Genomic DNA, 57,671 nt, shown 5'->3' on the forward strand with positions numbered 1-57,671 from the left:
GGGTTGAAAATCTCGTGATGTCCGTATTTTCTCATTAGTTCATGTCCTAATCTACGTGGCAACGACTATACCTAAAAGGTAAGAAAACCAGAAAACAATGTTATCTATTTGGCGAATCCCTGATAGAGCGTGACTATATAAGCATTATCTTAAGTGACACTAAAAACGTTCATAACGACAAATAATTTGTTACTCCACATCAGCAAGGGTAATCAAATTTGATCGTTTGATTGCTCTTGTCCAGAATCATGAGTTACGATTCCACAGGCTAAGCGTCCACCACCAGCTTCTGCTGCTGTTCCGCCCGCTTTTTGCTGATCCGGTAATAAGTGAATAATGATTGCACTACCATTTTCGTCAAATAAAGTCACCGGACTTTCACTAAGGGTGACTCGACTAGTGAGCACATTGTATGTTGCCTGTCCCTGCTCATCCACCACTAGGTTTGGCAAGTCACCTAAGTGATATGGATGGTTTGCTTCTACTGGAAGTTCCGAACCAAACGGACCAGGATCAAAGTGTCCACCTGTGGTGCTAAAAGCAGGTTGGGCATTTGGTTCGCACACCCCTGCAGCATGAATGTGGAGTCCGTGCAAACCGGGAGTTAGGGTTGCTGGATTGCCTTGAATATAACCCTGAATCCGTACTAATCCATTATTTCGCTGCTTCAAGATTAGGGTGCCACTAATGTCTGTACCTGTAAGCTCAACTCGTCCTCCTATAGGACTCTGCGCTATGCTGGGTTGCCCTAATGTAAGTGTGTAAATCAGCATCAAGCAAACAGAGACTGCGAAAATAAACAGAGATTTTTGTGGTGAAAACTTAATCACTATGACCTCCTACGTTAATAGTAGATAACTTGATTTAGATTCTACACTCGGCGGGTATCCGAGTTGAATAGATAGTATTTTATAAAGAAAAAAGGAACAAAATATACAAGATATATACTGTCAAAAAAGTATTAAGTCAAATTAGCTTCATGTAAAATTTAATGTAGCTTTATTTTTCATTAACTATCCCAAATTATACTAGTTGCAAACAAGCACATTTTGGCAAAAAAATTAGCATAAGCTAATACAACTTTTTGCCAACAAAACCGGAAATATTTAAAAAGAAATGAGCCATGAATAATGGTAAAAATAGTCGTTTGCCTGAGTTAGATAAACTTACAAATACAACTCAAGCACGCACAGAAACGGAAAAGAGTTCTGCTCCTCCCTTGATGCATCTGCTATCAAGGCTCTTTTTCCTAACAAAAACTATTGTCAGCTTTGTCGCAGGGATGCTAAGTGGACTGATCCAACTGGCATCCAAATTTTTTAGGAGCATAAAAATAAAAAAGGGCACGACAATTGCTGCACTGGTGATGGCTGCAATCCTAGCCGGACATACTGTATCGGCACAGGTAACTGCACCGCCTCCGCTGAGTCAGATAAAGGTTCCGGAACCAGATAATCTTGGCGATTTTATCAAGGACAAGGTAACGGCGATCGCCCTAGGAAAATCTCTTTTCTGGGATATGCAGCTTGGCAGCGATGGCATCCAGTCCTGTGCCAGTTGTCACTTTCATGCTGGGGCAGACAGCAGATCCAAAAACCAGATCAACCCAGGTCGGATTAACCCAGATCAAATAGATATAACTTTCAATACGGGAGGCAGTCCAAACTACCAGTTAACGGCAGGAGATTACCCATTCCATAAGCTGTCAGATCCAAATAACATATCATCGACCGTTGTGTCCGACAGTAATGACATCACTGGCTCTCAAGGGGTTTTTCGGTCAGAATTCGTTGACATTGTTCCTGGCAGTGATAAGGACAAGGTGACTCCTAAAAAGGATGATGTCTTCAATGTCAATGGCACGAACGTACGTCGGGTAACGCCGCGCAATACACCGTCGGTGATTAACGCCGTGTTCAACTTTCGTAACTTCTGGGATGGACTGGCTCAAAACACCTTCAACGGGGTGAATCCTTTGGGGTTGAGAGACTCGAATGCTTTTGTTTTGAAAGCAACCAGTCCGAGGCGGCTGGAAGATGTACGAGTCAGTCTCAATAATTCGTCTCTAGCTTCACAGGCGGTGGGACCACCGCTTAATTCCTTCGAGACGGCATTTGAAAACACCACTGTCATCGCGCCGTTTCGGGTTGCGCAGTCCGATACAAACGAGGACACAGTTACGGTGACTGACGCACAAGGTCGGACTGTTGAGAATAACCCTAATTCGCAAGCATCGCAAAACAGCCAAAGCACTACCAACACCGCTGATTCCTCAAGGCAACAACCTTCGACATCAAGTCCAACGCCTTTGAAAAGGTTTGGTAGAAAACTCGGCAAGAAACTACTTGCCCTAGATCCCCTTGCAAAGCAGATTGTGGCTTATGATGACAGCGTTTTAGGTTCTTTAAGCAGATCGTCGCGTTATTCGCCCAAACCAGGTCTGAGAAAGTCCTACGAGGCGTTGATCCGGGACGCCTTCAAACCGGAGTGGTGGCAATCAAATGTGGTCATCCGAGTTGATCCAAAAACTGGCGATCGCACTTTCATCAATAAGCCGAAGAACCGCTTGAGCACTATCGAATATACGCAGATGGAATATAACTTCTCGCTGTTCTTTGGGCTGGCAGTTCAGGCGTACGAATCAACTTTAGTGTCTGCTGATACACCGTTTGACCAGTTCTTAACGGGGAACACTAGCGCCCTGACTTCCCAGCAACAGCAGGGGTGGACTGTTTTCCAGAACAAGGGTCTGTGCATTGGCTGCCACGCTGGATCGGAATTGACCGCCGCTTCAGTAAGTAATGTAGCTCAAAGGAAACGAATCGGACGTGCGCCCATACCTGGTAACCCCGCTGAAGACACTGGCTTCTTTAGGATTGGTGTCAGACCTAACAACGAAGACCCCGGTTTGGGTGCTCTTGATAGGAGTGATAAAGACGACTCAGGAAATCCCCTGGGCAATCCGCTCTCCGAGGTACGGCTAGCTCAGCAGGGTAAATTTAAGCAGCTCCTCGGCGAAGATCCCCCTACGCTTAATCCACCGCTAAGTCCTAGTGAAACGGTGATTGCAGACGGAGCCTTTAAAGCACCCGGACTCCGCAATGTGGAACTCACTGCCCCCTACTTCCACAATGGAGGTCAAGCGACCCTGGAGCAAGTAGTTGATTTTTACAGCCGGGGCGGGGACTTTGGCGGTCTGCCAGTGCTGAACCTGAAACCAGAAGAAAAACAGCAACTGGTTGCCTTTTTGAAAGGGCTGACTGATGAGCGAGTCCGCAAGCAAAAAGCGCCCTTCGACCACCCGCAACTGTTTGTCCCTAACGGACATCCAGGAAACCAATACTCTGTGACCATCGACCCCAAGGTCAAAACCAATGACGGTACCACGCAAGCTACGGATTCTCTTTTGGAAATCCCAGCTGTCGGTCGTAACGGTGGCAATCCTTTGCGGAACTTCTTGGCAACCTTTTGAGAAAGTCACGTAGTTCCTAATTGAAAAAAGCCTGGTGTTCCAGGCTTTTTTTTATCTGGCAATAATTGTTTAGAATATCAACGCTCTAGGACAACGTTTGAGGTTTGTTCATCACAAATCTTCTGGGGTTATGCTCTGTAGGCTGTACACTAAATCCCCCAATACCCCAGTTTGCCACGCTACACTTCGTTCCGCTCGCTGCGGACATATTACTATCACAACACATTGCTGAGGTATCGATGAACAAACTGAACGCAGATTGAACCCTCACCAACACCAGAAGCAACTCGCTTGACTGAACCATGACGCACATCACCCACTGCGAAAACACCAGGTATGTTCGTTTCTAGCAAAAAGGGATCGCGTTCTAGCGTCCATCCTTTGATGCGTTGTCCATCTTTTTGCAAATCTGGACCTGTGATGATGTAGCCGTGTTGGTCTCGTTCAATCACACCATCTAGCCATTCCGTACGGGGAACTGCACCAATAAAAATAAACAGTGATGTTGCAGGAACGGTTTGCGTTTCACCGGTTAAAGAATTGTGAATAGTAATGGATTCTAAACTTGTTTCTCCTTTTGCTTCTCTGACACTAGTATGTGTCTTGACTGTAATATTAAGTGTTTGTGCAATTTGGTCAATCAGATACTGGGACATACTCTTAGTTAAGGAGTCGCCACGTATTAACATCGTCACATGCTTGGCGTAGCGAGAAAAGTACATTGCTGCTTGTCCGGCTGAGTTTGCGCCACCCACAATGTAAACGTCTTCATCTTGGCAACTCATTGCTTCGGCCTGTGCAGCACCGTAATACACCCCTGCACCTGTCAAACGATCAAGCCCAGGGATATCCAGCCGCCGCCACGACACGCCTAGCGCTAACATCAGGGCGTGGCAACTGATTTCACTACCGTCTTCTAGTTGCACAAATCGATACTGATTTTCTACGCGGATACCCTTAACTTCTTGTGGTGTGAGAATTTCGACTCCAAACCGTTTTGCTTGGGTGACACCACGCCGTGCCAAATCACCTCCACTCAAGCCTGTAGGAAAACCAAGGTAATTTTCAATACGTGAGCTTGTTCCGGCTTGTCCTCCTGGGGCTTCACGTTCAATCATCACCGTGCGTAGTCCTTCTGATGCGGCATAGACCGCAGCTGCTAAACCAGCAGGACCGCCACCAACGATAATCAAGTCATAAAACGGTTTTTCTGCTTGGGTTCGTAGTCCAATTTTCTCTGCAACTTGCAGGTTGGTTGGCTGCATGACATGGGAACCATCCCCAAACAGCACGATAGGTAAGTGTAATTTGTCACACTCAGAGTACTCTGCTAGTTTTTGTGCCTCTTCAGATAATTCGATATCCAACCACTGATAAGGCACTTGATTTCGTGCGAGGAAATCTTTAACTTGATGAGAATAGGGAGACCAACGGTTACCGATGACGCGAATCCCTTCAAACGGTGGGTGGAAACCTGCTTGCCAGTCATCAAGTAAATCGTCCAGCACTGGATACAAGCGTTCTTCTGGTGGATCCCACGGCTTCATTAAGTAGTAATCTATTTTTGTGTTGTTGATGGCACGGATTGCGGCATCAGTATCTGCGTAGGCGGTGAGTAAGGCACGTTTTGCATCGGGGAACATTGACATGGCTTGTTCCAAAAACTCCACGCCGGACATCTGGGGCATCCGTTGATCGACAAGGAACAGCGACACTGGCTGATTGCGAAGTTTGAGTTGTTCCAAGGCTTCCAAGGCACTGGCACCAGAGTCAGCGCGGATAATTCGGAAGCGATCGCCATATTCCTGCCGTAGGTCCCGCGCCACGGCTTGCAAAACTTCTGGATCATCGTCTACCGTTATGATGACAGGTTTAGCCATAGCGCTTTGGTGACCTCCATTTTTAGATAGTTGCTTTTTTATATATCACACAAGATACTCGTATAAACCAATTAAGGTTCCATCTGGATCTCGAAGATAAGCTGTTTTCATTCCGTAGTAGGGATTATTCATCGGCGTTACACTAAATTGCACCCCTTTGTGTGTGAGCCGTTGATATTCCTCCTCTAGATTATGCACTGTAAAAACTAATACTACAGTGTCTTGACATTCTGCATGAGCAGGCTTTTCTGCATTGTGAATCATTTGTGCCATTTCTTGCCGCTTTGATACGGCAAGTCTCATCTCTCCGGCTTTAAACTCAGCATATCCGGCTTCTTCATCTTTTACAGCAATATCAAATTCGATGACATCTTTGTAAAACAAGAAACAAGCCTTCCAATCTTTTACAAGCAATCTTGTGTATGATTTGCTAACTTTCATAAACTTTGTACCTCTTTTCTTTGCCGCCTTTGTATTTTTGCGGTTCTATTCCTTTATTAATTATTGATGACAACTGCAATATGATGGTTATCAATTGGGTGAAACACAGGTTTTTGTTGGGGAACAACAGTGTGCCCTGTGAATGTGTTGTATCCAGCGGATGGGGAATCCTTGTGGAATTAGTTGAAAATCAGAATTTTTCTACAGCAGGTCGCAAATCAAGTTCCAAAGTCCATGCTGTTGGATCTTGTTGATACAATTGCCAATAGGTTTGGGCGAATCTCCTAAGCCCTGCGGGCACGCTACGCGAACGGAGATGCTGCGCGAACGCCTCAGGTGCCAGTAATGTATGTTCTTCAGCCTCCGATACCATTGCTCGCACTCTTTGAGTATTAATCATGCCATCAATAATGATATGAGCTACGTGAATTCCTTGAGGACTAAACTCCCGTGCCAACGACTGCGCCAATGCTCGTAGCCCAAATTTACCCACCGCCAAAGCTGCAAATTTGGCTGAACCTTTCACAGCAGCTGTTGCTCCCGTTAACAGAATAGTACCGCGACCTCGCTCAACCATCGCTGGAAGGACCTGTTGTACTGCTAAAAAAGCTCCAAAACAATTTACTTTCCATGAAAACTCAAACTGCTCTGGTGTCAGTTCCAGGATACCAGCCTTCTGAAATGCTCCAGCATTGTAGACAAAGACTTCAGGTGCACCTAGTTGCGAGGACACCTGCTCAAAAGCGGCTTTTACTGATGCAGGGTCAGTTCCATCAACCGTAACAGACAATGCTTTCCCGCCAGACTGTTCAATTTCTGACTGAATTTGAGTCAGCTGTTGTGAGTTTCTTGCCATTCATCCTACAGCAAAGCCTTCTCGTGCAAACCGATGAGCAACTGCGGCTCCCAGTCCCGGACCGACACCTAAAACAACTGCAACCTTTGATTGACTCATCTTATCTCCTTAATTACAAGCAAGTGCAGTATCTAAACACAACAAGGGTAAGAATTGCAAACGCCACACCTGCATAAAATTTCTTTTTTTATATTAAATTCACTATGAATTGAATTGTGGGCATGGATGAACAAACTACCATGCCCGACAAGACGTTATGATTCCTTTGCAGAACGAAGGCGGCGTTGACGCAGCAGGAAACCGGCTCCAGTCACTCCCACACCAACTAGGGCTAAGTTGGTTCCCGGTTCTGGAATTTTTTGAGGTACTTGGAAAAAGCCACTTAAAATTGCTCGACCTCTTAGGGGAGCAGTTGGATCTTGATCAAGTGGTTCAGTCTCAGAAAAATTCAGTACACCAGTAGCACCAGCGAATCTACGCGAACCGCCAGTGATAGTTATGGTGCCAGAACCATCTAATGTACCGTTTGCGTTGTTAATTGCAGCTGTAGCGTTACTGCTGCCAAACAATTGATCATCGCCGCTGCCAAAAAACCTATCAACTCCTACTGCTAAGTCTTCTAAACCAAAGTTTGCAGCGTTTGGAACAAAAGTGAAAACACCAGTTTGGGAATCAAATCGACTGTAGTTAATGCTTGTAAAGTTAGTCAAACCATAAGGGGCACTAGGATTAAAGCCTGAGACAGATGCTTGTGAAACTTCCGGCGTGATGGGTGTAAGAATCACCTCTGTATCATAAACAGCATCAAAAGAATATGTAGTTTGGGCAACTACTCGTACAGCACTGGCTGCAACACTAAGTAAAGCAGCTATTGGAACAAGCCATACAGTATGTGAGCGAAGTATCATTTGCTCAAGTCCTATTCTGAGGAAATACTATTATTTTTGCAGGGAATGCTCTCTATGAAACTTCACGTTATGGGGGAAGCATTTTTTACTGTTGCTTAGTAGATAGCAGCAGTGCATCAGGCGATACGCCTCTAACGTATCGCAGACTCAATTTCGGAACAGTGGTTTTCAAAACTACTGCAAAAGACCACCAGGTTGTAGTTCTAAGAATGGGTAATCAGTGTATCCTTTTTCGTCTGGTGCGTAAAATGTTTTTACATCAGGCTCGTTTAAAGAAGCATCCAGTTCAAAGCGTTTTGGTAAGTCAGGATTAGCGATAAACAACTTGCCAAAAGAAACCAAATCTGCATCACCATTAGCAAGTATACTATCTCCCTTGGCATGGTCGTAACCGCCATTGGCAATTAAAGTTCCTTTGTAAATTTTACGGAAGTAGGGTGTTACTGGGTTCATTACATCACGGGTTGCCAAATCACCCTCATTCGGTTCCATTAGATGGAGATATGCCAATCCAAAGCGATTGAGAGCATTTATTGCATAACCAAAAGTTTCTTGCGGATTCGAGTCGCCCATCCCGTAGAATGTGTTGCTAGGGGAAAGTTTGATCCCAACACGATTTGCACCCCACACACTAGCAACTGCTTCCACGACTTCCAGCAGAAATCGTGCTCGATTTTCTATCGAACCACCGTATTTATCTGTGCGTTTGTTTGTGTAATCTTGGAGAAACTGGTCAATTAGGTAACCAAAAGCCCCATGTAATTCCACGCCATCGAATCCCGCAGTCAGGGCATTTTCTGCACCTTTACGAAACTGCTCGACAATTTCAGGAATTTCATGGGTTTCTAGAGCACGGGGTGTTTCCATTGCTACTTTTCCGACTGGGGTGTGCAGTTGCCCTGAAGCCGCAAGAGCAGAAGGTGCAACGGGTAATTGTCCACCCAATAAAGAAGGATGAGAAACCCTGCCACAGTGCCATAATTGCAAGAAAATTCTTCCCCCCTTCTCATGTACGGCATCTGTCACTTGCCGCCATCCATCAACTTGTTGCGCTGAGTATATACACGGACAATTCATGTAGCCTAAACTCAAAGGAGAAACCATTGTGCATTCAGTAACAATTAGCCCTGCTGTTGCCCGTTGCGTGTAGTAAGTCGCCATCAATGAGTTGGGAATGTTGTCAATGGCTCGCAAACGAGTCATTGGTGACATCACCATCCGGTTTGGTAGGGTATAGCGACCAAGTTGAACAGGAGTGAAAAGATTTATATTGGAAGTCACAGGGATTATCTCCATTATTCTTGTTGACCTCGTTCCCAGACAAAGCGCCTGGGAACGCACAACTGTGGGCTGCTGCGTTGGCTGTTAACAATAGAGGCTGAGCCTCCAAGATTTCATTCCTTGGCTGAGCCAAGGAACGAGGAAAGCAAACAAAGCCAATTAATCGGTAGGCTGAGTGTAGACGACTTCGTAAAGATGAAACTTGTTCTCAGCTAGACCTTGCCAATACTCACTCAAGGGCTTGTACTTTGGATCTTTGAGCAGCTCTTCAAAATCTGCTAAACTGCGCCACTGTCCGTAATTCACATTATGCACGCCATCAAGCGAACGGTGGAAGTTGGCAGAAAGGAGTCCTGGATTTTGCAAACTTACTCCTACATATTCCTTCTCCAATTCCACTAAGCGCATCTGATTTTCTGGCTTGACTCGGAATTCTGCGAGGTGAATCAAACCGCCTTTGGCAATATTGAGTGTAGCGTCATCTGGTTTAGAGACAACCACCTCGTAGATGTGTGACTCATGAATCTGGAACTGGGAAAGTTTAGCTGCTTTGGCTTGCACTTCGGAATTATTGATAAACGCTTGGTAATCTTCCAGCGTTTTCCACTGAGCATAATTCATGACTCGCACGCCATCAATACTTTTGTGGATGCTAGATGAAACAAAACCGGACTGGTGCTTTACCGTTGTTTCAAGAAATTCGATGATAGTATCAATGAGTTCCTGCTGACGTTCCGCTTCTACGGCGAAGATAATGATCACCGTAATGACATCGTTGTTTTTGGCAATGGTGGGCATCCCGTTATCTGCTCCATAAAACTTATACATTGCTGAACAATGCGGTTTATTTCTCGCTTCAGCCAAGGTAGTCGGCTACTTCTTGTCTACGAGCGTCACTTCCGGTTGAGCCAACCGTACAAAATCCAATGGTGCGTTCAACAAGTTATAAGCCGCATTCAAATCCCTATCCATCGTTATTGTGTGAGCCAAGCACGATCTATCTTGACACTGATAAACTCGGTCAGAAAGTTTCAGATTATCGTGCTTGTTCCCGCAGATTGAGCATAGTTTTGACGATGGATACCACCTGTCAACTAACTCTACCTTGGTTCCGAAAAATTCAGACTTGTAGATTAGTTGACGACGGAATTCGTAAAATCCTAAATCAGAAATTGCTGACGAAAGTTTTCTATTAGCCAGCATTCCTGAAACGTTTAGGTCTTCTATCCGAATCCGGTAAAACTTACAGCTTATATCTGTTGTCGTCTTATGCAGAAAATCTTGGCGTTGATTGGCGATTCGAGCGTGTTTCTTGGCAATAGAGTTATAAAACTTCTTTGCTCTATTCGACTGTTTTATTCCTTGGCGACGGTTGCCAGATTGCTTATTTCGATTTCGCCACTGTGCCTTGGCTAGCTTGGTTTTCGCTCTTTTATAAGGCTTGGGGGCTTCAATTTGGAAACCATCACTGAGGGTGCAAAAACATTTCACGCCTAAATCAATTCCTACCGCTTCTTGTGGGTGATAAGTTGGCGGTATTCTATCAGCATCTACTGCAAAAGATACGTACCATTTATCAGCTTGGCGACTGATAGTAAAAGTTTGCGTGCAGTACGAACACGGGTTCGCTTCTTTGAGACGAAAAGTCCCTAAAGTCGGAATCTTTATCTTTTTGCCAAACAAGATTAAAACCTTGCCATTGCTGTCGTAAACAGTAAACGAATCTCCATTCTTCTTCGATTTCAAGACAGGTTTACCAGATAACCCTTTAGCCCATCTTTGGTAAGCCTGTCCTAAATCCATAAAAGCTCGTTGATAAACCTTGGACGATAGCTCGTTCATCCATTGATTTTCTGGTTGCTTTTTGGTGTAGTTGGTGAATACTTTCTTTATTTCGTTTATCTGTTTAGTGATACTTCCTTTTACTCCAGCAGAGTGCAAACCCTGTGTCAGTGCCAAGCCGTAGTTATAAACAAAACGTGCATAACCAGAATGTTTACGCATCAAAGTTTGCTCTTTATTATTTAGTTTTAGCTCTACTTTGATGGCGTACATTGCAGATTATATTTTTGTTTTATACGATTATTGTACGTATAATTGCACGGCATGTCAATGGCTAAACAAACGGAAAGGTTAGAGATTCGGATTACAGCAGACGAATTAAAAACACTAGAGCTATATTGTCAGCTAGTTGATTTGAATAAAAGTGATGTGTTGCGAGAATACATTCAGTCCTTGAAAAAGAAAATAAAGAAAATGAACAGCAATGTTTAGATATGTTCAGAGCTTTACAGTGATTCAACGTTTAGGACGATCTCCCTGATGTGTTGGTGAATGACAATTATTTGGAATCACGGAAAATCGAAATCTGGAAGCATCGTACCTTCTGTTATGCACCACTGGTACTAGCCATTTTCTAGGTCGTCAGTGACAAAAGTTACGCAAAACAGACATATTGTATGGCACAGTCGTTACCTGTTTTGTGAATGATTGGCACACAATGTTTAATGATTGACACAAAAAAGAGTAGGTGGGGGATGCCCCACCTACTCAGTCAATTTACCGATGAGTTTCAGTTGGAACTCTGCCATCCTCTACGGGCTGTAGCTGTGGATGTTTGTGGCGTCGTCGTGTTAGGCGATCGCGAATTTTTCCAATTACTATATACAGAATTGGCACAACAAACAGACTTAACAAAGTCGAGACAAGCATCCCACCAACAACAGCAGTACCAAGGGATTTTCGACTAGCTGCCCCAGCTCCTTCTGGAAAAACTAATGGTCCAATACCCAGAATAAAAGCAAAGGAAGTCATGAGAATTGGTCGTAAGCGTTCTTGTGAAGCTTGAATGGCTGCTTTGGTAATCGAAAGCCCCTGCTCGCGTAGTTGATTGGCAAACTCTACAATCAAAATTGCGTTCTTACTTGCCAAACCAATCAGCATCACTAAACCGATCTGACAATAAACATCATTGGCTAGACCCCGCAACGACTGTGCCGACAGTGCTCCCAAGATAGCCAGAGGGACTGTGAGCATAATAATCAAAGGGTCAACATAATTTTCATACTGAGCCGCCAGCACTAGGAATACAAACACAAGTCCTAAGGCGAAAATCAGAGGGGCTTGACCGCCGGACTGTTGTTCTTCCGCAGCAACTCCGGACCATTCATAACCAAAGCCTGCTGGTAAAACCTCCTTTGCCACTTGCTGCATCGCTTGAATTGATTGCCCTGAGCTATAACCAGGAGCGGCTGCACCATTGATTTCAATTGAGCGGAACAAGTTATAGTGATTAATTGTTTGCGCCCCGGTATTTGCAGTCACTTTTACCAGATTACTCAAAGGAATCATTTGATTGTTGGCAGAACTTTGACTATTGGTAGAACTTTGATTATTGGTAGAACTTTGAGTGTTGCTAGAACGGACATACAATGAACCAATATCCGCAGGATTTGAGCGAAACTGAGTATCTGCTTGGACATACACTCGGTAGGTTCTTTGGAGATAATTAAAATCGTTGACGTAGCGCGAACCCAAGTAACTCTGTAGGGTATTAAAGATATCTGAGATGTTGACTTGCAGCGCCTTAGCTTTGTTGCGGTCTACTTCAATTAAAAGCTGAGGGGTATTTGCGGAAAAAGTGCTAAATACAGCTTGCAATCCTGGTGTTTGATTGCCCCGTTGGAGTAACTGACCCATAACTTGCAGCATGGTATTTAAGCCACTATTGCCTTTTCTATCTTGTAGCTCAAATTGGAAACCACCAAAACTGCCTAAACCTTGAATTGCTGGCGGATTAACTGGCAAAATTCTTGCTTCTGTAATCGTTGAGAACTTGGCTGCCAAATTTTTGATGATTCCCTGTGCTGATTGGCTAGCCTCATGGCGCTCGTCCCAAGGTTTGAGTGTTGTAAAAATTGCACCACTGTTCGCAGTGCTACCACTAAAACCAAAGCCACCAATAGCGAAAGTCCCTACAACCTCAGGTAGTTTAAGAATTTCTGCTTCTACCTGACTCATGACTTTACTGGTGTAATTGAGCGAAACACCCTCAGGACCTTGAATAATGGTGATGAAATAGCCTTGGTCTTCATCGGGAAGAAAAGCCTGAGGCACGCGGGTGTAAAGCCAGGCGGTTACCCCTAAAGACAAAATAAACAGCAACACTATGATTGCTGTAAAACGAGTTAAGCCGTAGAGAGTTCGCTCATATTTTCTGCGCGTCCAATTAATTAAGTTATTAAACTTTGTAAATACCCAACCCAGCACACCACCCGGTTTTTGCCCTGGACGCAGTAACAAAGCTGAAAGGGAAGGAGTCAGAGTAAGGGCTAGAAAAGTTGAAATTGCAACAGAAAATGCGATTGTTAAAGCGAATTGGCGATAAATTTGCCCTGTAGAGCCTGGAAAGAAAGCAACGGGAACAAAAACTGCCATTAGCACCAAGGAAGTGGCGATGACTGCCCCAAAAAGTTCACTCATTGCTGCAGAGGCTGCTTGCTCTGGTGACATTTCCTCATCTTCCATCAGGCGAGTGATGTCCTCAACTACGATAATCGCATCATCAACAACTAGTCCTGTGGCTAAAGTTAAACCAAACATGGTCAACGTGTTGATTGAAAACCCAAAAACCTTAACAAAGGCAAAGGTGCCAATTAATGTTAGGGGAATGACAATGACGGGAATCAGAGTGGTGCGCCAGTTCTGTAAGAAGAGAAAAATGACTATAACTACAAGGACAATTGACTCAAACAGCGTTTTGAATACTTCGGAAAGGGATGCTTCCACAAATAAAGTCGTATCAAACGCGATCTGGTAATCCAGTCCTGGGGGAAAGTCTTGAGCAAGTCGCGCGATTTCGGTTTTTACTGCCTTAGCAACATCCAAAGCATTACTTCCTGGAGTCGGAAAGATACCGATACCCACACCCTCTTTGGCTCTAAACCGTAGGAATGAGTTATAGTTTTCTGCTCCCAGTTCTGCTCGACCGACATCTTTGAGCTTGATCAGCGTGCCATTTTGATCTGCTTTGAGAATCATGTCCTCAAATTCAGACGGTTCCTTGAGTCTGCTGAGCGCTTGCAAGTCTATTTGATACGTTTGGTCTTTTGGAGCCGGCTGTTGACCAATTTGCCCAGCACCTACCTGTATGTTTTGTTCATTGAGAGCATTAATCACATCTTGAGCGGTGAGGTTGCGACTGGCAAGGCGGTTGGGATCGAGCCACAGACGCATAGCGTAACGGCGTTCACCAAAAATCCGCGCTTCACTCACACCGCTAATTCTTTTGAGAGCATCTACTATGTAAAGGTCAGCGTAGTTGCTTAAAAATACGTTGTTAAACTCATTTTTCTGACTGTATAAACCTATTGCCAACAGGATATTAGAGGACTGTTTACTAACAGTAACCCCAGTTCGCTGTACCGGTTCTGGCAACTGCGGTTCAGCCAGCGATACCCGATTTTGCACATCGACTGCTGCAATATCCTTATTACGGGACGCGTCAAATGTGACCGTAATCGTACTGGCACCATTATTACTGCTACTCGAAGTCATATACTTCAAGCCCTCGACCCCGTTGATTTGCCGCTCTAAGACAGTCGTAACCGTATTTTCTACGACTTCAGCACTAGCACCGACGTAGTTTGCAGAAACGGTAACTTGCACTGGGCTGATTTCTGGATACTGTGCCGTGGGTAGTGTTGGGATGCTAACTGCTCCAACTAGCAAAATAAGAATAGCGCAGACACTGGTAAAGACTGGTCGCTTGATGAAAAAGTCAACAAACATAAGTCATGGGGGAATAGTAAATTGCACAACAGGCAGTAGGGGAGTGGGCAGAAATTCAAGATTTTGAATTTTGAATTTTGAATTTTGAATTTTGAATTTTGAATTTTGAATTTTGAATTGATTTGTCCCCTTGTTTCCATTCCTAAGACTCAGGAATAACGGGAACGCCATCTCTAAGATTGAGCAGCCCTGAGACAATGATTCTGTCTCCTGGTTCTAATCCTTGAAGAACTTGGTAGTTGTTACCTGTAATGTTGCCTAATTTCACCCGTTTTTGCCGAGCTAGTAGTTGAAATGCTGCTTGTTGATTTCCCTGAGGTTTTTCTCCTTGTTGATTTCCTTTAGGTTTTTCTCCTTGAGGAGGTTTTGATGGTGCTGAAACTGTTACATAAACAAAAGTTTCTCCTGCCAAATTAGTCACTGCTGTTGCTGGGATCAAGACCCCTGGGCGCTGACTCCAGATCACTCTTGCGTAAGCAATCTGATCGGTACGTAATTGATTTTGAGAATTGTCATATAGCACTTTAACAAGTAAAGATTGACTATTGTCAGTAGCCTTTGGAGCGACAAAAAATACACGGCTCATTCCTATACTTTTGCCTTGTGCATCCATCACTTCTACTGGTGTTCCTTTACGTAGTTGAGTTCCTCGCTCAACAGGCACGGAAATATTCAATTCTAAAGATTGGTTTTGAGTAATAGTAACTAATTGTGTAGAAGTATTGACAAAATCACCAACTTTTACGGGTATATTTCCAACTGTGCCAGCAAAGGGAGCAGTAATTTTGTAGTACTGAAGTTGGACTTGTTGTTGTCTAATATTAGCTTGTGCTTCCTTTAAAGATTTTTCAGCTTGGCTAATGGTAGCTTGCTGTGCTCTCATCTGGGCTTCGATTTGACCGACAGCAGCACGGGAAGTTGCCAGTTTGTTGGCATACTGATCACTTATCTGTCGAGACACTGCTCCTTGAGACGCCAAACTAGTGTATCTTTCGTAGTCTTGCTGATTCAACTTCAAATCAGCTAGTTTAGATAACCGTTCAGCTTCTAAGGATCTGAGGGTAGCACGAGCATTTTCCACTTGTGACTGAGATACCTCAGCAGCAGCGTTGACACTACCGACAGCTGCTTGTTGCTGTCTAGCATCTACTTGGATAATCGGAGTTCCTGCAATCACTGAATCGCCGTATTTGACAAAGACTTGTGACACTTGACCTTCAATTCTCGGCTGAAGAGTCACTGATCGGCGCGATTCTACGGTAGCAAGGTACCTTTCACTATCCTCAATCATCCCAGCCTGTACTGTAGATATCTTGACTCTTGCTGCTGGCGGTTGAGCGTTAGCAGTTGCGGGTGCTTTGTTTTGAGGAGCCAGCCAACGCCAAAGTGCAAAACCTCCCCCTGCTAGTAGTAGGGCTAACAATAACCAAAGCCACCTTCGCTGTCTGCGGGGTGGCTCTTCTAATTCTGTTTCTTGACGATTATCTTCAAAATGAGTTTGAGGCTCAGGAGATTTCATGACTTACGCTGCACCTAAAAACAAATAATCATACAGTTCAAGCACAGTAAAAGCCTTGATATAAAAATTGCTTAGCTAACTTCAGGCTCTTACGGAAACCACTTAGTAATTTATTTAAATGTACTTCTTTCGTGTAGTTGTTTAATCTATCCAAAGGACAATGCTATAAATAAGCTTACACATAAGTTTTCCATATTGTCTTTTCAGTTCTTGCGAAAAATGTTTTAATCTTGCTATGACTGACCAAAATAATTCTAAGTCCCAAAGAGCCACGCTCGTTGCAGAAATTCACCCTCCTGCATGCAAACTGCCTTGCCTTGTTGACATATCTCCTTTTAAGACACTGAGTGTTCTCTTTGAAACTAAGTACTTTTCAGTCATGATTTACGCTGACACTGCCTTTCAAGCTGTGTGATCTATACAAATATACGTAAGATCAAACGTTCTGCAATTACAATAGTACCCTTTAGTTACCCGATTGACCGGACTGAGGGAATCGCTCACAAATTGCGGTCGAATTTATCTTCTGTGCAAACACTTGTCCTGGATTTCTCCCTGATGATCGACGTGGCAAAATTTGTCAAATCTCTTTTCAGGAATATCAAAGGAATGTGCTGTAGAGGTAGACAGACAATGCATTTTTCAAGGTGAAAAATTAATGGCAATTACAGGAACTCCTGCACCAGAACGTCAGACTACACAAGGATATCGCATTCCTGATTATTCAAAAAATAATTATAAAGAATTGATGAATATCTTGTATGGTTTTGGATATGTAGACCCAGAAGACCCAAGCAATGATGTTGAGAAAAAAGCTCTGATAGCTTTTCAAAAATATATGAAAATTACAGCCGATGGGGTGTATGGTCCAAAAACCCAAGAAAAACTTGCTGAAGCGATGAGAATTCTGCACGGAAACTTAAATACAGTTCTCAAGACAAACTTTTCCTTTAATGAACCATTTTATGGACCAAAAACGACTGATGCAGTTAAACAGTTTCAGCATAAGTACAACGTAGGAGCACCTGCTGGAGAAGCTAATTTAGTAACTCGTCAAAAACTTGCTGAACAAGTAAGGGTAGTGGTGCATAGTAATGATTTAAGTTCGTAGACTAGCGTCTTACGTCGCTTCCCAAAAATCCGTGTAACAAACCGGAGCAGCGGATCTGGAGACTCCGCAGCGCATTGACGATAGAAATGTTGACCGACTTAGTCCGCAGTCACAGTTTTAGACAATAAACGAGTACAAAACAATGCAAGGTAAAAAAAGACATTTCCAAGCTATGAGCTTATCTGTATCTCTCTTTGCAGCCTCTACTATTGGCTTGCTGGTCAGCCACACTGCAGTACAAGCCCAGAAGCCAGTTCCAAAACCCACAGTTGCCACAGTAAAAAGCATGTCAAATGGTGACCTCATGTGTTACGTCAACTTAGTAGATGAAAAAGGAAAACAGTATAACAGTGTCGGTGCATCACCTGAGATTTGTGCAAAGGAAAAACGTTTTTTAAACAAGAAAGTGCAGCTATCTTATGGTAAAGCTTCAGTCAATGATTGCCAAAGTGCTGAGCCTTGCGGTAAATCCCGAATAGAAACTCTAATTACGAAGATGCAAATCATTCGGTAATTGTATAAGCAAATTGATAATTATTAAAAATCACAATCAAGTCACACACGATCAACCTTATGAGGAAAATCAACGATTAGAAGTGAGTTGCTATAGCTATTAACTTTTTGCTCTTTTTCTACCACAATCTTCTAGTAATCTAGTAATGAGTGCTGTCCAGCCGGTTTGATGGCAAGCTCCCAAACCATTACCCGTATCACCACAAAAATACTCGTGAAAGAGCATGAGATTGCGCCAGTGAGGATCAGAAGCAAAGTATTGATTTTTACCTTGCCAAGGGCAATATCCCTGCTCATTAGGAAGGAATATCCGGGTAAGGCGCTCTTGTATTTCGTGCGCTACTTGTGATAGGTTCATCATCTGTCCGGAACCTCTAGGACATTCTACCAGGAAGCTATCACCCCAGAAGTGGTAGTAACGTTCTAGGGCTTCTACTAGTAGGTAATTGAGGGGAAACCAGATTGGTCCGCGCCAGTTGGAGTTACCACCAAAAAAGCCACTGTTAGATTCACCTGAGACGTACTCGACACGATACTCTTGATCATCAACAGGAAATACATAAGGGTTTTCTAAGTGAAAACGTGATAGTGAACGGATACCGTAGGGGGAGAGAAATTCGTTCTCGTCAAGCAAATATTGCAGTACCCGTTGTAGGCGTTCTTGTGTGGGAATTGCCAGCAAAAGATGATTTGTCGCTTTCGCTTTCTTCATGCAAGAGATATGTTCAGTCACATCTTTGCGGTTTGCCAAAAACCACTTCATCCGTTTCAAAAACCCCGGCAAATGCTCTATGAGTTGAAAATTCAAAACCTCTGCAGCAAATAATACAACGATTCCGACGAGCGATCGCACTTTTAAGGGAGTAGACTTACCGTCCACCGTCAGCCAATCATAATAAAAGCCGTCTTCTTCATCCCACAGTCCAGTTCCCCCAATTTTATTCATAGCATCGGAAATAGCAATGAAATGCTCAAAGAATTTTGATGCTATGTCTTCGTAGGCGGGATCGCCATCGGCAAGTTCCAATGCCATAGCCAGCATAGTCACACAGTAAAATGCCATCCAAGCAGTACCGTCTGCTTGCTGGAGATGTCCACCAGTGGGTAGGGGTTGGGAACGATCAAACACACCAATGTTATCCATACCCAAAAAGCCGCCAGCAAAGATGTTTTTCCCTGTAACGTCTTTGCGATTCACCCACCAAGTAAAATCGAGCAAAAGTTTTTGGAAAACACGAGCAAGGAAAACACGATCCCTGTGTCCTTTCTCGGCAGTCATTTTATAAACGCGCCAACAAGCCCAAGGAATAACAGGCGGATTCGTACTAGAGAAGTCAAACTCGAAAGCTGGGATTTGTCCATTTGGGTGCATGTACCACTCGCGAAGGAACAGAATCAGCTGCTGCTTGGCAAAGTCTGGATCAATTTTGGCAAAAGCAATAAGGTGAAATCCCAAATCCCAAGTAGCATACCAGGGATACTCCCATTTGTCGGGCATGGAAATAATATCACGGTTGTACAGATGAATCCAGTCAGAATTGGGAACGTCTCCATCTCTTTCTAGTGGCGGTTGTGCAGGATCGCCTTCTAGCCAGTCTTTCACCCCATAATGATAAAACTGCTTTGACCACAGCAAACCAGCATATGCTTGTCGCACGACTTGCTGCTCATGTTCGCAAAGTTCTGCGCAAATATGCTTTTCGTAAAATTCTTGAGTTTCGCGGATGCGTTGCTGAAATATCTGCTCAAAATTCTGGTCGAAGGGTTGTTCTGGGGCTTCTTGTTCAGCAAATAACCGCAACCGCACAGTCACCTCTTCCCCTGCTGGTACTTCCAAGCAGTAGTGAGGTGCTGCTTTTGTGCCTACCATTTCCGGATTGACAGCATCCTTACGTCCATTGACAATGTAATCGTGAAATGCATCTTTCACGTAATGACTAGGATTTTCTGCACCAAACAACTTTGCTGCGTTTGTTTCATTTTCAGTAAACAGAAAAGTTGGCGCATCAATATTTGGCAGAGGTTCAACGACAAACCGGAATTTACCGAGTGTTTCTTGGGAAAGCAAAAGCTCACCATCTTTTTTATATTCAATGCACGGTTTAGACCAATAGCTTTCGCCTGTACGACCCCAAGACCAAGTATTTTTGAACCAAATTGTCGGCAAAAGGTGTAGTGTTGCAGTTTGTGAACTGCGATTGGCAACAGTAATTTTAATTAAAATGTCATTGGGAGCGGCTTTGGAATACTCAGCAAAAATATCAAAGTAGCGGTTTTCCTCAAAAATCCCAGTATCAATAAGTTCAAACTCGCCTAAATCCTTGCTACGATTGCGGTTTTCTTCAACTAAGCGCGTGTAGGGAAATTCACTTTGAGGATACTTGTAGAGCGCTTTCATATAGGAATGGGTTGGTGTTGAGTCGAGGTAGAAGTAAGATTCTTTTACATCCTCACCGTGATTTCCTTCAGTATTACTCAACCCAAATAGGCGTTCTTTTAAAATAGGATCAACGCCATTCCAAAGGGCGAGGGCAAAACACAAACGTCCTTGGCGATCGCACATCCCCAAAAGTCCATCCTCACCCCACCGGTAAGCGCGACTGCGTGCTTGCTCATGGGTGAAATAATCCCAGGATGAACCGTCTTTTGAATAATCCTCGCGTACAGTTCCCCATTGCCTTTCTGCAAGATACGGTCCCCAACGCTTCCAGTTTTTCTCTCTTTGCACTTCTTCTGTTAGGCGCTGGGACTCGGTATCAAGACTATCGTTCTGGTGCATCAATTCAATTCCTTTCTCACGCAAAAAGTCTCACAAACGCGCCGCTTACGCGTCATTCGACCTGATTGTTGCTCCGCCTTTTTTGTACAATTTGTTGCAACCCCTCGCTGTAGCTATTATAACGAGGATTCCATACTCGCGGCTGCCGGTTCGAGTCATTCTTGACCACGCTAGAGAGTTTAAGCTATTGCACTTAAGGCAATTTTCCCCTCTAACTTGCCCATACTATTTTTTGTTATTTTTCAGTGGGTTAGGATTTACGCAGCTGCAAAACAAACGTGCCTGGGTAAGTGATCATAGGTAATAGGTGACTAGCCTGTGTTTCCATCACCAATTACCAATTAGCATTTACCGTCTGGCTGCAACTATACGCATTTGCATGATTTTGATAGTTTTAATCACCATTCATACTAAACATTATTGCGGCTTAAGATGCTCACGAGGGGCAATACCGGGATTAACGATTTCTGCCACCTCTTCTTCAGACATACTATTGAGTTCAGTTTGCAATTCTTCGGCAGTGAAGTTATAACCCTTGTCTTGAGCAATTTTGACAAAACCGTGATTATCCATTGCGGCTTTGAGTTGTTTTTTTAATGCTTCGTCTTTTTTGGCAGCTGCTAAAAAATCAGTTACTTGAGACATAACTGTCAATCTCCTTAAAATTCAGTTTCTTGAGTTTGGGATGTTCAACCGGAGGGTTTGAGGCAGTGAGATCGTCCCAGTGCCGCGATCATTTTTTCGCTAAAGTAGGTAGGATTTGAACTACTTGATTTTTTCTTGCCTTGCGGTTCGTGTTCAGTTAAGCAATTGTATGTTGTGTTTTCTTACCGAGATATACATAACTCAACTTGCGATCTGTACCGCCTGTAACGCCGCCGTTCCAATTTCAGCCGGATTTGTCTTCGGTTTATCGTAATCCTTACTGAAGTTATTGTTAACGGTTCTTGGCATCACGGCAACGACTACAGTCCCCTGCGCCGGAACCTTTGAGCATTTATCCCACGACTCATTCATAGATTAGCGGCTTTTGAAGCCGCATAGCTTCCCCTCACAGGCAGATTCACAAGCGCTACTCAAGACAATTGTTAATGTTGTTCTTGCCTGCTATCTTATGCTGCACCGCCGTTAACACGAATATTTTGCCCAGTTATCCACCGCGCTTCATCGCTAGCAAGAAACGCCACCACATCGGCAATATCTTGCACTTGTCCGAGTCGTCCTAAAGCTGCCATTTGAGAGAAACGGTTTATTTGTTCTTCTGTTTTGCCTTCTCTGAACAGTTCTGTATCAGTTGGGCCAGGAGAGATAATATTAACTGTAATACCTCGTCCTCCCAACTCTTTTGCCACAACTCTTGTGATTTGTTCAACAGCACCTTTGGTTCCCACATACGCACTATAAGTGGGTAGCATCATAGCAGTTGTTGATGAAGAAAAATTGATAATGCGTCCACCATCTGCCATCTGGTGTGCAGCTTGTTGACAAGCAAAATAAGTGCCCTTGACATTAATGGCAAAAATCTTGTCGAAGTCTTCTTCTGTTACATCAACAAGTAGCTTATACAAGGCAATACCAGCGTTGTTGACTAAAATATCGATTTTGCCAAAATGTTCAATTGTCTGCTCAAAAAGTCGCTGGATATCAGTCACTTTGCTCACATCGGCTTTAAGTGCAATTGCTTTTACTCCAAGATTTTCAATTTCTGCAACAACTTCCTGTGCTTTGTTTGCATTTCCTGCATAATTAACCACAACTGATGCACCGTTACCAGCTAATTTTAGGGCGATCGCACGTCCAATTCCTCGTGATGATCCTGTAACGATTGCAACTTTTTCTGAAACAGGTGCCATAAATTCTTTCCTTTACTTAACTTTTACTAAACATTAATCTTGCTCCTAGGTTAAACCTAGGAGCAAGATTGGGAGCTTATATATCCCTAGAGAATTATAGAGGATGAGCTACTACTGATGAAGAATTTTTATTTCTTCAGGTATGTCTTACGCCAAATCGAAAAGCAAGATTTCTGCACCAATGTTGGTACTAATTTCGAGTTGTTCTTCGCCACTCATTTGCACGCCATCACCTGCTCTGAGTTCTTCTCCATTTAAGGTGACGATACCTTGAGCTATTTGCAACCAGGCATAACGATTGGGTTTCAGGTGATAGTTGATAACGTCACCAGGTTCCAAAATAGATGTGTATAGGTCAACATCTTGATTGATGATGATAGCACCATCACGTCCATCTTTAGCACCAATTAAACGTAGTTTTCCACGTTTTTCTTCAATGGGAAACGTTTTTTGATCATACCTGGGTTGCAGTCCTTGTTGATCAGGAAGAATCCAAATTTGCAGAAGGTGGAGTGGCTCAGTTTCAGAAGGATTGTATTCGCTGTGCATAATACCAGTACCAGCGCTCATGATTTGCGCATCACCTGGAAGTATGACTGAACCATTTCCTAAGCTGTCTTTATGTTCTACTGCTCCTTCTAGAACATAGGTGAGGATTTCCATATCGCGGTGTCCATGAGTTGGGAAACCAGTACCGGGAACAACGCGGTCATCGTTAATAACTCGTAGAGAACGAAATCCCATACGATTTGGATCGTAAAAATTACCAAAGGAAAATGTGTGGTGACTGTCGAGCCAACCTATTTTGGTTTGACCGCGTGCATTTCTATCATGAATGAGGTGAGTTTTGGTGTTGGGAGCCATAAGTTTTATCTCCATTTTGATAGTTTATTGCAGTAAAAACATTAACCATCTTTGTTGGCTACCAGTTAAAAATCATGGTTCCAATAGCCAGCAAGAACAAAGTGTCTTTTAGTGGTAAGAATGATTTTTATTGAAAGTTACTTTGTTGCATCTAGTTTTCAACTATTTCAATCTTAAAATATGTACATATAAAATGAAAAGTACGCACTTAAAAGTGCCGTACTTACCAAAAAGATACTGCTAAATTATTTTTTCACTCAACTATAGGAATCCGATTTGGTTTATGAACGAACTGGTTGAGGTAGGGAACGCTTAACAGAGAATAGGGAACATAAACTGTACCTAGCTTCGTAAAAATCTACAGAGGAATCCTATACGAATTGTCTTGGGAACATTGCACTAATTTAGATGAATTAAGGCGGAACCTAAAACAGGTTCTTGATTCTATATCTCCTGAAGCAATCGCATCGATTTGCGGATGGGATTACATCATTTCTGCTTTATTAAGTGCAACTTCATAGAGAATTGGTATTAACTTGGGTTTTGAGATCCAAACTCGCTGCTAAAGTTTGGTTGAGAATTCCAACAATTTGCTTGCGCGCCTCAGCAGGAATGTCAATGCGGGTTGGATATAGACGTGTTGATAGCTTTTTGTCGCTCATGGTTTGTGCAGCTCGTGGATCACTTTCAAGAACCCTGTACAGAAGGTGATTGCTTAGAATTACTTTGACTTTTAATAACCTTGCCAGGACTAATCCAAGAAATACCTTGCTGAAAATCAGTACCAATCATAACTGCTTCAACCACGGGCTGAAAAACTTTTGTTTGGGCTACCCACTCGACAAGAAAGTTAGCCCCAACACCTCCACTAGTGTCAGTTCTATCTACAACAAAATCCGTAGAAGCTAGGGCGTCAAGTTGAATTGGGCGCTCTAAATACTGTTTAAGTTGTTTGCCATTCGAGTCATAGTAGCGCACAGAAGTAATGATGATCGGCTTGGTCAAATCAGTATTACGAATACTCAGAGTCGCTGCTAAATCAAAAATTCTTTTTTTATCACCATGATAGATGTGGGAGTAGATAGGAACATAAATAGTTTCACCCATCACTGCCTTGAAATTTTTATCTAAGGTTACCACCTTTTGAGATTGATTTGCCTGACTCATATCAGGTTCTGACTGCGATGGATTCTGTGGTGATGTGCAGGATGTCAGTAAAATAAGAGCGATCGCTAAATAAAAAACTGGGTATAGCTTCATTAGAAAAAATCATTTACAACCTTCAATAAAATCAATGACTTGATGTAACGACCCTGGTTTAGTCACAATCAGCACAGTTGAATCAGGTTCGAGTACTGTACTGCCGTTAGGAATCATCAAATCTTCGTGGGGATGGGGTTGATAGCCAATAATTAGAGAACCATTAGGAAACCGGGAATCTTGAGCAACTTCGGCAACTGTACGACCAGCAACATAGCAATTATTTGGAATCAAAAGTTTGAGCACCTCAATCTGCCCCTGCTCAAAATGCATGATTGATTCAACTTGCGGATACTCAATGGCATTTACCATTGTTGAAACCGCCAAGTCAATGGTACTGATGATATGATTAGCTCCTGCCAATCGAAAAGGTTCTGCAAAATCGGAATGGCGCATCCGAGTTAGAATGTGGGGAACACGGTAATGCTTGGCGAGAGTTACCATCGCCAAATTCAAGGCATCATTTCGTAAGACAGCTGCCAAAGTGTCGGCTTTACGAATTCCAGCTTCTAACAGCACTTCTGTACTGACAGCACTGCCTTCAAAAGCCATTGCCCCTACTTGTTCGCGCGCATAGCGACAAGCATTAGGATCAAAGTCAATCACAGCTACGGTATGCCCTAGTTCTACCAATTTATGTGCCAAAGTCAACCCTACCAAACCTGCTCCACCAATTAGCACGTACATAACTGCTTCTTGATACTTTTGCCTTCTACTTTACTTTACAAGCTACTGTGCAGGTGAAAGAGTTTGGTATGGTTAACACTGAAAAGAACCAAATTTCGTGATGCATATGATAGTTAATTTGTACAGCGCTTAATTTCTACAAGCAACATTCACTAATTCTGGTTTCTAAAGTCTTCTTAGACAACCAATCTGAGAAGATAATGAATGTGGTTTTGCTGCTTGCAAGGAAAGCGTCAACACCCCTGCCTAAAGGCTAGGGGCTTCTAGCCTCCAGTCTTAGGATTAGTTGACCCGACTCAGTACCTTGTGTACTACGTTATTGGGCAAGTGTTTAAGTTCCTACCTACGGATACGTTCGCGCAGCGTGCCGTTAAGCAAGCCAGTCTGTAGCTCTAGAAATCAAAGATTAAACAGGTTTAGAGGGTTAAGCCAGTGTTCTTGATAAACTGAGGCACTCCGGCCTTGGGGGTTCCCCCCGTTGTTCGCCTTTGGCGTCTCCCTTTGGGAGAAGGAAGTGCCAACCCGTAAGGGTACCGACCAATAACATTGTTTAGGCTAACTTTACTCCCGCAAGGCTTGCCTTGAGCGTAGTCGAAAGGGAAGGCTCTACGGAGCAAAACCGTTATGCGTAGAGGTGAGTCCAGTACTGTTCAAAGCAGCGTGGCACTTTGTGCCATAGTCCTGGTTTCCCTCACGCTTGTTCTGGCGAACCCGAAAGGGCGAACGAATTGAAATGGTAACTGCCCCATTGAAAGTACATCGCAAAAGTACACCGATTCAAGTAACCCCAAGGCGGTAATGGTTCCATAGATATTTAAACGGCTAATAAATTAGCCGCGTCATGTTTCCTCCGTCGTCTAAAGACGCACGGTTTCCACACTTTTGCGAGATCATCATGAAATAGCAACGCGCCAAAGCGCTTTGCGTACTTCTCTTGAATTATCATGGAAACAAAAACGGCCAAACTCCTTGATGGTAAAGCTTTAGCTAACAAAATTCAGCAAGAACTTTGTGCTGCGATTACACAATTGCAACCCAAAATAGGACGCCCGCCAGGTTTAGCAGTGCTGATGGTGGGTGATAACCCAGCCTCAGCAGCTTACGTACGGGGCAAAGAACGAGCTTGCCAGAAAGTGGGTATTGACTCTTTTGGCAAGCATTTTCCCACACAAACGACTCAAGCAGAACTAGAACAAGTGATTGCAGAACTCAATCATGATCAAAGAGTCGATGGTATTCTCGTGCAATTACCTTTACCCAACCACTTGGATGCTGTAACGCTTTTGCATCAAATCGCGCCAGACAAAGATGCTGATGGACTGCACCCAATTAACTTAGGGCGACTGGTGCGAGGAGAACCTGGTTTACGTAGCTGCACTCCAGCGGGAGTTATGCGGCTGTTGCAGGAATATGGTATTCCTTTGAGCGGAAAGCATGCGGTAGTGGTAGGACGCAGTATTTTGGTAGGCAAACCACTGGCTTTGATGCTGCTAGAGGCTGATGCGACTGTGACTGTGGCTCATTCGCGATCGCACTCTTTGCAGTCCATCACCACAAATGCTGATATTCTAATTGCAGCAGCAGGTCGTCCAGGACTCATTACTGCTGAGATGGTGAAACCGGGTGCTGTTGTGGTAGATGTAGGCATAAATCGTGTGACACACTCAAGCGGTGAAAGTCGTCTGGTTGGTGATGTCCACTTTGAGTCAATTGCTGGTGTTGCGGAATTTATCACACCAGTTCCCGGTGGTGTTGGTCCGATGACTGTAGCTATGTTGCTACAAAATACGGTGAATAGCTATAGTCAACGCTCCCATAGTTAGGAATATGTCATTTGTCATTTGTTAAAAACGTAACAAATGACGAATAACGAATGATGGATGACTCTTTCCCGTAAAATTGTTACGTATATAACACAACACTAAGGAATTTAAGAATGGTAACAGCTGATAACATTCAAAAAACTCCACAGCAAGCCAAATTTGACTTACGAGCTTATCTCAAAGAGCGACAAAACCTTTGTGAAGCTGCTTTGGATAAATCTATTTCCATCCGTTATCCAGAAAAGATTTACGAAGCAATGCGCTACTCGCTCATGGCTGGAGGTAAACGTTTGCGCCCTATTCTTTGCCTTGCGGCCTGTGAGATGATGGGTGGTACCATTGATATGGCAATGGCTACCGCTTGTGCTGTGGAGATGATCCACACAATGTCGCTCATTCACGACGACTTGCCAGCAATGGATAATGATGATTACCGTCGCGGTAAGTTGACAAATCACAAAGTTTATGGTGATGACATTGCGATTTTAGCTGGGGACGGGTTGTTAGCCTACGCATTTGAGTATGTAGTCACTCAGACTCATAATGTACCACTAGAGCGAGTTGTACAGGTTATTGCTCGTTTGGGTCATGCGACGGGAGCTACAGGCTTGGTTGGTGGTCAAGTGCTTGATTTAGAGTCAGAAGGAAAGACAGATATCTCGGTAGAAACGTTGAATTTCATTCATCGGCACAAAACAGGTGCTCTTTTAGAAGCTTGTGTTGTCTGTGGTGGGATAATAGCAGGAGCATCATCAACAGAAGTGCAGCGGCTGTCTCACTATTCCGAAAATATTGGGCTTGCTTTTCAAATTATTGATGACATTCTAGATATCACTCAAACCGACGAGCAATTGGGCAAAACTGCTGGTAAAGACCTACAGGCTCAAAAAGTGACGTATCCTAGTCTTTGGGGACTCGAAGAATCAAAACAAAAAGCTCAGCAGCTTGTAGAGGAAGCTTGTGCAGAATTAGAATCTTTTGGAGATAAAGCTTTGCCATTAAAGGAATTAGCACACTTTATCACGAGTCGTAAAAATTAAATAAATCATGAATGATGAATGATATAAGCAGGGCATTATATAATATGTCATTCAGAATTCATATCTCTGTTCATAATTCATCATTCACAACTCATAACTTTTCATCTGATCAAAATAGCATGCAGGATATAGGCGACATATTAGAAAACCGAGTGTTGTGGGTTGCTTTAGGAGCTTGTTTGATGGCTCAAGCATTAAAGCTTGTCATCGAACTACTCAAGAATCGTAAGCTAAATGTTAGAGTTTTAGTCACAACTGGAGGAATGCCTAGTGCACATTCTGCACTAGTAACAGCTCTTGCAACTGGAGTCGGGCAAACTCTTGGTTGGGGTTCTGCGGAATTTGCACTGGCAATGGTTTTTGCGATTATCGTCATGTATGACGCCGCAGGAGTTCGTCAAGCTGCTGGAAAGCAAGCCCGTATCCTTAATCAGATGATTGATGAATTGTTTCACGAACACCCAGAGTTTGATGGCGATCGCCTCAAAGAATTACTGGGACATACACCTGTCCAGGTGATTGTTGGTTCGGCGTTGGGTATAACTATCTCGTGGTTGGCTAAATCAACCGGCGTGTTGGTTGTCAGTCCATAATCAACCAAAAAACCTGACTGTATTTTGCTCCAAGCTACTGCAAACGCACAGATGAGCGCAGTAGCATAACTTTGCGACTATCTACAACTACGGCAAAAAAACCTCGTTCGCTCAACTTTTGCAGTGTGCTGTATGCTTCTTTTTGATTCGTCGTGTAAACCGCCAGCAAATAAGGACGTTCTCCGTAGGAAACAAAACCTACGTCTCCCTTAACGACTTCCCGTACTTTGTTCGCCATTTCAGGACGGTTATAGTAATCTACTAATACAGCCAAACCCTCTCCCAAACGTTCGGGTTTATAGCTGCTTACTGTCTGAGTAGGTGGTTTTTGTGTCGCTGTGGGCGGTTTTTGTGTGACTGTAGGCGGTTTCTGTGCTACGGTAGAGGGTTTCTGTGCCACTTCTGATGACGGTCGAGTAGAGACAAAAGCAGATAACCCGACTATATTCTTGATATACCTCGCCCAACTATTAGCATCATCTATCTTGTTAAACCCACCAATTCGTGTGACTGTATTTTTGATATATCTACAAGTGCTTATCTTAGTGTTAGACGGTAAAGCTTGACGTAACTGCTTCTGATTCTCTGTCGTCGGACTACTGACTAACAAAAGATACTCACCTGAATTGGGAGGTTGACAGACAGGAATATTTTGTTGTTGAGCAGAAGCAGAATTTATGCTAGCACTTAACCCGACAATAGCTAGCAATAAACTACTCACTAAAGTATTTGATATCTGAAATTTCTGAACAACACTCTTATACATAAACTTTTCTTAATTGTTTGATAAAAATTAATGTATTTATAGGAATCCGATTTGGTTTACGAAGTTACTAGTTGAGGTAGGGAACGCTTAACGCTTAACTGAGAAGATAAACTTTACTGAGTTCCGTTCAAAAATCAAATAGGAATCCTATAGTAGCTATTAGTCAGTAGTTTATAGTCCAATAACTAATGACCCTTCGGGTTCGCCAGATGCCTGGCTGTCGGGAAAACGCCACATGCTATCTCCCAAGGGGAGACGCAATCATGCGAACAAGCCGGGAAAGCCGGACGCCAGACGCCTACGGAGGAGCCAGTACTGTTCGCGCAGCGTGGCACTTTGTGCCATAGGAGGGTCTCCCTCCGTAGGTATCTGGCGTTGGAGAGCCGTCATTCGCGCTGGCTCTCCAACGCAGTGGCTCCCCTCCATCACAATGATTATCATTATTGATGATTGGATATTTTTTGGAAGTCCCCTAAGTCTTGATTTTCTTTTGCACAGAAGTATTTAACAGGGCTTAAATTACTCGCTGATGCTTCCAGACTCTGACAAATTTTAAATCTGGTGACATTTATGACGCCTACTCTCGGTTCACAATCACGACGACTTCCGTACCTTGAGTGGGTTGAGTGTTGATAATTAATTCACCTCCAATGCGTTCAGTCCGTTCACTCATCCCTAACAAACCAAAACCTCTAAACGATATATTGTCAATCTCAAACCCCTGTCCATCGTCTTTAACTCGCAAAAGACACTGCTTGTGTTCATACACCAACTCAATACAGATTTCATGGGCTTGAGCATATTTAATAGCATTTGTCAATGCTTCTTGTCCAATCCGCAGTAAGTTGTTCTCAACATTTGGTGATAGAGGATATGCCGTGCCAATCACCTCACAATGGAGGTGGATATCCGTGGAAGATTTCATTTGACTCGTAAGACGGTTGAGAGCATTATACAAGTTCCCTTCTTCTAGCAGTTGAGGACGGAGTGCAGCAACAGATCGTCGGGCTTCAGCCAGACCAGTGCGAGCCAACTCATCTACAGTTTCCATGTGTACCTGTACAGCATCTGGATTTTTCCCAATCAGCTCACTTGCTGCTCCAACATGAAGCAGAATACCAGTAAAAGCTTGCGCTAGGGTATCGTGAATTTCCCGTGCCATACGGTTGCGTTCTTCAAGAATAGATGATTGCTCAGCCAATTTACGTTCGCGTAGCGCGGCGTCAAGCCGTTCAGTAATATCTTGTCCAATACCAACAAACAGGCGATCACAAAACTGAACATTTGCCCAAGAGGTGTTTACAAAGTTATCGTCTTTTGTTCTAATTTTTACGTCTAACCATGTCCCAGTAGCCGCTAACATATGGTCTAAAACTTGCTGACGCTGCTCCTTATCAAAGCAGGATTCAGCAATCAAGTCAATATTATTCAAATCTGTGGTTGACCACCCTAATATCTGTCCTAGCTGACGATTAACGAACTCTACTCGCCCCTGTCTATCATGAAGCGTAATCATCACAGGGATATTGTCAACGATTGTTTGTAAGAGTTGTTTCTGCTGACTAAGCGTTTCTTGTGCCTGTTTTCGTTCAACGATTTCCTGTTTTAATCTCAGGGTACGCTCTTCCACTTTTTGTTCTAGGGTTCGTGCATACTCCTTGAGATTCTCCCACATCAGGTAGCCATTGCTCGTAATGGCAGATCCTACAAGAGCAAGGAGGGGTAGAATGATAACAAGCCACCAACCTGCTAGAAACAGCACATATGCACTGATTAAAAGAGCAATGCCAAAGAAAATAACTCCAGATGCTGTCCGTTGAGGAGAAACAGATGTCCAACCTATGACAGATCCTATTATTGACCAAAGAATGATCCACAGCCACTCCAAGGGTTCTGACCAAACATGCAGTAGAGGGCGTCCATATTCGGCAGCACTTAGCAATTGACTCGTTAACAAAGCGTGAACTTGAACACCAGCAGGTGCTGCAATTGAGTTAGTGGTGTAAGATGTGAAAAAGCGGTCTTCAACGCTCTCTGCGATTAACCCAATGATGACAATGCGATCGCGCACAAAATGCCGTGGCATTCGTCCCTTTAACACATCCGTGATCGAAATTGTGCGGAAGCCATTCCTAAACCTGGGGAAGTTTGATAATATTTGGTATCCTCCATTGTCAACACCAATATAACCTCCGTCATTTGGTTGCAAGGAAGTGAATACTGCTCGACCCAACCGAAACTGATTCTGATTAGAGTTAACGGGTTGGCGGGTGATGCCTTCACCCTCAAGATATGCAAACGCTAATTTTGTTCCAAGCGTTAATATGGATTGATTATCTTGAGTTCTCAAATACAGCAAACTGCGGCGAATCCTTCCATCAGCATCTAACAAGAGATCACTTGCACTAACTTGACCACGCTGTTTTAAGATGGGCGATGGTTGAATAACTTCACCTTGAGCCGTTTTAATCACTTTCTCAATTCCAATTAGATTGGGTGTAGACTTGAAAACGTTAACTAACTCTTGATGACCAGGCTCTACAGGTAAATCTCGAAATATATCAAGACCAATGACTCTGGGCTGCTGTTGTTTGAGCAATGAGATTAAGCGACTTAGCACTGCATCAGACATAGGCCATTGTCTTAGCTGCTTAATATCCGATTCATCAACCGTAACCAGGACAATCCGAGGATCGGGAGGTTCAAAGGGGCGTAGACGAAACATCTGGTCAAGCGCTACTAACTCCATGAACTGTAATGCACCTGTTAAGCCCAAAATCAGCAATCCTCCAGTAATGCTGGGAACAGTTATCAGCACCCCGCGCCATCGCCAAATTTGCCGTTTCAGCTTTGCCCACATAAGATGAATGCGATCGCCTTGGCGAGTTTTCTCTGGTGTTTAAGTTAATTATCCTTGTTTTACTTATTATCTTTTAATTTATTGTCTTTTAACTTGTCATCAATCATGACATCGACTCCAGCAGATTGCAGAAATTCGCGCCAGGCTGCGCTGATACTTGAGTCATTGGGTTGGCTGCGCCGTAGCTCCAATAGGATGGGGAGAGCGTCGTACCAAATGTCATCTTTCTGGTATAATAAAAAGCGTTGTTTGAGAGGTGCTTGCTCAATTTGGCGCAAGCGAGTTGGCTCGAGTTCGGTTCGTTGAACGGTGCCTGTGACAAATTGATCTTTAATGCGATCGCTCGGGTTGCAAATGACTGCAAATGACCACGTGTATCGCTTCTTAATCTCTAGAGGTGGTGCGTTAGATGGTAAGCTGATCGTGACAATGTCAGGAGTCTTAGTCAAGGTAACCGTTGTCCGATATACACCGCTACCATTTTGATTACGTAAACTGAATTCTGCTGTTTTAGCGCTGGTTTTTGGTACGTATACGAGAAATATTGGACGCTCTGCTAGAGTTAAGCCTGGTTTGGTTGTTGGGCCCAGAGCAGTCAGCGATGAACCTGTTGTTACCGCTTCAGTATCCTGAGGACAAGTAGTTCGGTCACGCCGTCCTCCTGGTGCTGAACTATCAGGATTCTTCGGTGGAGGAGGTGGAGGAGGATTGCTTGGCTTGGGCTTTGCATTCTTGACCTTTGATATTTGCGGCTGTTCATGTGCATCCAGTTCTGCTGCCAGAACATTGGGTGCGATAGGCATTGCCGACGAGGGAGCGATTGCCAATTCTACAGCCAGGGCAACTCCAAGGGAAGCGGCACACAATAAGGGTTTTATGTAATACATAGCGTTTATTACAGCCAATTTCCTAGGAGAACAAACGGTGCCCAATAATAAGGAGAATTGTAATTATCTTGGTGCAACAAAGCAACTTGAGCACGACGCAGAGCTTCGGCTTTTGTAACACCAGGCTTACTTAACTCTCGATAGAATGAAATCATCAGCGATGCTGTGGAGCCATCGCTTACCGACCACAAGGAGGCGATAGTACTTCGTGCTCCTGATTGCACAGCAAAACCAGCCATTCCTAATCCAGCCCGCTGATCACCAGCTGCCGTTTGACAGGCGCTGAGTACTAGCAATTCGATTGGGCTGAGTTTTCCCTCTCTAGAACGCAGCAGTTGATCCAATTGTTTAACGTTAATACGTCCATCCCAGGTCAAGATAAACGTATCGTCAGCATTAGAACTAAACTGACCATGCGTTGCCAGGTGAACGATTGACACAGGAGTCGAATTAACCCGATTTTGGAAGATCCGATTGGTAAATGATTGATCGAGAAGCACCTGAGCGGGAATTTTTGCTTCAATTTGGTTAATTTCAACCGCAACATTCGGTAAAGCTGGAAAACTCTGACGAGCTTGACTTATCCCTGCCAATAGTCCTTTGAGCCGTTGGCTTTCTAGAGATTGGGGTTCAAGCAGTTGTAAACCGGGGGTTAGCACAATGCTATACTTCTCAATGAGATACTGCTGACCATCGTGGAGCGTTGCCATAGGCAGATTGCGAAGTAAGCCATCTGGGATAAACACAAGCGTTTTTACGCCACTTGCTTCTAACTGAGACTTTTGAGGACGCAGCACCAGATTATAAACTTCTTGGGCAACAGGCAACCAATCTTCTACAAAAGCTGTGGGTCTCAAAGATTGGCGCATTTGGTTTAAAATTTGCTCGACTTTTGTTTGAGCCAAAGGTATCTGGTGATAACGCAAAGGTTGGTTAGGCAAGGACAAGATAACAGCGAACTTATTGGGCAGAATGATCGGATAAATGACAGCAGCTTGTCGATCAATCTGGTAAATTTGTACAGGACGAGCATTGACACATGCTTCTCGGAAGAAGTTGTCGAGTTCTGCTAACTGCAACGCTTCGATGACCTCGCGAGCTTGTTTCAGGTTTTTCTGGCTGGGTTCACCTCCCGAACTTTGGGGAGATGGGGTAAGCAAAAGCTCAACAAACTGTCGATAAACAGGTTCTACGTTTTCCCGAAACGAAAACTGTACATCTTGATTGATGGCGACGAGATCACTACGGAGAGATTGCAGCGTTTTGACTGCTTCTGCATACGCAGAGGTTGCATTTTGCAGATTTCCCGTGGAGGTACACGGCTGTGTGCCTTGACAAAAAATCCGTCCTAACTGCCAATACCACTGGTAAGCAATGTCATCTGCATTAATTGACTGAGCCAAGCTGAGGGCTTGTTTTGTAAGGTTTTTAGCGCTAATCCATTGGTGAGTACTTTCATACAGGTTTCCTAAAGTACCAAGGGCATAGGATTCGGCACGGCGATCGCCAAGGGTGCGAACTTCCTGGACAGCAGTGGCTAGTTCCTGAGCTGAGGTACTGAGAAGATGAGAGGATAAAGGTTCCCCAACTCCACGGCAGTTACTCGACTTGGGACAATCCCGCACTGCCTCTCCTACTTCCCCTGCCTTGCTCCTCATCTTCACTAAGCTTTGAGCCAAATTAATTCGAGCATAAGCGCTCAGGCGACTTGGTGGTAACTCGGCAAGCTGAGATTGAATTTGAGGCAACAAGTTTTGAGCTTCCGCCCATCGACTTGCTTCAACCAGCAAGCTTAACTGCACAAGCTGAATTTGAGTTTTTGCCGTGAGCGAGGGAGCAGTGGTTACTGCTTTGTGGTAATATGTCAAAGCACTATCTATCTGTCCTTGGGCACGAGCAGTGTTTCCCAAATTCAGCAAAATGCCACTGATATCTGAGGCGAATTGATTTGAGGGAACTTGCATTTTGTCTCGGAGTTTCTCGGCGATCGCCAAGCTTTGCTGCAAGACACTCCGAGATTGAGCAAGATTGCCAACTAATCTCAAAACCTTGCCAAGGTTTCGCAAACTAGTCACCTTGAGACGCGAATCGGGCTGGTTTTGAAGCGACTGTTCCACTTGAGTCAGAAGAGTAGTGGCTCGTCTATAAAGTCCCTGTGTCTGTAAGGCTCTCGCCTGGTTAATTTGGCTACCGAGTATACCGTTAGCATCATTCGCTTTCCGGTAAGCCGCTTCAGTATTTTGCCAAGTTTGCAGGGCTTCTGAGGCTTTGCCTTGAGCCAGTTGTAATTTTCCTTGAACGGTAAGGACTTGGGCGAGAACGCGTGAAGTATCCAGATTGTGGGGTGTATTTTGAGCGTTTACCAGCGAAATTGCCTTGTTGCTCGCTTCATTTGCTTGAGTCCACTGTCCCAGGTCTTCAAAGGCTGTGGCAAGGAAGCTGAGAACGACTGCTTGATTGAGGGGATCGCCTTTGCTGTCATAAATTGTCGCTGCTTGTTGCCAAAGAGCGATCGCCTCTGTATATTGTCCTGCTTGATAACGGTCTTCTGCTTGTTGCACGAGTTGAGCAGGTGAAGCAGAAGTCCCAGAGGGCTCAAAGGAATTTGAGGTAATTTCTACCTGCTGCCTTTTATTCTCGCCCTTCATCCAGTTGCTAGTCCTATCTACTGCAACAGCAATTGAGGCATGGAGGCTGATAGTGATGACGAGTCCCACCAAAGCGACTCGAACAAATGTCAGCCATCCCCTTTTTAGGAAGAGGCTGTGCAATACGGACTTTCCCTGATGAATTCGCCTGTTCAAGTGCCGTTCCTTTTTTATTAACATTTGAAGAGCAAAAACTTCCTGTTCAACCGAGACTGTCAGCAGCACCTCGTCCACAGATGGACACGACAGAACTTGCCGCGTATTTTGATATATTTCTTGCCGCGTTCAAATAGCGGTCAATCTCAAAACCACATGAATGACAAGGGACTGCATACTGATATACAAACTACATTGTATTATATCCTTGAGTTGGAGCCAATCTTCCATCTTAAGATGGACTGATTTATCAATCATTCTATTGTAAAAAGTTTCAACTTTGAGTGGGCGATTTCTTGGAGCCAATTGGCTATATTGAATTCATGCAAACATTGATAACAATGTAGATGCAATATCTGAGTTAAGGTTTTTAGACGTCAGCGGTATTCATCCTCTGACATTGGTGAGATTTTAAGGTCGGATACAATTTGTCAATAAGCAATAATGCTTAAGAAATAGCAAAAAGTCGGGGTTGTCAACATAATTTTTGAGCAGGCGATAAGCCGGAGGCTTGAGGCTACGCCTATGGCGTAATCTTAATACGCATCATTCATTTTTGACCCATATGTTAAGTACAAAGTTTAACTTAATACTTTTTACTTCTCCAAATGTTCAGCATAATTTCTAATTGACAAAAGTAAGATTATCTTAATATCTCACCGATGGACTGTGACCTGAAGAAGATTGTGGGTGCTGGAGCTTTGTTCCAACTCAGATTCTGGTAAGAGCAGTTGCAACGCCACCTACAGCCTCAACTGATAAGGAGAAGAAAGATTTTTTTGAGATATTTTTAGTCTTGGTGTTTTTTTGTAACTTTTTTGGAGATTCTCACTCATTTTTAGCGATCTCTTGAATTTACCTAATTGCTCATGCTTCATATATAGCAAGCAAATCGCCTTTTCCTCACTGTACTTGTTAGTAAGTATAAGCTAAACAAACAAGCCAAAATTCTAAGGAGAAAATATGTTTAAGTTCAACAAAAAACTGTCTTCAGTAGGACTTTTGACTCTAACTTCTATTACTGGAATTGTACTACATATTTCGAGTGCATCAGCTAAACCATCAACTTTTTTCTCAAGCTGTAGACAAATTAGTGTTCGTAATGATTTACTCCAAGCAATTTGTCGCAGACAGGATGGTTCTGAGAGCGCTACAAGTCTGATATTAGAAGGAATTAATAATGTTAATGGAACCTTAGTATTTCAACGAGGAAAGAAATCTAATTATTTCAGTACTTGCAGAGATATTCAGATTAAAAACGATACATTATCAGCTACTTGTCGAGCAGGAAATGGAGCCGAAAGAAATACTTCACTTATACTGAATGACATTGGCAACAATAATGGAGTTTTAGTTAATAAGGAATGAGGAGAAAAAAACTACTGTCCGCTGCGGTGAACTACCCACACCTATCTGAGTACAGATAAGGTGTGGGCTTCTGGCGCGTTTTTCAACACTGCCAGAACTTCCTTTATAGCGAGGGGCTTACGGCGAAGAAGCTAACAGAATGACAATTAATACCCTAATTCAGCAACGCCCGGTACTCTGAATCAGCGGCGGCAGGATGTCAATGCTTGCCAATGCAGTTAACAGGCTGCTTCAACGAATGTTGCACCGTAGGTTCAGGTGTGGTCGCAACCAGAAAGATTTCTCCACTAGAAGTTCTCTGCCATCCGGTTGCTTCAATGATTGGGGTGTAGGATTTGGGGTTTGGGGTGTGAGTCGTTCGGCTGTCGCGTGTGGAGTTTGGATTTTGCTCAGCAACTGTTAACAGGCGTCGGTCTTGCCACTCGGCGTCATCGTCTAATTGTTGTTCCACAGTCGGAGGTAAACCACCCCGCCCGGTGATCACGAAAGAATTGCCCTGGTTTGCAGGACAACCTTGGGCAATCAGGCGGGATAAATCTACCAAGTTAATCGGTAATTCAACTAAACCAGAAGTCGGGTCAATTTCTGCTCTGGTGATATCGATTGTGCCATTTAAGGCGTCGGTTGCTCCAGTGGCGGTGATGTCGCTACTGGGCGTGAGTTGAGGACGCGGTTGAATGCCGAACAGAGAAAATGCATTGATGCTGACATTGCCGCCGCGAAAATCTTGAGAATTGGCGCTGATATTACTATCTTCTTTAGGGACAGCAACTATAAACCGCGTATCAATCGCGATGTTGCCACCAGGAATGTTGCTGCCTGTGGCGTTCGTCGTGATGTTACTGTTATTGCGTAACACAATCAGGCGCGAACCCAAATTGATATTGCCTCCACCTCCAGTCGTATCTGCCCGGATACTGCCAGAATTGTTGAGATAGATGCGATTCGCATCCACAAACAAATTGCCTGCACTGCCTGTGCCCGAACTGCTGACTGTTACTTGTGCTTGGTTTTGAATGCCAAGGGTACCGGTTTGGAGATTTAAGTTGCCGCCATTACCGCTGCTACCCGTTCCGGCAGCAATAATCGAACCATTGCCAGTCAGAGTAATCGACTCTGGGGCAGTAATCGTCAGCCGTCCCCCATTACCATTGCTAGAAGTAGAGGCAGAGATTTGCGCCCCGTCTTGAAGATTCACCCGCACACTTTGCCCGTTTAAGCGTGGCTGAATCGTCAAGTTACCGGCATCTCCAGCACTGGTGGTTCCGGCAAACAAACCACTGCTTGCCCCAGCCAGTTGCAAAGAAGGAGTATTAACTGTGATGTCGCCAGCATGAGCGCGACTAGAAGTCGTCGTCAGCAGTCGCCCGCCACCGCTCAAACCCACTGTATCAGCACTGACTGTAATATTGCCAGCACCTCCGTCGCCAGCGGTGGCAGCAGAGAGTTGAGCGTTATTCAAAACTGAGAGCGTAAGCGCGGTGATATCAATATTGCCTCCTCTGCCCGTTCCACTTGGCTCAAGCGTGCTGATGGCATCTCCCCCATTAAAGGCGACACTACCGCTGGCTTGAATCTGAATATTTCCTGCCCTGCCTTGCCCCGAAGTATTTGTGATGATTCTCCCTTGGTTGGAAACCGATAGAGATTCTGTCGTGATGCTCACGTCTCCTCCACTTCCCACAGCTCCTGGACCCACTAAGGTAGATACCGTACTGCGGATGTCGCTATCAGTTACAGGGACAAGGGCTGTGCCACTAATTTGTACGGAGTCACGAGCGTTAATGGTTACGCTCCCAGCATTGCCTATCGCACCTAAATTAGCGCTGCTTATAAAACCCCCGTTGGTCAAAGACAGAGAACTCGTTGTGATCGTAACATTTCCTCCTTGACCGACAGCTCCTGAATTCACTTGCGTTATAATACCGCTTATGAAGCCTCCATACGCAGCACCATCAATGGAGACGCGATCGCGGGCATTGATAGTTACGCTGCCTGCATCTCCCTGTCCAGAGACATTGGACAGCAGTTGAGAACCTCCTGTGAGAGACAGCGATCCTACCGTGATGTTGATATCGCCAGCTTTACCGACTGCCTGAAAATTATTAGAATTCAGTGTAGCGCCATTGGTGAGAGATAGCGACTCCGTAGTGATGTTGATACCACCACTGTTTCCGACACCACCTGGGTACGGGCCACTGTATATAGCACTGCCGGAGCCGTTGATTACAGTACCATCCAAGAAGACGCGATCGCGGGCATTAATATTCACTCTACCTGTGTTTCCCTGTCCTTGCGTGTAAGATGCCACTTGAGCGTTATTGGTGAGAGACAGCGACCCCGTAGTGATGTTGATACCACCACTGTTACCAACACCAGTTGGGTCCACGCCACTGCCTATTAAACTGCTGTAACCATCCGCGACACCATCCATAGAAACTGTATCACGGACATTAATATTTATACTGCCTGTATTTCCCTGTCCTCTGGTGACCGAACCCAGTCGAGCACCGTTTTTGACAAAAAGTGATCCTGTAGTGATGTTGAAATCGCCAGCGTTACCGACACCCGTTGGGTATACTGCAGTGCCGCCTATGACACCATTGCCATCCCAAGAAACCGTATCGCGGGCATTAATATTTATACTGCCTGCATTCCCCTGCCCCTGTGTGTTGGAACCTATTTGAGCATTTTCTGTAACAAAAAGCGACCCAGTCGTGATGTTGATGTTACCTGCATTACCCGTACTTCCAGGACCCACTTGGCTGGCGATGAAGCTATCATCAGCTATCCTGATTGCTCCTGTGGCATCAAGCTGCATATCTCCCGCTTGCGCTCTAGCGTTGCCCAACCCGTCTTTGATTCCTACCCAAATTAGACTTCCTTGGCTCAAGCTTAAGTTCCGAGGCGTGATGGCAATGCTCCCGCCATCCTCACCACGCACGTCTACAAGAGATCTGTTGCTGAGGGAAACATCTGAACGCGCTACAGCATCGGGAAAACTCAAGCGCCAATCAAGCGCCGTTCCACTCAGTCCCACGATCCCCTGTCCCGCTACGCCACCCAACTCCACTCGGCTGCCCGGACTGATAATTTGCCCGCCTTCTAACCGGACATCGCCACCGACTAGCAACAGGCTTTGTCCCGCTGGCACCTGCAGCCCGGTTTGGTTGTTTGCAGTTGAGCGGTTGATGATCGCTTGTGCTGCTAGTTGATTGAAAAACAAGGCATTGGGATTGATGGTGAGCAACTGACTCGGTAATGGTTGAGTCGCATCGCTGCTGAAAAATTCGCCATTAGGAAAGCCGATCGCATTAGCCGTCGTACCAACAAAAGAACCGCCAATATTGAGTGAGGCATTTGGACCAAACAGAATGCCATTGGGATTGAGCATAAACAGATTGGCAGCCCCGTTGGCTCGAATTAAGCCGTCAATATTAGAGATTGATCCACCTGTGACTCGTGTCAGGATGTTCTGCACATCAAGGGCATTGTTGAAGAAAGCAGAACCGCCTGTCGGGATCGAAAACGATTGGAAACTATGGAAGAGATTGCCACCCCGCCTTGCTCCTCCGTCAATTTGGAAATTGGGGTTGCCTGTGACTTGTGTTTGCTCTGCCGCAGGCAATGTGTTATCGGGAACGACTTGAGCGGCGATGGGTTGGGCACAGTGAAGCACACTCAAAGCACTGCCAATTAAGAACCATGATTTCAGATCCCATACGTTCATTGCGCCGTTTCGCTCCCTGCATCCCTAACGACAACTCAGGCACTAGCTACAAATGCTTCAATAATAGCTCTTCTGAGCGTTTGTTACAAACGCTTCAACTTTATGAACAGCAGTTTGAGTGTTCCGTTAACATTTCCAACAAATAAATTATCCAAGTTTTCATAGCCGTGGGAGTGTCAAAGGTTGACAATTCCTCGTTTCAGGGCAACAATAGCTGCCTGTGTCCGGTCTTTGACATTTAACTTGCTTAAAATTCGATTGATATGGGTCTTAACAGTACTCTCGCTAATACATAGGGCTGCGCTAATTTCCAGATTGCTCATGCCCTGTGCAATTAAACGAAGCACCTCTAACTCGCGATCGCTCAATTCCGGGTTGGTCATTCGCTGAACTAGTTTAGCACCGACATTCGGTGGAATGTATTGTTGCCCGTTGTAAACACCGCGAATAGCTGTTCGCAGTTCGTTTGGTTTCAAGTCTTTGAGCAGATAACCCTTTGCGCCTGCCCGTAACCCTTGATAGATATCCTCATCCCCATCATACGTTGTTAGTACGATAATTTTCGCCTTGGCAAATTCAGCGCAAATGGTAGTAATAGCTTCGACTCCTCCCATTTGAGGCATCCGCAAGTCCATCAAGGTTACGTCGGGTTGCTCTTGCCGAAACAGCTTAATTGCCTCAACTCCATCCTCCGCCTGACCAATCACACTCATATCCCCCTCTTGCTCAATGATTGCTGCTAACCCTTGCCGCACAATTAAATAATCATCAACAATAAGAATGCGAATGACTGTTGACTGACTCATATTGCCTACTCTTCTTACGCTGTTGCGTTTATAAAATCCATTTTTTGAACTTTAACTGGGCGTCCACTAGTCCCTAAAAGGAGCACTGTGCGTTAACGCTGCGCTTTACTCTCTATTGTGCAACTTATAGGCGTAACAGCTTACTACTTTTTTGTACCTAGTTCATTTTTCGGGCGGGTCTATTCTACGAATTGCTTACAAACTGACAATCCCGCGTTTAACAGCAATAATTACCGCTTGAGTGCGATCGTTAACTCCCAATTTACTTAAAATTCGATTAACATGAGATTTGACAGTGCTTTCACCGATACTCAAAATGGTGCTAATGTCTAGATTACTCATCCCCTGCGCCATCAAACGAAGTACCTCTAACTCTCGCTCACTCAGTTCTGGATTACTCATCCGCTGTACTAGTTTTGCCCCCACGGATGGCGGAATATACTGCTGACCACGATAAACTGTGCGAATCGCATTAAAAAGCTCGTTGGATTTAGCATCCTTGAGTAAATATCCTTTAGCGCCTGCCTGCAACCCGCGATAGATATCTTCATCACTATCGTAGGTCGTTAGTACAATAATTCGGGCAGATTTAAATTCAGCACAAATAGCAGTAATCGCTTCAACCCCAGCCATCTGCGGCATTCGCAAATCCATCAGCGTGATATCTGGTTGGTATTCCCGAAACAGATTGACCCCCTGTTGTCCATCTTCTGCTTGAGCAATCACCGTCATTTCTGGATCGCGGTTGATGATGATTGCCAATCCTTGTCTGACAATGGAATGGTCATCAACAATCAGAATACGAATCGTAGTGGCAAGGCTTATCATTGTGCTCTCTCAATATACTATATAATAATGACGACAATTTCTGTTCCGTGTTCAGGTTGGCTGTGAATCATTAGCGCTCCAATGCGTTCTGCCCGTTCGCTCATTCCTAGCAATCCAAATCCGTCATTAGACATCTCCGACAATGACGTAAGGGCGAACGGCCGTTCGCCCCTACCAAGGCTTTCCGACAACGCAGAATTAATTTCTGGAGATGTCTATTAGGGAGACACGTCCTAATCATTCAATCGCTATAAAAAGCTGAACATAACTAGACTTTGCTGTTCATCTTTTTAATCTTTTTCTTCAAGGATTGAATATACTCTCGCAACACATCACTTTTATTCAAATCAACTAACTGGCAATATGCGTCTAATGTTTCTAACTCGTCCACCGTAACTCGAATCTCCAGTCTTTCCGTTTGTTTAGCCATTGACATACCGTACAAATGTCCGTACACTAAGAGTGTAAAATAAAAAAACACAACTTGTAATGTACGCCATCAAAGTAGAGCTAAAACTAAATAACAAAGAGCGAACTTTGATGCGTAAGCATTCTGGTTATGCACGTTTTGTTTATAACTACGGCTTGGCATTGACCCAAAGTCTGTACTCTGCTGGGGTAAAAGTAAGTATTGCTAAACAGATAAATGAAATCAAGAAAGTATTCACTGGCTACACCAAAAAGCAGGTTGAGAATCAATGGATGAATAAGTTGTCATCCAAAGTTTATCAACGAGCTTTTATGGATTTAGGACAGGCATATCAAAGATGGTCTAAAGGACTGTCTGGTAAGCCTGTTTTTAAGTCAAAGAATGACGGGGATTCGTTTAGTGTTTACGACGGCAACGGCAAAGTATTGATCTCGCCTGGGAAGAAAATAAAAATTCCGACTCTAGGAACTTTTCGACTCAAAGAGGATCTCGCCTGCTCGTACTGTACACAGACTTTTACCATTAGCCGCCAAGCTAATAAATGGTACGTTTCTTTTGCAATAGACGCTGATAGAATACCACCAACGCATCACCCGGAAGAGTTGGTGGGAATCGACTTAGGCGTGAAATGTTTTTGCACTCTCAGTGATGGCTCTCAGATTGAAGCCCCCAAACCTTACAAACAAGCGAAAACCAAGCTAGCTAAGGCACAGTGGCGAAACCGAAATAAGCAATCTGGCAATCGTCGCCAAGGTATAAAACAGTCGAATAGAGCAAAGAAGTTTTATGACTCTATCGCCACAAAGCACGCCCAAATCGCCAACCAGCGTAAAGACTTTCTGCATAAGACGACAACAGATATAAGCCGTAGATTTTACCGAATTCGGATAGAAGACCTAAACGTTTCAGGGATGCTGGCTAATAGAAAGTTATCAGCAGCAATCTCTGATTTAGGATTCTACGAATTCCGTCGTCAATTAGTCTACAAGTCTGAATTCTTCGGAACCAAGGTAGAGGTCGTTGACCGGTGGTATCCATCATCAAAATTGTGTTCGATCTGTAGGAACAAGCATGATAGCTTGAAACTTTCTGACCGAGTGTACCAGTGCCAGAATAAGTCGTGCTTAGCTCACACGATAACGATGGATAGGGATTTGAACGCAGCTTATAATTTGTTGAACGCACCATCGGACTTTGTACGGCTGGCTCAGCCGGAAGTGACGCTCGTAGACAAGAAGTAGCCGACTACCTTGGTTGAAGCGAGAAGTAAACATCAATGTTCAACGTTGTATAAGTTTTATAGAGCAGTCAAACAGCTTTCATATCTGGCGCGTGAAGTCTAGGTTGTGTACCTCTTACGTGTTGCAAACTGCTGTAATTTCTGTGCAAACAGGAAGGTATAACGGCACGAACGTTCTTGTTGAGTCATGATGGGTTGACTCAATGGCATCCAGCTTTTTTGGAGTTGGGGAAATCTTTGTCAGAATGTGCAGCTAAATATCGGGGGGTTTTGTAACAAATATAAACCACAGCCAAAACCAACAAAAAGCTATCACTTAAGCCTTAGGGGCACGCTGCTTTGAATGTGACAAACAAGATCCCCAACAACTTTTACGAAGTCGGGGATCTGTGGCTTTCAATTTATGCGCTACGCACAGGCACTTTCACACAAATCAAATAGGATTGCTATAGTACCTTTAACTTTTTGTTTCAGATTTTTGTAATTCTTCAACAGAATCCGAAATTGTAAAGGAAGGTGAATCATCAAGCAAAATTTGTTGGGGTGATGCTTCGCTTGCATGACTTAAGTAGGAGCCAAAAAGCTTATCGTAATTAGAAGCAACAGCTAGAAATGTTCCACCTAATATGTATATAGGAAGCGGTAAGTTGAATTCTTTCACCCAATCAAACAGTTCTGCTAGGGCAAACAGTACCAAAAAGCAGGCTAGCCAAACTCTCATGTTTCTACCCCTGAGATTTTAACAACTTTATTAATTTTGACGCTTCCACTCCGAAGTGAAAACATGGCGTTCCGCTGGTTTTCATCAACAACGTGCTTTAAAATATATCTATTATAAAGATATTAGCCTGAAAACCCAAAAGGGATGTAACTACAAAGCACGGCACAAGATACAAGCACTACTACCGCCTTCCGACGCTCACGGCGCGGAGCTATTCAACCTAACCAGTCCAAAATCCATAAGTTAAGATCCAAAATTGAATGACTGACGCATTTGCACCACTTGTCGGACAACAGCAAGCAGTGGAATTACTGTTACAGGCTGTAGCAAAAAAACGTATTGCTCCAGCATATTTGTTTGTCGGTTCAGATGGTGTAGGACGGAGTTTAGCAGCACGGTGCTTTGTGGAATTGCTCTTCAGTCCACATCAAAACCGGGTGCGTCAAGGTAACCACCCAGATTTGTTGTGGGTGCAGCCAACTTATTTGCATCAAGGACAACGACTCACAGCAACAGAAGCAGCAGAAAAAGGACTTAAGCGCAGAGCACCGGCTACAATTCGCTTAGAACAAATTCGGGAAATTACTGGATTTGTAAGCCGTTCGCCGTTGGAAGCACCAAGACAAGTGGTTGTGCTGGATCAAGCAGAAACTATGGCGGAAGCTGCAGCAAATGCTTTGCTCAAGACTTTGGAAGAACCCGGACAGACAACGCTGATTTTAATCGCGCCTTCAGTTGAGTCTGTATTGTCAACATTGGTGTCGCGCTGTCAGCGAATTCCTTTCTATCGTTTGGATGCAACTGCAATGGCTCAAGTTCTGACACAAACAGGGCATGAGGAAGTTTTGCAGCATCCAGCAGTGTTGAGTGTTGCGGCTGGCAGTCCGGGAGATGCGATCGCATCCTACCAACAACTGCAAGTTATTCCCCCTGAACTACTCAAAACCCTGACCAAAGTCCCTTCATCTTACCGTGAGGCTTTGCAATTAGCTAAACAAATTGATAAAGATTTAGATACAGAAGCTCAATTGTGGTTAGTTGATTATCTGCAACAATTTTACTGGCAACACAAGCGTCAACCAAGCATGATTCAACAGTTAGAACAAGCTCGCAAATCTTTGCTTTGCTATGCTCAGCCGCGCCTTGTTTGGGAATGCACACTTTTATCATTTGTCATTCATTAGACTTCGTGGAAGTTGTAGGGAACGCTTAACGCTTAACGCTTAACGCTTAACAGCTCTATTAGCCATTCGTTGAAATCAGTAACTATCATGTACTTCCGCACACCCTTACACCCCTACACTCCTACACCCTTACACACGCCAGATACCTAGGTCGGGAGACCCTCATCAAGTACTGGCTCCCCTACACTCATCTTCAAGCTAGTAGAGACGTTACATACAACGTCTCTACCTTCAAAGCCAATTAAATCGATGTCGTTAAACGTTGCACTAACTGCGGTGTTTGCAGCACACCCTCAATCCGATCCACTGGCTGACCCTGCTTAAATAGTACCAGCGTTGGTAGAGCATAAATTTCATATTGACTTGCTAATTCTGGATATTTTTCAGTATCAATTTTGACAATTTGTATGCGTCCTTGGAGCTGAGCGTTAACTTGCTCTAAAATTGGAGCCATCATATGACAAGGTCCACACCAATCTGCATAAAAGTCTACCAACACTGGTACATCTGCACCAGACAGCATCTCCTCAAAGCTGTTGAATTCTTTTTTAGTCGCCATGTGACACGTACCACTTTTCTAGTGTTTGACTGTTTGATTTTTCAATAGTAGTTCCCAAGAGCGCTTATCTGTCAAATCCTAGATTGTTTTTATTCTTGATGCACAATCAACCTATGATAATTAGCGCTACGGATCATAGAGAGGAATATTTATGGAACTCTTGCCAGAAAATTTGCAACTTTTGCGTGAAAAGGTAGCTATTGTTACCGGTGCTTCACGGGGAATTGGGCGGGCGATCGCATTAGAATTAGCGGAACTAGGAGCCAATATCGTCGTCAATTATGCCAGTTCCAGCAATGCAGCCGAAGAGGTCGTCGATACAATCACAAAAGCCGGAGGAAGTGCTATAGCGCTTCAAGCTGACGTTTCTCAAGTTGATCAGGTAGAAGCGCTGGTTAACACTGTGACAAAAAAGTTCAATCGTGTCGATATCTTGGTTAACAACGCCGGTATCACTCGCGACACACTGCTTTTGCGAATGAAACCAGAAGATTGGCAAGCTGTGATAGACCTAAATCTAACTGGTGTTTTCTTATGTACTCGTGCAGTAAGTAAAATTATGCTCAAACAACGTTCCGGGCGAATCATCAACATTACCTCTGTCGCCGGACAAATGGGTAACCCCGGACAAGCCAACTACAGTGCTGCCAAAGCAGGCGTCATCGGCTTTACTAAAACCATCGCCAAAGAATTTGCCTCTCGCGGTATCACGGTTAACGCTGTTGCTCCCGGTTTCATCGCCACGGACATGACAAGCGATATCAACGCTGAAGAAATTATCAAATATATTCCGCTAGCTCGTTATGGTCAACCAGAAGAAGTCGCTGGGATGGTGCGCTTTCTTGCTGCTGATTCCGCCGCTGCTTATATCACCGGACAAGTTTTTAACGTTGATGGCGGTATGGTGATGGCTTGACACTCGCTTTGCTCAAATTCAAAATCACCGTAAGCGCAAGCGCACGCCAAGGGCGAACGCGCAGCGTGCCCTACGGGCATAGATTGGAGTCTCCGGAGGAGACGCTGCGCGAACGGAGGAAACCTCCGCTCCAACTTCTCTCAAAATGCAAAATTCAAAATTAAATTTCTTTTTTTGAACTTTGAACTTTGAACTTTGAATTTATTATGACGACTCATGAGTCCAAAAAGCTAATAGTAGAATAAAGTACAGAAAAGCTGTATGGAACGGAGGAACGGAAATTGGATGAACTAAGGGTAGCACTAGAGCTAGCAAGCGACGAAGAATTGCAAGATCTAACGGCAATTCTGTTTAGTCGTAAGTTTAATCCTCTAGATTATGTTCACACACCGGAACCTATAGAAGTGCAAAGCAAAGGTCGCAAAGCTTGGCTAGATGCACTAGAGCAACGCTTTCGTTTTTTGGCAGCAGATGGGATCACGGTTCTGCGGGGACGCAGCCGTCAGGTGACTTACCGACAAGCGCTGATTCAAGTGTGTAAATATTTGAAAATGCCTTATTCTAGTCAACTGACAACAGTTGATTTAGAAGCTGAGGTATTTCTGCACCTGTTGGGGCAGGTGTGGAGAAAATTGCCACAAAAGGACAAGCAAAAATTGACTGTGCGCATACAACGTCAGCTAGCAAAAGCAGAATTAACAGAACCGCTACCACTGACATTGCAGCGAGATCCCTTGGGATTACTTCTCAAAGGCGGTAGCGCCCTTGCTGTCACCTCCGTTCTCCAGCCAGTGTTGCTCAAACAAATTGCTCGTCAATTTGCGATGCACTTTGCGACATATCAAGTTGCCAAAGAAGCCGTGATTCAAGGTTCTGGAGCAGCAGCAAATCAGTTTCAAAATTATGCCACACTGCAGATGGCAAAGCGGGGTATGACTGTTAATGCCGCTCGTTATGGAGTCACTCGCAGTGTGTTTGCCTTTTTAGGACCAGTGATGTGGAGTTGGTTTCTTGCGGACTTGGGGTGGAGAGCGATCGCCACTAACTACGGTCGGATTATACCTACCATCTTTGCCTTAGCTCAAATTCGTTTGACTCGTGCTGAATGTTGGGAACCTGCTTGAAAACAGCTTTTCGTCATCCCAACCCTAGTTTGCAATCTTCTTGGAACTATGCCCAACTGGGAATACTCGTCTTCCCATTGCTTCCGTTTCTCGGCGCTGTGGGTATAGTTTTAGCAATCTTGGGAGGTTGGTTCACTCAATACCGCGCAATTATTCGCAGTCCCCTGCACTGGGGATTTGCGCTTCTGAGTGTCTTCATGCTGATCACCGTTAGTTTTGCCAACGACAAAACAGCGGCTTTCCTGGGTTTATTTAATTTCTTACCGTACTTTTTAGTTTTCGTTAGCTTTAGCACGCTTATTCAGACGCCTGTACAATTGCGGCAGATGTCTTGGATTTTGGTGCTTGGTTCTCTACCAGTGGTGATTCTCGGATTTGGGCAGTTGTTTTTAAACTGGTCTTCTAAAATAAGAATTTTGTGGTTTGTGGTGGAATGGGAGATAGAACCTGGAGGACAACCAGTAGGTCGCATGGCTTCCGTATTCATGTACGCCAACATCAATGCTTGTTATCTGATGATAGTTTTCATCCTAGGGATAGGGTTGTGGTTGGAAAGCTATCGGCGGATGAGGAGACGGGCAGACAAGCCCAAAGACCACCCAGGGAGAAACACAGTGACACAGGGAGGGAAACTTCCTACATTCCCTCACTCCTTGACTCCCTCACTGCTTGACTCTGCTGGCTTCGCCTTCTTCTTCTTGACGGTGGCGATGATTGCCATTTTTGTGGCGTTGATTTTGACTGACTCGCGCAATGCTTGGGCGATCGCCATTTTTGCTTGTTTAGCTTATGCGGTTTACGAAGGTTGGCACATTCTTGTGGCTGGTGTTGCTGGTATCGTCGCCAGCGTGCTTTGTGCTGCTTTTGCTCCTTTGGCTATAGCTCAATTGTTTCGTAAGGTTGTTCCCGCGTTCTTTTGGGCACGTTTAAACGACCAACTATATCCTGATAGACCAATCGCCTTACTTCGCAAAACACAGTGGCAATTTGCGTTGTCTTTAACTCAGCAACGTCCTTGGACAGGTTGGGGTTTACGCAATTTTACTCCTCTGTACGATGCACAGATGCATATTTGGTTAGGACATCCCCACAATTTGTTTTTAATGCTATTTGCGGAAACTGGTTTTCCCACGACTCTTTTATTCTGTGGCTTACTCGTTTGGATATTTATTGGGGGTGTCCAAGTGTTGCAAAAGTTAAAATCTGTAGATCAGGCAGAAGATAAATTGATATGTTTCAGTTATCTTCTGGTATTTGTGGGCTGGGTGTTATTTAACACAGCAGACGTCAGCTTATTCGATTTTCGCCTCAATACGCTCTCGTGGTTATTGTTAGCTGCTATTTCTGGAGTTGTCTATCGCCATAACTATCACCAAAGGCTTGCGGTGAAATAAAAACTTATAGGGATGGCTGGCTGAAAACTCCGGAGGAACAGCCACGTAGTGAAGGCAGCTTTCCGGGGGAAGCTTCCCCCCCAAACGTGCCGCCCATATTCCGTGCTTTAGACCGGAGACGCCAGAACAAGCGTGAGGGAGACCCCTTCGGGTATGCGCAAAGCGCACGCCTGGAGGGCGAACGCCAGTCGCCTACGGCGGGAAAACGCCTCATGCGCGCTGGACTCACTGTTAACTGTTATTGGTTCTTTTCTGGTTATAAGGCTATTTCGTAGTTACGCTTAGGCGTAACTACACACTGACAACTTTTTGATTTTTCTCAAGCCAGTGGTCAATGTCGCTCAATACCTGGTTTGGGATTTCCCATGGGAAAAGATGAGCAGTATTAGGATAGCAGTGTGACTGACAATCTTTGAGGTAGCGAGAAGTTTCTAAGCTGGCGTCAGCTGTTATGTGGCGATCGCATGCACCAGCTAGTACTAAAGAAGGACATTGAATTTTTTCTAGCTCTGTTAGTCGATTGTACCCAGCCCCAATCGCCGAAAAAAGAGCGCGAGTCGCAGGAGCAGAAGTTTGTAAGTAGGCTGATACTGCATCTTTTGCTATGTAGCTGTAGGCTGCGGGAGTGTGTTGTTGAATCAGGTAGCGAAAGAGCGATCGCTTGCCAAAAGTTTCAATATTCCACTGCCAATCTGGTTTAATATAACTCAACAGTCCAGCAACACCGGTGTAAACATTATCTTGCCAGGTTATAGGCGGATGATTGCCTCTGGGTCGGGCAGCTGTCGCCACTAAAATCAGTCCAGTAACTCGCTGGGGTTGCTGCAGTGCTAATTCCATTGCTAAAATGCCACCGAGCGACCAGCCCAATATTAGACATTTTTTAATACTAAGGCGGTCTAAAAGCGCTTCCAGGTCAATCAAATGGTCGCGCATATCAAAATCGCCATTAAACCGACTCTTGCCATATCCACGCAAGTCTGGAGCCAAAGTTTGAAAGCGTTTTGACAGGTGATTGGTAAAGACACAAAGACTAGAACCAGAACCAGGATGACCGTGTAAGCAGAGAATTGGGAAGCCTTGACCTTGAATGTGAACGTTGAGGTCAACAGCAGATGAAGCTGTGTTGCTATGGCGAGAGTTCATCATTATTATGTTGCTTTATATAATTATGTCACATAGGCAAATTCCAGGTACATTTGTACCACGCACCACATGAATCAGTCATCTGTCAAAGGTCCTTGAGTTAGGAATTATGACTTTTCTACATACCTTCCTGCATAATTAATCACACACATCTGCCTGTATGTGTTGTGAATTCCAAAAGCAACTCCCGCTACCTTAAAAGCAGGATTAAACATATTTATTCTATGACCGCGATCTGGAACTCCATCGTCAATAATTAATTGCATGACAATATCTTGCGCCGTGTGGGAACCATAACTAATATTTTCTCCGGCGGTGCGTTTCCAAGTTCCGTAGCGGCTTAAGCGAGTAAAGGGATCACTCTTGTCGCTTCCTTTGTGACCTATAATTCCTTTTGATCCTTGGTCTTTGACATGATCCTTAGCAGCTCGTGACATTCCTTTGGATGCTGTTAAAGGTCCGACTGGAGTGACTGACTTGAGAAAGGCGATCGCCTCATCAACGGCTTTCACTCCTTCCTCTGTTTGTAAATAGACATGACGCGAAATTTTAACTCGATTACCTTCAAAACGTTGTCTATAGTTTTTTAATACAGCAGCATAAGCAGTGGGATTCGTTCTCGCCTTGTTCATTTCTACAATTACTTGTTGTTCAAGGCGAGAAAGAGTTTTCCCAGTTAGCGACACATCAGAATTTCCTTCGGGAATGTTAGGTACAGAGGAGTCAGGCTCAAATAATACATCACAAGATGTAGTCGATAGGGTGACGAGTGTAAATATCCAAAATACCATCTGAGGCGTCAACAACTTCATAAGTTTGGAGCAACCAGTCAATATAGCAGTTCCCAATTGGGTGTCATACAGATTGTTTGTAGGAGCTGTTCTATAGCTATTGATGTCAATTTAATAAGAAAACCCAAGTCGATAGCCTGTTCTTCGTAAAGAGGTTATGCCTGGTTTTAGGCATCCAACTTGCTTTGAAGGATGGCAACGAGAGAACCTGAAAGTCTTGTGAGACTTTCGTTTTGCCTAAGTTCACACCAATGTTCTATAGCGTGCTTCCACCGTACACCTGTATTGTATGCGAGTGAGAATCGCTATATGTCTTTATTAGATGCATGAATTGATGACTGGTTTCCAGGTAACTTAGTAACTCATACCACTGCGAACTGAAAACACGAAGACTCCTTGTTGATGACTATGGCACGCACTCGCATTCAGAAAAAGCAGTGGGATAAAGAGTTTATAAGCTCAAAGAGCCATGTTTAACGATGATCGCTGGCCGAAACAGCAATGTCTTTGTCTTGATATTCTCCGGCATAATTAATCACGCACATCGTTTTGTATTTAGCGTGAATCCCATAGGCAACTCCAGCCACTCTAAAATTGGGGTTAAAAATGTTTCTTCTATGACTACGGTTGGGCACTCCATCATCAACAAGTAATTGTATGACGATATCTTCAGCGGTACTAGAGCCATAGCTGATATTTTCCCCAGCAGTAGATTGCCAAATTCCGTAGCGATCCATACGAGTAGATGGATTACTACCATCGCTGCCTTGGTGACCTCTGGAGCCTTTTAAGCCATTATCTTTGACATGATCTTGAGCACCTAAGGACATTCCCCTAGATATCGTTAAAGGAGCAACAGGAGTCGCTGACTGAAGAAACCTAATTGCCTCATCAACGGCTGATAGCCCTTCGTGTGTTTGCAGGTAGCGCCGATCATAGATTTTGACTAGCTTACCTTGAAAGCGCTGTTTATAGTTCTCCAACACAGGAATGTAAGCCTTGGGATTTGCCCGTATTTTGTTCATTTCATTAATGACTTGTTGTTCTAATGGAGATAGGTAACTTGCCCGTCTCGGTCCAGTAGAATAAGCTTCTTGGACTCCAGTGGGGAGATTCTGTGTATCTTCTGCAACCGCTTCCTTAGATATCAATAGTTGAGAAGTGTAACTTGCAGCTAGAGCGATAGGAAAAAACACAGAAAATCCACTGCAACGCATTAATGACTTCATGATTTCTGTTCCACCGAAGTTAATAGGGTTATTTGGAATGCATCGCGTTTTGCTCATATTTACCATTTCTTAGTATAATTATACACATTTTAGTCTCTGCATTTAACATCCTTTGTAACCTTGTGAACTAAACACAACAAACAGTAATCCTAGCCTAATAGGGATTATCAGTGATGACTCAAGATGCAAAAAACTTAGACACCAGCAACTTTGATACTAAGCAAAACCCGATGAAGACTAAGAACTAGTGATGATGATTCAATACATTTTTCAGATCAGACAGCGACTATACACCAGAGAAATGTTGACCAGTGATCACAAACAAAGGGATGCCAGAAAATCCAGATCTTTGAGCAAGCCTTATATCCTTGATTGGGCTGTCACCACTGTTTCCTGACAGCCAGGCATCTGGTGAGTCCAGCGCAGCGGGAGGGCTTCGGTCGTCAGATCAGCTAAACGGTTTCCCGACAGCCAGGCGACAGGCGTTCCCGATCACCGTAAGGTGTGGCGGAGCACCATAGGGCGAACCCGACCTACTAGGCATCTGGTGTTGGAGTTCCCGAGCCACTGCGTTGGGGAGGCACTGCGTTAGACTGGTTCCCCGACTTGTAGACACCCGGAGGGCGGTGAGACAGCACTCTAGGAGGGGAGCCAGTGTGTTGCGGAGGGTTCCTCCGAGGGTGCACCTGGCGTTTTCCCAACAGAGGTGACTGCGTTCGCCCTTGGCGTGGTGCAGGCATACCCGAAGGGTTTTCCGCAGGGTAGCATGTGCCGACTTGTAGCATGTGGCGTCCCATTGTAGGAATTGGCGTAGTTTCCCCGATACCCCGACTTCAGACACCTGGCGTTGTCGGGGTGTCGGGGAATAGAGTGTTTTTTCGATTCGTAGCGGGCGGTGCGCCACCAGTTGAACTGCTTTCAAGAACCAAAAAATCTTTGACAATATCTGAACACAGGAACTCACCAAGTTGTTTTTCATGAGTCAATAGGGCGTTTTGCTGTTCTAATTGCTGAGTGATGCAATTTGCTGGATTTGTGGGAAGTGACCAACCCATAATCAAACAAACCAAAGATAGTGCAGTTAAGCAACACAGCCACTGAAGTCGTTTTCCAAGCCAAGACCAAGAAGAGAATACACACATAGAAACAATCGTTGTAGTTTATATTTCTACACTTATCTAGTATTATTCCCTGATATCAACCAGAATAGTTAATACTTTGCAAACAAATTAATTAAGTGTCTTCACTGAGTTTTTACAGTTCACAAAATTATCTCATAAATTTAGCAGCAAACAAAGTGTATTTTTTACAATTAGTCAATCTAGCTGCAGAATACGTCAAAAATGAACGTGATCTCGATATTGTTCAGTTAGTGGATAAGTAAATTTCACTCTGCTTTATAAAGAATCAGTGAATTTAGCAGAAAATATATATAGTTATTTTTAATAAAAAATAAACTATTGATTAAAAATCATCATATTTAAATGTCTTATTAATAGCTATTTAGGTAAACCCTTAACCTGCATCAACTCCAAACCCCGTTCAAATATTTCATCAATTGGCAACATTTGCTCATCAGTCGTCATAAATTTATGGTCTTTTGTTGCCTGAATAACAGAACCATCCTCTAGACAGTATTCAAAAACTTCTTGCTGACCGCGCTCATGCCATTGAGCAATAGGTTGTGTGTAAATATTTCCGTTATTATCAACTGTGTAGACGCTACACTCAATTCTTTTTTCTACAATTTGCCCAATAGGTAAAAAGCCATATTCTATGGTTAACACTTCTGTGTCATAGCTGAGACAATATTCAGCAAACTTCAACATTTGCTCGAATAAGTCTTCAGCAATTTGTTTTTTTACTCCATTTTTCGCAGCGCCATCCACAAACTTTTCTCGCTGCTTCATCATTTCCTCAACTTTCTTTTTACCCATTGCACGGCGCAGCAAATCTGCCTGTCCTAAAGAATATCCAGCCATATCTTGAGCAATTTTCATAATTTGCTCTTGATAGACCATAATTCCATAGGTCTCATCTAAGATCGGTTCTAAAATTTCGGTTTCATACTCAATATTTTCTCGACCATGCTTGCGGTTAATAAACTTGGGAATCAGTCCTGCATCTAATGGACCTGGTCGATATAGTGCTAAAATCGAGGAAATATCTTCTATATTGGAAGGCTTTAAATCGCGTACTATTTGCCGCATTCCAGAAGATTCTAATTGAAAGATACCTTCTAATTCGCCTGCTTCTAATAGTTGATAAGTCTTCTCAACCTCTGTTGGCAAGGTGCTCAATTTACCTTTCGCTAATCTTCTCTGAGCTTCTCTTTCATAACTCGTGATGTCATATGGGTCAATTGTAATTTTTTTGTGTAGCGAAATCAAATCGATGGTTTTCTGAATCATCGTCAAGTTTTTTAAACCCAGAAAATCCATTTTTAGCAAGCCCAGTGATTCCAAATCTTCCATGAAATATTGGGTGATCACAGAACCGTCGTTATTTTTTTGTAGTGGCACAATTTCATCCAACGGTTCAGCAGAAATTACCACACCTGCAGCGTGCACACCAAATGTTTTGTTTGTTCCCTCAATACGGATTGCCATATCAAGCCAATGCTGTACCTTTGGGTCATTATCATATTTTTCTTTAAACTCTGGTGATGGTGTGGCTTCAGAAATCATCACTTTAAGTTTGGTGGGTTTTCCTCGGGAAACAGGAATAAGTTTTGCCATTTTGTCTGATTCCCCATAGGGAATATTTAAGACTCTGGCAACATCTTTTAAAACTGCTTTTGAAGTCAAGCGGTTAAAGGTAATGATTTGGGCGACTCTCTCTTTACCGTATTTTTCTGTAACATAATCAATGACTTTATCCCGTTGTTCGATACAGAAATCTGTATCAATATCAGGCATAGATTTCCGTTCTGGATTGAGGAATCTTTCAAAGAGCAGTCCATGATGTACGGGGTCAATGTTAGTTATCCCCATAGTGTAAGCAACCAATGACCCTGCAGCAGAACCACGACCAGGACCTACAGAAATATTCTTGTCTCTCGCGAATTTGATGTAGTCCCATACAACTAAAAAGTAGCTGGAGAAACCCATCTTCTGAATCATTTTTAGTTCATACTCCAACCTATCTTTATAAGTTTGGTCAATTTGATTTCTAGATTTACTATTTAATTTTTGTAAAAGTCCTTGCCAAGCAACTTCTTCAACATATGTATCAGCAGTATGACCAGATGGGATGGGATAATTGGGAATGCGAGGTTCACCTAAAATTTGGTAAGGTTCGACTTTATCTGCAACTTCAACTGTGGTGAGCACAGCTTCTTCAATGACATCATCTGGTAAATGGTCGCGAAACAGCGCCTTCATTTCCTCAGCAGATTTCAGATATTCTGTCCCGCTATAACGCATTCGCTTATCGTCAGAAATCAATTTGCCAGTTTGAATGCATAGCAAAGCATCGTGTGCTTCAACATCGTAACAAGAAATAAAATGTGAGTCATTGGTGGCGATAATTTTAATACCAAGTTCCCGCGCAATTTTGACAATTTCTACATTAACAATCCGGTCTTCTTGGGAGCCGTGGTCTTGAATTTCTAAATAATAATCTTCACCAAAGACTTCTTTATACCACCGAGCAACTTTACGTGCAGCCTCTAATTTACCACTGAGAATTGCTTGCGGAACTTCTCCACCCAAACAAGCACTCGTTACAATTAAGCCTTCATGGTACTGTTTTAATAATTCTTTATTTACACAAGGACGGGAAAAAATGCCTTTGCCCTGCACACCTTGAAGATGAGAAATTGTTGTGATCTTGACTAAATTTTTATATCCTTTTGTATTTTTGGCTAAAACAACTTGATGATAGCGGGGACGGCGTTCTTGTTTTGTAATATCGCCGTTGATGATATACATTTCGTTGCCGATAATTGGCTTGATATTTTTATTGCGGCAAATTTTAATCAGTTCGATCGCACCATACATCACACCATGATCTGTCAGGGCTATTGCTTTAATCCCCAGTTCGATGGCGCGATCCGCTAAATCTGGCAGTTGACTTGCTCCATCAAGCAGACTGTAATCACTATGAATGTGCAAAGGGACAAAGGACATATGCGTTTCCAGCTAGCAGTGAAAAACACGAAGCGTATACCAGGGTAACGCAGTTTGTACCTGAGCGCGGTTATCTTATTTAGAATTT

The 57,671-nt window shown here is 43.9% G+C and carries 47 protein-coding genes and 1 pseudogene; 14 read left to right on the forward strand and 34 right to left on the reverse strand.

All coding sequences use genetic code 11. The features are described 5' to 3' along the window. Nucleotides 1–212 precede the first annotated feature (212 nt). On the reverse strand, nt 213–833 hold the full coding sequence (locus AC5590_RS13965; protein ID WP_246163479.1) for a superoxide dismutase family protein: 621 nt from the start codon (nt 831–833) through the stop codon (nt 213–215). A gap of 290 nt (nt 834–1,123) precedes the next feature. On the opposite strand from AC5590_RS13965, the gene AC5590_RS13970 reads away from it, so the two are divergent. After that, nucleotides 1,124–3,472 carry a cytochrome-c peroxidase gene (locus AC5590_RS13970; RefSeq protein WP_370460650.1) on the forward strand — a complete coding sequence of 783 codons (2,349 nt, stop codon included), beginning with the start codon at nt 1,124–1,126 and terminating at the stop codon, nt 3,470–3,472. Nucleotides 3,473–3,687: 215 nt separating this feature from the next. Here AC5590_RS13970 and AC5590_RS13975 read toward each other — a convergent pair whose 3' ends face one another. From AC5590_RS13975 to AC5590_RS14005, 7 genes are all read right to left on the reverse strand, one after another. After that, a complete protein-coding gene (locus AC5590_RS13975; protein ID WP_169264244.1) occupies nt 3,688–5,352 on the reverse strand; it encodes a response regulator in 1,665 nt (554 codons plus the stop codon). A 45-nt stretch (nt 5,353–5,397) separates the two neighbouring features. Next, a complete protein-coding gene (locus tag AC5590_RS13980; RefSeq protein WP_169264245.1) occupies nt 5,398–5,793 on the reverse strand; it encodes a VOC family protein in 396 nt (131 codons plus the stop codon). 190 nt (nt 5,794–5,983) lie between these two features. Continuing rightward, nucleotides 5,984–6,649, reverse strand: a complete 666-nt coding sequence (locus tag AC5590_RS13985; RefSeq protein WP_248277193.1) for an SDR family NAD(P)-dependent oxidoreductase — start codon at nt 6,647–6,649, stop codon at nt 5,984–5,986. A gap of 254 nt (nt 6,650–6,903) precedes the next feature. Next, the gene (locus AC5590_RS13990; protein WP_169264246.1) at nt 6,904–7,557 is read right to left on the reverse strand and encodes a PEP-CTERM sorting domain-containing protein; all 654 of its coding nucleotides are present in this window, start codon (nt 7,555–7,557) and stop codon (nt 6,904–6,906) included. Nucleotides 7,558–7,731: 174 nt separating this feature from the next. Further along, complete coding sequence (locus AC5590_RS13995; protein ID WP_348982698.1) at nt 7,732–8,838, reverse strand: alkene reductase; 1,107 nt, start codon at nt 8,836–8,838, stop codon at nt 7,732–7,734. A 159-nt stretch (nt 8,839–8,997) separates the two neighbouring features. Next, a complete protein-coding gene (locus AC5590_RS14000; protein WP_246163030.1) occupies nt 8,998–9,666 on the reverse strand; it encodes an antibiotic biosynthesis monooxygenase family protein in 669 nt (222 codons plus the stop codon). Between the two features lie 45 nt (nt 9,667–9,711). After that, entirely contained in the window at nt 9,712–10,893 is a 1,182-nt protein-coding gene (locus AC5590_RS14005; RefSeq protein WP_169264248.1) for an RNA-guided endonuclease InsQ/TnpB family protein, read from the reverse strand. Nucleotides 10,894–10,950: 57 nt separating this feature from the next. Here AC5590_RS14005 and AC5590_RS14010 point away from each other — a divergent pair, with 57 nt between their 5' ends. After that, a complete protein-coding gene (locus tag AC5590_RS14010) occupies nt 10,951–11,112 on the forward strand; it encodes a CopG family transcriptional regulator (protein ID WP_169264249.1) in 162 nt (53 codons plus the stop codon). A 285-nt stretch (nt 11,113–11,397) separates the two neighbouring features. On the opposite strand, the gene AC5590_RS14015 is transcribed toward AC5590_RS14010, so the two are convergent. Both AC5590_RS14015 and AC5590_RS14020 read right to left on the reverse strand, forming a co-directional pair. Further along, a complete protein-coding gene (locus tag AC5590_RS14015) occupies nt 11,398–14,628 on the reverse strand; it encodes an efflux RND transporter permease subunit (RefSeq protein WP_169264250.1) in 3,231 nt (1,076 codons plus the stop codon). 142 nt (nt 14,629–14,770) lie between these two features. Next, a complete protein-coding gene (locus AC5590_RS14020) occupies nt 14,771–16,147 on the reverse strand; it encodes an efflux RND transporter periplasmic adaptor subunit (RefSeq protein ID WP_169264251.1) in 1,377 nt (458 codons plus the stop codon). A gap of 577 nt (nt 16,148–16,724) precedes the next feature. On the opposite strand from AC5590_RS14020, the gene AC5590_RS14025 reads away from it, so the two are divergent. Both AC5590_RS14025 and AC5590_RS14030 read left to right on the forward strand, forming a co-directional pair. Continuing rightward, complete coding sequence (locus AC5590_RS14025) at nt 16,725–17,258, forward strand: peptidoglycan-binding domain-containing protein (RefSeq protein WP_498823389.1); 534 nt, start codon at nt 16,725–16,727, stop codon at nt 17,256–17,258. 142 nt (nt 17,259–17,400) lie between these two features. Next, entirely contained in the window at nt 17,401–17,772 is a 372-nt protein-coding gene (locus tag AC5590_RS14030) for a hypothetical protein (RefSeq protein WP_169264253.1), read from the forward strand. A gap of 99 nt (nt 17,773–17,871) precedes the next feature. Here AC5590_RS14030 and AC5590_RS14035 read toward each other — a convergent pair whose 3' ends face one another. The 7 genes and pseudogenes from AC5590_RS14035 to AC5590_RS14065 all read right to left on the reverse strand — a co-directional run bounded on the left by AC5590_RS14035 (nt 17,872) and on the right by AC5590_RS14065 (nt 25,214). Further along, complete coding sequence (locus AC5590_RS14035; protein WP_169264254.1) at nt 17,872–20,550, reverse strand: MGH1-like glycoside hydrolase domain-containing protein; 2,679 nt, start codon at nt 20,548–20,550, stop codon at nt 17,872–17,874. A 417-nt stretch (nt 20,551–20,967) separates the two neighbouring features. Further along, a complete protein-coding gene (locus tag AC5590_RS14040; RefSeq protein WP_169264255.1) occupies nt 20,968–21,195 on the reverse strand; it encodes a Nif11-like leader peptide family natural product precursor in 228 nt (75 codons plus the stop codon). A gap of 467 nt (nt 21,196–21,662) precedes the next feature. After that, entirely contained in the window at nt 21,663–22,403 is a 741-nt protein-coding gene (locus AC5590_RS14045; protein ID WP_169264256.1) for an SDR family oxidoreductase, read from the reverse strand. A gap of 147 nt (nt 22,404–22,550) precedes the next feature. Continuing rightward, nucleotides 22,551–23,267, reverse strand: a complete 717-nt coding sequence (locus AC5590_RS14050) for a pirin family protein (RefSeq protein ID WP_169264257.1) — start codon at nt 23,265–23,267, stop codon at nt 22,551–22,553. A gap of 536 nt (nt 23,268–23,803) precedes the next feature. Next, nucleotides 23,804–23,929: pseudogene (locus tag AC5590_RS14055) on the reverse strand (DNA starvation/stationary phase protection protein Dps); the annotation flags it as partial. Nucleotides 23,930–23,954: 25 nt separating this feature from the next. Next, on the reverse strand, nt 23,955–24,527 hold the full coding sequence (locus AC5590_RS14060; protein WP_169264258.1) for a DUF3124 domain-containing protein: 573 nt from the start codon (nt 24,525–24,527) through the stop codon (nt 23,955–23,957). 9 nt (nt 24,528–24,536) lie between these two features. Then, nucleotides 24,537–25,214, reverse strand: a complete 678-nt coding sequence (locus tag AC5590_RS14065; RefSeq protein WP_169264259.1) for a potassium channel family protein — start codon at nt 25,212–25,214, stop codon at nt 24,537–24,539. Nucleotides 25,215–26,158: 944 nt separating this feature from the next. On the opposite strand from AC5590_RS14065, the gene folD reads away from it, so the two are divergent. The 3 genes from folD (at nt 26,159) to AC5590_RS14080 (ending at nt 28,670) form a co-directional block, all read left to right on the forward strand. Continuing rightward, nucleotides 26,159–27,037 (forward strand): bifunctional methylenetetrahydrofolate dehydrogenase/methenyltetrahydrofolate cyclohydrolase FolD, encoded by an 879-nt coding sequence (gene folD, locus AC5590_RS14070; RefSeq protein WP_169264260.1) that lies wholly within the window; start codon nt 26,159–26,161, stop codon nt 27,035–27,037. 113 nt (nt 27,038–27,150) lie between these two features. Continuing rightward, the gene (gene crtE / locus AC5590_RS14075) at nt 27,151–28,077 is read left to right on the forward strand and encodes a geranylgeranyl diphosphate synthase CrtE (protein ID WP_169264261.1); all 927 of its coding nucleotides are present in this window, start codon (nt 27,151–27,153) and stop codon (nt 28,075–28,077) included. 119 nt (nt 28,078–28,196) lie between these two features. After that, nucleotides 28,197–28,670 carry a divergent PAP2 family protein gene (locus tag AC5590_RS14080; protein ID WP_169264262.1) on the forward strand — a complete coding sequence of 158 codons (474 nt, stop codon included), beginning with the start codon at nt 28,197–28,199 and terminating at the stop codon, nt 28,668–28,670. Nucleotides 28,671–28,704: 34 nt separating this feature from the next. Here AC5590_RS14080 and AC5590_RS14085 read toward each other — a convergent pair whose 3' ends face one another. Continuing rightward, entirely contained in the window at nt 28,705–29,436 is a 732-nt protein-coding gene (locus AC5590_RS14085) for a hypothetical protein (protein ID WP_169264263.1), read from the reverse strand. Between the two features lie 188 nt (nt 29,437–29,624). Here AC5590_RS14085 and AC5590_RS14090 point away from each other — a divergent pair, with 188 nt between their 5' ends. After that, on the forward strand, nt 29,625–29,783 hold the full coding sequence (locus AC5590_RS14090) for a hypothetical protein (protein WP_169264264.1): 159 nt from the start codon (nt 29,625–29,627) through the stop codon (nt 29,781–29,783). 230 nt (nt 29,784–30,013) lie between these two features. Here the strand turns inward: AC5590_RS14090 and AC5590_RS14095 are convergent, their stop codons facing one another. Genes AC5590_RS14095 through AC5590_RS14105 form a run of 3 tightly spaced genes read right to left on the reverse strand, consistent with a single transcriptional unit; the run spans nt 30,014 to nt 35,987 of the window. Then, complete coding sequence (locus AC5590_RS14095) at nt 30,014–32,296, reverse strand: CHASE2 domain-containing protein (protein WP_169264265.1); 2,283 nt, start codon at nt 32,294–32,296, stop codon at nt 30,014–30,016. A gap of 59 nt (nt 32,297–32,355) precedes the next feature. Continuing rightward, a complete protein-coding gene (locus tag AC5590_RS14100; protein WP_169264266.1) occupies nt 32,356–33,183 on the reverse strand; it encodes a DUF928 domain-containing protein in 828 nt (275 codons plus the stop codon). Nucleotides 33,184–33,191: 8 nt separating this feature from the next. Continuing rightward, nucleotides 33,192–35,987, reverse strand: a complete 2,796-nt coding sequence (locus tag AC5590_RS14105) for a CHAT domain-containing protein (RefSeq protein ID WP_211178362.1) — start codon at nt 35,985–35,987, stop codon at nt 33,192–33,194. A 963-nt stretch (nt 35,988–36,950) separates the two neighbouring features. On the opposite strand from AC5590_RS14105, the gene AC5590_RS14110 reads away from it, so the two are divergent. Continuing rightward, nucleotides 36,951–37,355 (forward strand): CVNH domain-containing protein, encoded by a 405-nt coding sequence (locus tag AC5590_RS14110; protein ID WP_169264268.1) that lies wholly within the window; start codon nt 36,951–36,953, stop codon nt 37,353–37,355. Nucleotides 37,356–37,554: 199 nt separating this feature from the next. Here AC5590_RS14110 and AC5590_RS14115 read toward each other — a convergent pair whose 3' ends face one another. From AC5590_RS14115 to AC5590_RS14135, 5 genes are all read right to left on the reverse strand, one after another. Beyond that, nucleotides 37,555–41,085, reverse strand: coding sequence for a two-partner secretion domain-containing protein (locus AC5590_RS14115; protein WP_169264269.1), 3,531 nt, complete (start codon nt 41,083–41,085; stop codon nt 37,555–37,557). 176 nt (nt 41,086–41,261) lie between these two features. Next, on the reverse strand, nt 41,262–41,891 hold the full coding sequence (locus AC5590_RS14120) for a response regulator (RefSeq protein ID WP_169264270.1): 630 nt from the start codon (nt 41,889–41,891) through the stop codon (nt 41,262–41,264). A gap of 195 nt (nt 41,892–42,086) precedes the next feature. Next, nucleotides 42,087–42,716: a response regulator gene (locus tag AC5590_RS14125; RefSeq protein ID WP_169264295.1), complete on the reverse strand. Its 630-nt coding sequence runs from the start codon at nt 42,714–42,716 to the stop codon at nt 42,087–42,089. Nucleotides 42,717–42,736: 20 nt separating this feature from the next. Next, the gene (locus tag AC5590_RS14130) at nt 42,737–42,853 is read right to left on the reverse strand and encodes an ATP-binding protein (RefSeq protein ID WP_465251438.1); all 117 of its coding nucleotides are present in this window, start codon (nt 42,851–42,853) and stop codon (nt 42,737–42,739) included. Between the two features lie 134 nt (nt 42,854–42,987). Next, nucleotides 42,988–43,149, reverse strand: coding sequence for a CopG family transcriptional regulator (locus AC5590_RS14135; protein WP_169264271.1), 162 nt, complete (start codon nt 43,147–43,149; stop codon nt 42,988–42,990). A gap of 59 nt (nt 43,150–43,208) precedes the next feature. Between AC5590_RS14135 and AC5590_RS14140 the strand changes: the two genes are divergently transcribed. After that, nucleotides 43,209–44,390 carry an RNA-guided endonuclease InsQ/TnpB family protein gene (locus AC5590_RS14140; protein ID WP_169264272.1) on the forward strand — a complete coding sequence of 394 codons (1,182 nt, stop codon included), beginning with the start codon at nt 43,209–43,211 and terminating at the stop codon, nt 44,388–44,390. Nucleotides 44,391–44,846: 456 nt separating this feature from the next. On the opposite strand, the gene AC5590_RS14145 is transcribed toward AC5590_RS14140, so the two are convergent. Beyond that, a complete protein-coding gene (locus AC5590_RS14145; RefSeq protein WP_169264273.1) occupies nt 44,847–45,110 on the reverse strand; it encodes a hypothetical protein in 264 nt (87 codons plus the stop codon). A gap of 260 nt (nt 45,111–45,370) precedes the next feature. On the opposite strand from AC5590_RS14145, the gene AC5590_RS14150 reads away from it, so the two are divergent. Beyond that, complete coding sequence (locus tag AC5590_RS14150) at nt 45,371–46,294, forward strand: DNA polymerase III subunit delta' (protein WP_169264274.1); 924 nt, start codon at nt 45,371–45,373, stop codon at nt 46,292–46,294. A gap of 241 nt (nt 46,295–46,535) precedes the next feature. Here the strand turns inward: AC5590_RS14150 and trxA are convergent, their stop codons facing one another. Further along, nucleotides 46,536–46,853, reverse strand: coding sequence for a thioredoxin (gene trxA, locus AC5590_RS14155; protein WP_169264275.1), 318 nt, complete (start codon nt 46,851–46,853; stop codon nt 46,536–46,538). Between the two features lie 151 nt (nt 46,854–47,004). Here trxA and fabG point away from each other — a divergent pair, with 151 nt between their 5' ends. The 3 genes from fabG to AC5590_RS14170 all read left to right on the forward strand — a co-directional run bounded on the left by fabG (nt 47,005) and on the right by AC5590_RS14170 (nt 50,287). Then, entirely contained in the window at nt 47,005–47,769 is a 765-nt protein-coding gene (gene fabG / locus AC5590_RS14160) for a 3-oxoacyl-[acyl-carrier-protein] reductase (RefSeq protein ID WP_169264276.1), read from the forward strand. Between the two features lie 281 nt (nt 47,770–48,050). Further along, nucleotides 48,051–48,893: a YaaW family protein gene (locus AC5590_RS14165; protein WP_169264277.1), complete on the forward strand. Its 843-nt coding sequence runs from the start codon at nt 48,051–48,053 to the stop codon at nt 48,891–48,893. Next, entirely contained in the window at nt 48,875–50,287 is a 1,413-nt protein-coding gene (locus AC5590_RS14170; RefSeq protein ID WP_169264278.1) for an O-antigen ligase family protein, read from the forward strand. The genes AC5590_RS14165 and AC5590_RS14170 overlap by 19 nt, the downstream gene beginning before the upstream one ends. Before the next feature lie 291 nt (nt 50,288–50,578). Here AC5590_RS14170 and AC5590_RS14175 read toward each other — a convergent pair whose 3' ends face one another. From AC5590_RS14175 to AC5590_RS14200, 6 genes are all read right to left on the reverse strand, one after another. Then, nucleotides 50,579–51,433, reverse strand: coding sequence for an alpha/beta fold hydrolase (locus tag AC5590_RS14175; protein WP_169264296.1), 855 nt, complete (start codon nt 51,431–51,433; stop codon nt 50,579–50,581). Between the two features lie 107 nt (nt 51,434–51,540). Next, the gene (locus AC5590_RS14180; RefSeq protein ID WP_169264279.1) at nt 51,541–52,245 is read right to left on the reverse strand and encodes a CAP domain-containing protein; all 705 of its coding nucleotides are present in this window, start codon (nt 52,243–52,245) and stop codon (nt 51,541–51,543) included. Between the two features lie 452 nt (nt 52,246–52,697). After that, the gene (locus AC5590_RS14185; protein ID WP_169264297.1) at nt 52,698–53,441 is read right to left on the reverse strand and encodes a CAP domain-containing protein; all 744 of its coding nucleotides are present in this window, start codon (nt 53,439–53,441) and stop codon (nt 52,698–52,700) included. A 548-nt stretch (nt 53,442–53,989) separates the two neighbouring features. After that, the gene (locus AC5590_RS14190) at nt 53,990–54,250 is read right to left on the reverse strand and encodes a hypothetical protein (protein WP_169264280.1); all 261 of its coding nucleotides are present in this window, start codon (nt 54,248–54,250) and stop codon (nt 53,990–53,992) included. A gap of 36 nt (nt 54,251–54,286) precedes the next feature. Next, complete coding sequence (locus AC5590_RS14195; protein WP_169264281.1) at nt 54,287–54,595, reverse strand: hypothetical protein; 309 nt, start codon at nt 54,593–54,595, stop codon at nt 54,287–54,289. A 357-nt stretch (nt 54,596–54,952) separates the two neighbouring features. Then, nucleotides 54,953–57,583 carry a DNA polymerase III subunit alpha gene (locus tag AC5590_RS14200; protein ID WP_169264282.1) on the reverse strand — a complete coding sequence of 877 codons (2,631 nt, stop codon included), beginning with the start codon at nt 57,581–57,583 and terminating at the stop codon, nt 54,953–54,955. Nucleotides 57,584–57,671: the final 88 nt, after the last annotated feature.

The organism is Brasilonema octagenarum UFV-OR1 (genome assembly GCF_963888615.1).
Classification (GTDB): domain Bacteria; phylum Cyanobacteriota; class Cyanobacteriia; order Cyanobacteriales; family Nostocaceae; genus Brasilonema; species Brasilonema sennae.

Coding starts and splice junctions, on each gene's coding strand:
- AC5590_RS14015 (WP_169264250.1), bottom strand. CDS start 14,628: ATGTTTGTTGACTTTTTCATCAAGCGACCAGTCTTTACCAGTGTCTGC.
- AC5590_RS14090 (WP_169264264.1), top strand. CDS start 29,625: ATGACCCTTCGGGTTCGCCAGATGCCTGGCTGTCGGGAAAACGCCACA.
- AC5590_RS14005 (WP_169264248.1), bottom strand. CDS start 10,893: ATGTACGCCATCAAAGTAGAGCTAAAACTAAATAATAAAGAGCAAACT.
- AC5590_RS14035 (WP_169264254.1), bottom strand. CDS start 20,550: ATGCACCAGAACGATAGTCTTGATACCGAGTCCCAGCGCCTAACAGAA.
- AC5590_RS14010 (WP_169264249.1), top strand. CDS start 10,951: ATGGCTAAACAAACGGAAAGGTTAGAGATTCGGATTACAGCAGACGAA.
- AC5590_RS14120 (WP_169264270.1), bottom strand. CDS start 41,891: ATGAGTCAGTCAACAGTCATTCGCATTCTTATTGTTGATGATTATTTA.
- AC5590_RS13975 (WP_169264244.1), bottom strand. CDS start 5,352: ATGGCTAAACCTGTCATCATAACGGTAGACGATGATCCAGAAGTTTTG.
- AC5590_RS14085 (WP_169264263.1), bottom strand. CDS start 29,436: ATGTATAAGAGTGTTGTTCAGAAATTTCAGATATCAAATACTTTAGTG.
- fabG (WP_169264276.1), top strand. CDS start 47,005: ATGGAACTCTTGCCAGAAAATTTGCAACTTTTGCGTGAAAAGGTAGCT.
- AC5590_RS14095 (WP_169264265.1), bottom strand. CDS start 32,296: ATGTGGGCAAAGCTGAAACGGCAAATTTGGCGATGGCGCGGGGTGCTG.
- trxA (WP_169264275.1), bottom strand. CDS start 46,853: ATGGCGACTAAAAAAGAATTCAACAGCTTTGAGGAGATGCTGTCTGGT.
- AC5590_RS14145 (WP_169264273.1), bottom strand. CDS start 45,110: ATGAGAGTTTGGCTAGCCTGCTTTTTGGTACTGTTTGCCCTAGCAGAA.
- AC5590_RS13980 (WP_169264245.1), bottom strand. CDS start 5,793: ATGAAAGTTAGCAAATCATACACAAGATTGCTTGTAAAAGATTGGAAG.
- AC5590_RS14175 (WP_169264296.1), bottom strand. CDS start 51,433: ATGAACTCTCGCCATAGCAACACAGCTTCATCTGCTGTTGACCTCAAC.
- AC5590_RS14050 (WP_169264257.1), bottom strand. CDS start 23,267: ATGGCTCCCAACACCAAAACTCACCTCATTCATGATAGAAATGCACGC.
- AC5590_RS14130 (WP_465251438.1), bottom strand. CDS start 42,853: ATGTCTAATGACGGATTTGGATTGCTAGGAATGAGCGAACGGGCAGAA.
- AC5590_RS14080 (WP_169264262.1), top strand. CDS start 28,197: ATGCAGGATATAGGCGACATATTAGAAAACCGAGTGTTGTGGGTTGCT.
- AC5590_RS13970 (WP_370460650.1), top strand. CDS start 1,124: ATGAATAATGGTAAAAATAGTCGTTTGCCTGAGTTAGATAAACTTACA.
- crtE (WP_169264261.1), top strand. CDS start 27,151: ATGGTAACAGCTGATAACATTCAAAAAACTCCACAGCAAGCCAAATTT.
- AC5590_RS14030 (WP_169264253.1), top strand. CDS start 17,401: ATGCAAGGTAAAAAAAGACATTTCCAAGCTATGAGCTTATCTGTATCT.
- AC5590_RS14110 (WP_169264268.1), top strand. CDS start 36,951: ATGTTTAAGTTCAACAAAAAACTGTCTTCAGTAGGACTTTTGACTCTA.
- AC5590_RS14100 (WP_169264266.1), bottom strand. CDS start 33,183: ATGTATTACATAAAACCCTTATTGTGTGCCGCTTCCCTTGGAGTTGCC.
- AC5590_RS14020 (WP_169264251.1), bottom strand. CDS start 16,147: ATGAAATCTCCTGAGCCTCAAACTCATTTTGAAGATAATCGTCAAGAA.
- AC5590_RS14115 (WP_169264269.1), bottom strand. CDS start 41,085: ATGAACGTATGGGATCTGAAATCATGGTTCTTAATTGGCAGTGCTTTG.
- AC5590_RS14040 (WP_169264255.1), bottom strand. CDS start 21,195: ATGTCTCAAGTAACTGATTTTTTAGCAGCTGCCAAAAAAGACGAAGCA.
- AC5590_RS13985 (WP_248277193.1), bottom strand. CDS start 6,649: ATGGCAAGAAACTCACAACAGCTGACTCAAATTCAGTCAGAAATTGAA.
- folD (WP_169264260.1), top strand. CDS start 26,159: ATGGAAACAAAAACGGCCAAACTCCTTGATGGTAAAGCTTTAGCTAAC.
- AC5590_RS14000 (WP_246163030.1), bottom strand. CDS start 9,666: ATGTATAAGTTTTATGGAGCAGATAACGGGATGCCCACCATTGCCAAA.
- AC5590_RS14180 (WP_169264279.1), bottom strand. CDS start 52,245: ATGAAGTTGTTGACGCCTCAGATGGTATTTTGGATATTTACACTCGTC.
- AC5590_RS14150 (WP_169264274.1), top strand. CDS start 45,371: ATGACTGACGCATTTGCACCACTTGTCGGACAACAGCAAGCAGTGGAA.
- AC5590_RS14045 (WP_169264256.1), bottom strand. CDS start 22,403: ATGGCACCTGTTTCAGAAAAAGTTGCAATCGTTACAGGATCATCACGA.
- AC5590_RS14185 (WP_169264297.1), bottom strand. CDS start 53,441: ATGCGTTGCAGTGGATTTTCTGTGTTTTTTCCTATCGCTCTAGCTGCA.
- AC5590_RS14140 (WP_169264272.1), top strand. CDS start 43,209: ATGTACGCCATCAAAGTAGAGCTAAAACTAAATAACAAAGAGCGAACT.
- AC5590_RS14065 (WP_169264259.1), bottom strand. CDS start 25,214: ATGTACGTGCTAATTGGTGGAGCAGGTTTGGTAGGGTTGACTTTGGCA.
- AC5590_RS14135 (WP_169264271.1), bottom strand. CDS start 43,149: ATGGCTAAACAAACGGAAAGACTGGAGATTCGAGTTACGGTGGACGAG.
- AC5590_RS13990 (WP_169264246.1), bottom strand. CDS start 7,557: ATGATACTTCGCTCACATACTGTATGGCTTGTTCCAATAGCTGCTTTA.
- AC5590_RS14195 (WP_169264281.1), bottom strand. CDS start 54,595: ATGTGTGTATTCTCTTCTTGGTCTTGGCTTGGAAAACGACTTCAGTGG.
- AC5590_RS14170 (WP_169264278.1), top strand. CDS start 48,875: ATGTTGGGAACCTGCTTGAAAACAGCTTTTCGTCATCCCAACCCTAGT.
- AC5590_RS14060 (WP_169264258.1), bottom strand. CDS start 24,527: ATGAAGCTATACCCAGTTTTTTATTTAGCGATCGCTCTTATTTTACTG.
- AC5590_RS14190 (WP_169264280.1), bottom strand. CDS start 54,250: ATGGGACGCCACATGCTACAAGTCGGCACATGCTACCCTGCGGAAAAC.
- AC5590_RS14200 (WP_169264282.1), bottom strand. CDS start 57,583: ATGTCCTTTGTCCCTTTGCACATTCATAGTGATTACAGTCTGCTTGAT.